This is a genomic window from Pseudomonas sp. MWU12-2029, assembly GCF_023242425.1.
GTDB classification, from domain to species: Bacteria; Pseudomonadota; Gammaproteobacteria; order Pseudomonadales; family Pseudomonadaceae; genus Aquipseudomonas; species Aquipseudomonas kribbensis.
Genome location: NZ_JALJDY010000005.1, coordinates 338089 through 395353, shown reverse-complemented (window position 1 = coordinate 395353; position 57265 = coordinate 338089). Strand labels below are relative to the sequence as shown.

Genomic DNA, 57265 nt, shown 5'->3' with positions numbered 1-57265 from the left:
CAAACCGCGTTCTACCTGAAGACCGAAGCCGACACCGCCCTGTATCGACAAGTGGAAAACCGCAGCGCCCAGCCGCCGGAACTGCAACTGCAGGAAATCCGCAAGCACGCCCTGCAGGACGTTGAAGCACGCCTGCCCCACAGCCTGTTCGACGCTGACGGCAAATTCATTGCCGGTGTGATCAAAGAACTGCCGCCCTTCTCCGCCTACGACAAACCGCAGGAGTTTCGCTGGCTCAAGTCCAACGGGCATCACCGGCCCGTGCGCTTCATCGTGCATAAACTGGCGGACGGCAAAACGCTGCTGGTCGCCCAGGATGTCCACGACATCCGCGAATTCGACGAACTGCTGATCAACGCGCTGATTTCCGGCGGCCTCCTGCTGTTGCTGGTCGGGCTGCTCGGTGCGGTAGTGCTGGGCTATTCGGCACACCAACGGCTGGACAAGGTCAGTCGCTCGATCAAGGGCATCATCGAGGGCGACTTGAAAGGACGTTTGCCGGTCAAGGGCAATAACGATGACATCGACCGACTGGCTTCCGTGGTCAACGGCATGCTCGATGAGCTGGAGCGTTTGATGAGCGAGGTCAAAGGCGTATGCGACGACATCGCCCACGACCTGCGCACCCCGCTGACGCGCCTGATCGCGGGCCTGGAACGCACCCAGCGCCGGGGCCTGGATGAAGCGCAATACGCCGCGAGCATCGATGCGGCGCTTACCGAGGCCAAGGCCTTGCTGCTGACCTTCAAGGCCCTGCTGCGGATTTCGGAAATCGAAAACAGCGCCCGGCGCAGTCACTTCGCGCCGCTGGACCTGAACCTGATCAGCGCCGATGCCGCTGAACTCTACGAACCCCTGGCCGAAGAACGCGGCATCAGCCTGACCATCGAAAACAGTCAGGCCCCCGCGATCATGGCCGGTGACGCACAACTGCTGTTCGACGCCCTGTGCAACCTGCTCGACAACGCCATCAAGTTCTCGCCCGACCACAGCCAGGTGCGCCTGAGCGTGATTGCCGATCATGAAACCGTGGGCATTCGCGTCACCGACAACGGGCCCGGCATTCCCCCGGCCGAACGTGAAGCGGTGTTGCGCCGGTTGTACCGCGCCGAATCCAGCCGCCATACGCCGGGCAACGGGTTGGGCTTGAGCATGGTGTCGGCGGTCGCGCGCCTGCATGACATGCGGGTGACGGTGAACGATGCGGCGCCGGGGTGTCGGATTGATTTGTTGGGCAAGGCAACGCCGGCCAGCCATTGAAAACCGACAGGCCTCAACCCACTGACCGTAACCACTCCAGCAAATCCATTTCCAGGCTGCCCGGTTTGGGAGGCGCAGGCGACAGCAGGCAATAATGCGAGCCGTCTTCAACGAAGCCTGCCGGTGCAGCCAACACCCCGCTTTCGATATCGTCGCGGACCAGATGCCACGGACCGATGGCCACTCCAAGGCCCGCGACAGCCGCCTGAATGCTGAAGTAAAAATGCTCGAAAGCCTGCATCTGCGCCGCAGAAACCGGCTGGCCCGCTGCGGTGGCCCATTCCTGCCAAGCCGTGGGTCGGCTGCTTGTTTGCAGCAGAGGCGCCGGGGCACGCAGGCCTTTGCCGCTTTCATCGAACCACTGACCGACTTTATCCGGCCGACAGACTGGCCCGACCTTTTCAGCAAACAAGCGCTCGGCGTGGTACCCGGGAGGCCGGGGGAAATCGTCGCGCCGAATGGCCAGGTCGATTCCCTGTTCAAATGAAAACGGACCGCCGCCAGCCACCAGATGAATGTCCGGGCCGTGATGCTGTTTCTGGAAATCACTCCAGCGCGGAATCAACCAGCGCATCAACAGCGTGGGTTCGCACGACAGGACCAGCCGCCGCGTCCGGCGCGCCTCAGTGCGGATCTCGCGGACGGCCTGGTTCATCACCCCCAAACCTTCGCTCACCGCTTTCAGCAGTCGCCTGCCAGGGTCCGTCAGGAAAACCCTTCGCTGGCGCCGCTCGAACAGATCAACGCCCAGATCCTCTTCAAGCAGGCGCACGGCCCGGCTGATGGCGCCGGGTGTCAGATGCAGTTCGTCAGCCGCACGGGCGAAGCTCTCGAACCGGCCAGCGGATTCGAAGCAACGCAGCGCCAGCAGAGACGGCATACGCCCCTCGGTAAACGGTGAGTCAAATTCACCATCTGCTTCAGAAATCATCGTTAGTTCCAGCGTTCGCTATCTGTAAACATGGCTTTCTATCACCAACCCACCCAAGGTTCCACCATGAGCGAATGGATAGTCGTAATCACCATCACCCTGCTGGCATGCATCAGCCCCGGACCGGACTTCGCCCTGGTCTCGCGCAACGGCTTGCTGCTCTCTCGACGTGCGGGCGTACTCACGGCGATGGGCATTGGTCTGGGCGTGCTGGTGCATGTCGGCTACACCCTGCTCGGGCTCGGATTAGTGCTTCAACAATCGCCCTGGTTGTTCAATGCACTGAAACTGGCGGGGGCTGCGTATCTGGTTTATCTGGGCATCAAGATGCTTCGTTCCAGAGCTGACGTTCAGCAGCCGGATGCCGCGTCACCTGCCCTGTCGGATCTGGCCGCGCTGCGCTCGGGTTTTCTCACCAATGCGTTGAACCCCAAAACCTCGATTTTCATCGTCAGCCTGTTCATGGGCGTCGTCCGGCCGGACACCGGCCTGCCGGTACAAATGGCCTACGGGGTGTTCATTGCCGGGGCGCATGTGCTGTGGTTCAGCCTGGTGGCGCTGTGTTTCTCCGCCGGGCGGGTGCGGGAGAAACTGCTGGCGGCACGGCAGTGGATTGACCGGGCGTTCGGCGGCCTGCTCGTGGGCTTCGGGGTTCTGCTGACGCTGTCTCAGCGATCAGGCTGAACGCATTGCTACACAGCGATACATAACCCCCGTTTCATGACACATCCCCGGTACATGCCGATGCAAAAGTGTGGGCCATCGGAGCCTTCCCTCCGACTCAACCACTCACACAGGCAGACCTTCTCATGATCAATCAAATCGACACCGTGCTGTACACCGGCAAGACCCGCACCACCGGCGGACGCGATGGCGCCTCGCGCAGTTCCGACGGCAATCTGGACGTCAAGCTGTCGCCACCGGGCTCCAATGGCAGCGGCACCAACCCGGAACAATTGCTGGCGGCCGGCTGGTCGGCCTGTTTCATCGGCGCCATGGGCAAAGCGGCGGCTGCGCTGAAGATCAGGCTGCCGGCGGATGTGGCGGTGGAAACCGAAATCGATCTGGGCAAGACCGGCGACGCGTTTTTTCTGCAGGCACGTTTGAATGTCAGCCTGCCGGGGCTGGAACCTTCGGTCGCTCAGTCGCTGGTGGAAGCCGCGCACCAGACCTGCCCTTACTCCAAGGCCACGCGTGGCAACATTGACGTGACCCTGCGCCTGATCTGAATCCCGATCCTCCCTATACGCCCGAGGCAGTGCCTCGGGCGTTTTGTTTTGTCGGAACAGTCGCGTTCGGCTGACCATGCTGACGCGTGGTCACCAGCCCGATAAAGGAAATGGCCAGCGCCAGGCCAATGGTCGACGTCACTTCCAGACGGTGCTCCGGCGTCACCATCATCACCGCGAGCGCGGCACAGATGAACGCCATCACCAGATAGGTCAGCCACGGAAACAGCCACATGCGAAAGGTCAGTTCAACATTTTGCCGAAGCAGCATCCGGCGCATGCGCAACTGAGAAACTGCGATCACCAGGTACACCAGCAACGCAATGGCACCGGAACTGGCGAGCAGAAACTGGAAAAGCCCGGCAGGCATGAAGTAGCTGAGCAACGTCACCCCAGCGCCGATGACGCTGCTGGCAATCACCGCCGCCCTCGGCACGCCTGCGCCGGACGTCACTTTCAACACGTGCGGTGCATCGCCGCGCAGCCCCAGTGAAAACAGCATGCGCGAAGCGATATAGATCGACGAGTTCATGCAACTGGCCACGGCGATCAACACCACCACATCGACCATGAATTTGGCGTGGGGAACGTTCATCAGTTCCAGTGCGCGCTGATAGGAGCCGACGGACGCCAAAAGCGGATCGTTCCACGGCACCACGGAAATCACCACGAAGATCGACAAGAGATAGAACACGCCGATGCGCCAGATCACCGAACGCGTGGCCTTGGCGATGTTCTGTGCCGGATTGTCCGATTCGGCGGCGGCGATGGTCACCGCCTCGGTGCCGATGAAACTGAACATGATGGTGATGAACGCGCCGACCACCGCCGACAGACCATTGGGGGCGAACCCGCCATGTTCTTCCATCAAGCGGCTGAGACCGCTGGCTTCACGCTCGGGAATCCAGCCCATCAGCACGGCGAAACCCACGCCGATGAAACCGATGATCGCCACGACCTTGGCCATGGCGAACCAGAATTCGAACTCGCCGTACTTGGAGACACTGAACAGGTTGGTGATCACCAGCAGGATGATCGACACCAGCGCAAACAGCCACGCATCGACCTGGGGAAACCACTGGTTCAAGACATGCCCGGCAGCCAGCGCCTCGATGGGAATGACCAGCACCCAGAACCACCAGTAGAGCCAGCCGATGGTGAAGCCGGCCCAGCGACCGATGGCCTGATCGGCATAGGTGGAGAACGATCCGGTGTCCGGTCGGGCCACCGCCATTTCCCCCAGCATGCGCATGACCAGCACCACTAGCAGGCCGGAAAACAGATACGCCAGCAACACCGCCGGCCCCGCCGCCGCGATGGCGTGCCCGGAACCGACAAACAACCCCGCGCCGATGATTCCCGCAATTGACAACATGGTCACGTGGCGAGGCTTGAACCCCTGCGCCAGTTGACCGCTCGATTCCTTCGAATTCAGGCTGTTCATTGTTTTTGTTGTTCTCTGATGGACGCCTCACCTTACGTGGCTGAAGTTGAACGCAAATAGCTCGAGTGCGGCATGCCGATGCCTGATTTCGACATGCCCGGGTGACGGTCAGCGTGAACCGGCGAGTGTCTTGCGCATGAAAACCCGGGCAAATCCGTCCTCGGTGGCGCGATGGGTTTCCACAAAACCGAGTTTTTCATAGATGGCGACGTTCTCGGTCATCCGCTCGTGGGTGTACAGCCGCACGGCCTCGCAACCGAGACTCAGCGCATGCTTTTCACAGAAGGTCATCAGCACTTTGCCGAGCCCCTTGCCCTTGTGCCGGGGCGACACGGCGACGTTGATCAGCAGCAGCTCCTTGCCTTCCTGGCTCATCACCAGCACACCGAGGATTTCATCGTTGTCAGTCAGCACGAACGTATCGGTTTCACGCAGCACTTGTTCGTAGTCATCGAGCATCGGCGCGGGTTTGCGGCCGATTCGCGGGACGTAAGGGCTGTAGGCCTCATCGACCAGTGCGGCGATGGGCGCGGCGTCTTCGGGTCGGGCGCGGCGGAGGGTCTGCAAGGTGAGCCTCTTCAGTGATGGCGAATGGGGCGCTCAGCATGCGATGGATGACGATCCTTGAGCAAATCCACCGCCTCCCCGTAGCACAATCGAAGCGTCCGAGGATGAACATACGTTCACCAAAAAATTCGACGGATGCGTCTAGTCTGCGGGTTCCAACATAGTGACTACAGGAGTAACCCACCATGTTCTCGCACGAAAGCATCCCGCTGATCATCCTTTTCATCATCCTGTTGCTTGGCGTGCTGACGGCTGTTTTGCATCCGGTGCATGCGTTTTTCAGCTGGCTCAAACGGCGCAAGCAAAGGGCATCTGCCGGAGTTGTGAAAGAGGTGGATACGCGCTGAAGTTCTTTCAGTTTGAATCGGACGGCATCAGCTTGCGTTGAATCCGCCGACAACAAAAAAGGCCTGCCACATTGGCAGGCCTTTTCGGTATCCCGGGGATTATTGCTTGAGGATCAACAACGGCTCACCCTTCTTGACGATGTAAGTCGCCAGCTCCGAGCCCTTGTCATTGCCGACGTTCTTCGCGATGTGCGCCACGCCTTCCGGGATGAACAGGGAATCGCCGGCCTTCAGCGTCACCGGTGCCCGGCCTTCGAGCTGGTATTCGAAGGTGCCGCTGATCACGTAAGCAACTTCAACGCCCGGGTGGGCATGTCGGGGCGAGGTGATGCCCGGTTCGAAATCGACCCGGGCCTGGATCACTTCGCGATCCGCAGTGCCCAGGTCCTGATGGACCAGATCCGTGCGGCTCAGGCCTTGTTGCCAGCTCTTCGCCGGGGCGGCTGATTGAGTGTCGGCGGCGTGTGCCAGGCCGGTCATTGAAACCAGTACGGCGGCTGCGGTCATCAGGAGTGTGCGGCGCATGGTGTTGCCCTCTTGGAAGTAGTGAAGTGACGCCACTACTTTGAAGAGGGCATGTACCGGGAATGTGTCCCGATATCGGCGCTTGTTAGCTCACTGTGTACGAGGGCGGGATTGATACACGCTCATACAACTCGCACCACCTGCGACAGCCACTGCCTGAAGGCGACGATCTTGTTCGAACCGGCGTTTTCATGGGGCGTGACGAAGTAGAAACCCGAGTCGGACTTGAGCCGCAAATCAAACGGCGCCACCAGCCTTCCGGCCCGTAAATCGTCCTCGACGTAGGTCGATCGCCCGATGCACACGCCCTGCCCGTCAATCGCCGATTGCACCGCCATCATGGCCAGGTCGAAGGTCAGGCGCGGGCCTTTGGCCGGTGGTGACGGTTGACCTGCGGCGTTCAGCCAGGCGCTCCAGTCATCGGCAGTCTGCCCGCTGACGTGCAGCAAAGTGTGCCGGGCCAGATCGGCCGGCGCTTTGATCGGATCCGGCCCGCTGAGCAAACGCGGGCTGCACACCGGGAAAATCTCGTCGGCCATCAGCCAGTCGGCGCGCAGTCCCGGCCAGTTTCCGTTGCCGTAGCGGATCGCCGCATCAATGCCACCCTTGCGAAAGTCCACCAGATCGGTGGATGCGCTGATGCGCACATCGATCTCGGGAAACGCCTCGCGAAAGGACGGCAGGCGCGGCAACAGCCATTTCGACGCCACCGACACCAGAGTGCTGATCGTCAGGACGCTTTGATTGTTCGCCTCCAGCAAACGCTCAGTCGAATGGCGCAGTTCCATAAACGCCGAACGAATACCGGGAAAATAGGCGTTGCCCTCTTCCGTCAGCGCCAATCCGTCCTTCAAGCGCATGAACAGGCGCACGCCGAGTTCATCTTCGAGGCGGCGGATCTGATGGCTGATCGCGGTTTGCGTGACGTTCAGCTCTTCGGCGGCGCGGGTAAAACTCAGGTGTCGGGCCGCGCATTCGAAGGCTCGCAATCCGTTGAGCGAGGGTAGTCGGGTGAGCATGGGGCTTCTTCAGTCCATGAGATTTTGTCATACGCTAGCACTGCAGATGTCCTTTGCGAAGCGCCGCCATAATGCCGGATTCTGGGCGTTCATTTGAAGGAGACTCCATGAAACTGTACTTCGCACCCATGACCTGCTCGCTGGCCCCGCACATTGTGCTGCGAGAACTGGCGCTGCCGTTCGAACTGATCCGGGTCAACAACCAGACCAAGCGCACCGCCGACGGCCGGGACTTTCGCGAGATCAATCCGAAGGGCTACGTGGCCGCGCTGATGCTCGATAACGGCGAGGTGCTGACCGAAGGCCCGGCGATTCTGCAATACCTCGCCGACCTTGCTCCCGCCCAGAGACTGGCCCCGGCCAATGGCACCTGGGAGCGCTCGCGCCTGCAGGAGCACCTGAACTTCATCAGCTCGGAAATCCATGGCGGCAGCGCACCGCTGTTCAGCAGCGAAATCCCGGAGTCCACCAAAACGATCTTCAAACACAAACTCTTCAAGCGACTGGATTACCTGAACCGCGTCCTTGCGACCCAGCCGTTTCTGATGCAGGCGTTCGGCGTGGCGGACGCCTATCTGTTCACGGTATTGAAGTGGTTGCCGACGTTCAGCATCGCCATCGAAGACTGGCCAGCGCTGGCGAACTACATGTCGCGCATCGCCGAACGGCCCGCTGTGAAGGCTGCGATAGCGGAAGAGGAAGCCACGCAACCGGTCTGAAGCGCCCGGTTGCGTGGTCGTGGTCAGGCCTTGGCGGCCTCGTCGATCAACGCTGCGACTTCTGTAGCGCGGGAAGCCAGCGAGGCGTGGCTGGCGTCGAGGGTGATGACTTTCTTCGCGTTGAGCCGGGCCGACATGCGTTTCTGGTTGTCCGGGTGAATCATGTGGTCCTGACTGGAAATCTGATACCAGGAAGGTTTGTGCTTCCATGCCGGATCACTGATGACATCGCCGAAGGTGCTGGCCAGCGGCGCTTTCTGGGTGACGGCCATCACCAGCGCTTCATCCGCCGGCAGGTCCTGGCAAAAGCTTTCATGGAACTTGTCGGCCTTGAGCCAGAGGAACCCGTCGCTGTCCGGGGCGAGATTCGGCGCGGCGGCGGGCAGATGTTCCTGAGTGATGCCGCCGGGGCTTTCGCCCTGATCCGGGGCGAACGCAGCGATGTACACCAGCCCGGTCACATTCGGTTGATTGCCGGCCTGGGTGATCACCGCCCCGCCGTAGGAATGCCCGACCAGCAACACCGGCCCGCTCACCTGCGCGACCATTTTTCGCGTGCGCTCGGCGTCGTCGGCCAGCGACGTCAGCGGCATCTCCACCGCCTGAATCTTGCTGTAACCCTTGCGCGACAGTTCGACAATGACCTTGCCCCAATGCGCGGCCCCGCCCCAGAACCCGTGTACCAGCACAATCGTCGGTTTTTCACTCATGGCCCTGCTCCTGCTCGTAATGAATTCGGCGCCAAGGAGTATGGAACGCTTCCACAAACCCGGCGGGCCGGCAGACCAAAGGTGCATTTCCGGATGTGACAGTTGTCGGATGCCCCAACGCGCCTATATTGAAGAAGGTTCAAGCCCTCCTCCCCTCGAGCGCCCCATGGCCAAGACTGATCACCTGATCATCTGCGAGCATTGCGACTGCGTGTACGAAAAAGCCACGCTCGCCCGCTACCAGAAATCCCTCTGCGCCCGTTGTGGCGGCGTGCTCCAGCGCCACAACAACCTGAGCGTGGAGCAGCGTCTGGCCCTGAGTTTCACTGCCGCGATGCTGTGGCTGTTCGCCAATTTCTACCCGGTGATGAGCATCAGCATGAAGGGCCTGAAAAACAGCGCGACCCTGTGGGATTCGGTGCTGGCCCTGAGTCAGGGGCCGATCACCTTCATGGCCATGGTCGCGGCGATCTCGATCATCATCGCGCCGGCCTTTCAATTGGTTTTGCTCATCTGGGTATTGAGCTTCGCCCTCGCCTCGCGCCGCTCGCCGGCCTTCAAGCTGTGCATGCGCTGGCTGGAAGCGCTGCGGCCGTGGAGCATGCTCGAAGTGTGCCTGCTCGGGGCGATGGTGGCGGTGTTCAAACTGGCGGGCATGCTCGATGTGATCCCCGGCATCGGCCTGTTTGCGCTGGCCGTGCTCAGCCTGTTGCTGATCCGCGTCGCCGGACGCGACATACGTGATTTGTGGGACATCCTGTGAAACGACCACCGACCGCCAGCGAACTCAACCTCTGCCTGTGTCACAGCTGCGGGCTGGCCTGCGACATGACTGACGAGCCGCACCAGTGCCCGCGCTGCGACGCACCGCTGCACCGGCGCAAGACCAACTCCCTGGCACGCACCTGGGCCTACATGTTCGCCGCCCTGGCGTTTTACGTGCCGGCAAATCTGCTGCCGGTGATGAACACCACCCTGCTCGGCAACGGCGCCGACAGCACCATCATGAGCGGTGTATTGGAGTTCTGGGAGCACGGCGCGTGGGACATTGCGCTGATCATCTTCATCGCCAGTATTGCGGTGCCGGGGATCAAATTCATCGCGCTGACGCTGCTGCTGGTCACCGTGCAACGGGACAGCCACTGGGCACGCCGGGAACGTTCGAAGCTGTACCGGTTCGTCGAGCTGATCGGCTACTGGTCGATGCTCGATGTGCTGGTGGTCGCACTGGTGGCGGCGCTGGTGAAATTTCAGGCGCTGGGGGATATCGAACCGCGACCGGGGATTCTGTTCTTCGGGCTGGTGGTGGTGTTCACCATGCTTTCGGCCATGAGCTTCGACCCGCGCCTGATCTGGGACAAGGCGCCGGCCGAAGAAACCGATGAAACAGACGAGCCCCGGCACTCGAACGAACAAGTGCCGGGGCATTGAGTGACTCCAATCAGATCTGCGCGGTGCCGCCGTCGACGAACAGTTCGATACCGTTGACGAAGCTGCTGTCATCCGAGGCCAGGAACAGCGCAGCCTTGGCAATTTCGCTCGGCTCGCCCAGACGCCCGATCGGCACCACCGACGCCAGTTGATCAAACAGCCCCTGAGCGTGTTCCGCCGGCACCAGCCCTGCCAGACCTGGCGTACGCACCGGGCCGGGGCTGATGGCGTTGACGCGGATGCGCCGGGGTTTCAAGTCCAGTAGCCACGACCGGGCGAAGTTACGCACCGCGGCTTTGCTCGCGCTGTAGACGCTGAAGTTTTCCGTGCCTTGTACCGAGGTGGTCGATGAAGTCAGCAGAATCGAAGCGCCATCGCGCAGCAGCGGCAGCGCCTTTTGCACAGTGAACAGCGTGCCCTTCACGTTGGCGTCGAAAATCCGGTCGAAGTGCTCTTCGGTAATCGAACCCAGCGGCAGCATGTCACCGCCACCGGCATTGGCGAACAGGATGTCGAGGTGGCCGGCCTTCTCGGCGATTTCGCGGTAGACGCGATCCAGATCGTCCAGCTTCGCCACGTCGCCCTGAATGCCTATGGCGCGAGGGCCGATGGCGGCGACGGCTTTGTCCAGTTCGGCCTGACGACGGCCGGTGATGAATACGGTGGCGCCCTGGGCGACGAATTCCTGCGCCGAGGCCAGGCCGATGCCGGTGGTGCCGCCAGTGATCAGTGCGATTTTGCCTTCAAGTCTGTTGCTCATGATGTGTCTCCAAATAACCGTTTCAAGGAAGGTGACGGGTCGTAGGTGAGCCGTTGGAAGCGACTTTAGGCCGATGGATTGAATTGAAAAATCCGCAAAATCGGTTTTGTTTGTGCACAGACATGCACAATACTCAGCCCTGTCTTCGATCCTTGAGTGCAGCCCGATGAATCAGTTACTGGCGATCCGCGTGTTCGCCCGCGTCGTGGAAAGCGGCTCGTTCACCAAAGCCGCCGACTCGTTGAACCAGCCGAAAACCACGGTCAGCAAACTGATCGGGCAACTGGAAAGCCACCTCGGTGTGCGCCTGCTGCAACGCACCACCCGGCGCCTGACCGTCACCGCCGACGGCGCTTCCTACTACCAACTGACCCAGCAACTGCTGCATCAACTGGACGACATCGATCAGGGTTTCAGCCAGGCCCAGGGATTGCCCCGTGGCCGGATTCGTGTGGACATCGGCGGCTCCACCGCGACCATGCTGGTGATTCCCGAACTACCGAAGTTCTTCGAGCGTTATCCGGACATTCAGGTCGATCTGGGCGTCAGCGACCGCCCGGTGGACTTGATCAGCGAGCGCGTCGACTGCGTGATTCGCGGCGGCCCGCTGACCGAACAGGCCCTGGCTGTGCGCCGCCTCGGCGAAGTGTCCTGGACCACCTGCGCCACGCCCGACTATTTGCAGCGTCACGGCACGCCGATGCATCCGCTGGAGCTGGCCCGGCATCAAATGATCGCCTATCGCTCGGCCTCCACCGGGCGCATCCTGCCGTCGAACTTCCAGCGCAACGGCGAACGCCATCAAATCGAAGGCAAAGGCCTGGTCAGCGTCAACGAAAGCAATGCGCATCTGGCGGCCGGACTGGCGGGGCTGGGGATCATTCACACATTCAGCTACACAGTCAGGGCGGCCATCGAGCGTGGTGAACTGGTGCCGATCCTCACTGACTGGCGCCCGCCGGCGTACCCGTTCCACCTGCTGTATCCGCCGAACCGGCACCTGAGCAACCGCGTGCGGGTGTTCATCGACTGGCTGGTGGAGCGCTTTACGCAGGTGGACTGAGCCTCGCTGTCGCACCGATTCGACTAACCTGACGTTGCAGCCGCCGACGTTTTTCCGCAGGCTACGCACCGATCCTGACGCCCATGAAACGGAGATTCCCATGCTCAAACGCACCCTGGCACTGACTGCAGGTCTGGCCCTGTCCTTTTCCACCCTGCTGGCCCAGGCCGCAGACGTGTTGAAAGTCAGCGCGATTCCCGACGAGGCCCCGACCGAACTGCTGCGCAAGTTCGAACCGCTGGGGGCTTATCTGGAGCAGCAATTGGGCATGAAAGTGCAGTTCGTTCCCGTGGCCGACTACCCGGCCGTGGTTGAAGCGCTGGCCACCGACCGCCTCGACATGGCCTGGCTGGGCGGTTTCACCTTCGTCCAGGCACGACTGAAAACCGATGCCACCACGCCGGTGATCCCGCTGGTACAGCGCGAGCAGGACGCACAGTTCACCAGCAAATTCATCACCGCCGACCCGAACGTGAAAAGCCTCACCGACCTCAAAGGCAAGACCTTCGCCTTCGGTTCGGTATCGTCCACGTCCGGCAGCCTGATGCCGCGCTACTTCATGCTCAAGGACGGCATCAAACCGGAAACCTATTTCAGCCGCGTCGGCTACTCCGGTGCCCACGACGCCACCGTCGCCTGGGTGCAGGCCGGCAAGGTCGACGCCGGTGTGCTGAACGCCAGCGTCTGGCAGAAACTGGTGGACGCCGGCAAGGTCGACACCAACAAGGTCAAGGTCTTCGCCACCACCCCGGCCTACTTCGATTACAACTGGACCGTGCGCGGCACCCTCGACCCGGCGCTGGCAGCGAAAATCAAAAAAGCCTTCCTCGCCCTCGACCCGGCCAACCCCGAGCAGAAGAAAATCCTCGACCTGCAAGCAGCCAGCCGCTTCATCGAAACCAGCCCGGACAACTACAAAGGCATCGAGGAAGCCGCCCGCGCCGCCGAACTGCTGAAATGACCCTGAGCCTCAAGCAAGTCTTTCTGCACCACGCCAACGGCGTCGAAGCCCTGCGTGGTGTGGATTTGCAGATCAACAGCGGCGAGCAGGTGGCGATCATCGGCCCGTCCGGCGCCGGTAAATCCAGCCTGCTCAACCTGCTGGCCACCGCGATACGGCCGAGCAGCGGCGACATCGAGGTGCTGGGCCAACGGGCCTGGCACTTGTCCGCCCGCCAGCGCCAACACCTGCGCGCAAAAATCGGCCTGGTGCATCAGGCACCGCCCCTGCCGCCCCGGCAACGGGTGGTGACGGCGGTGCTGGCAGGCAAACTCGGGCAATGGAGCCTGGGCAAAAGCCTCATCAACCTGCTGCATCCACTGGACATCCCCGGCGCCCGCGCGGCGTTGGCGCGGCTGGATCTGGCGGACAAACTCTTCAGCCAATGCCAGCAACTTTCCGGCGGCCAATTGCAGCGGGTCGGCATCGCTCGCGTGCTGTATCAGGCGCCGGAGGTATTGCTGGCGGACGAACCGGTGTCCGCCATGGACCCGGTCCTCGCCGGGCACACCCTGACGGTGCTGTCGCGCCATGCCCGGGAGAACAACGTCACGCTGGTGGCGAGCCTGCATGCGGTGGACCTGGCACTGGCGCACTTCCCGCGCATCATCGGTTTGCGCGAGGGGCAGATCCTCTTCGATTGCCCGTCCGATCAAGTCAGCCACGACATGCTCGAAAGCCTGTACGCCAACGAACAACTGCAATCCCCGGCGCCGGCCCTGACGCCGCTGATTGTGCAGATTCCACGATGCTGAGCACCGACACCCGCGACCCCGCCGCATTGCCACGCCTGTTGCTGACACTGCTGGCGATTGCCTTGCTGTGGCCGGGGATTCAGCTCAGCGAACTCGACCTCGGCGTGTTGCTGCACGCCGACAGCCAGAGCGAAATGGGCCGCTTCGTCTCGACCTTCTGGCCGCCGGCCCATGACCGGGACTTTCTGCAACTGCTGCTCAAGGCCACCCTGCAAACCCTGGCCATCGCCACGGCCGGCATGGCGTTGGCACTGATATTGGCGGTGCCGGCCAGTTTGCTCGCGAGCCGCGCCTTGTCGCTGTCCGCCGCTTCCCACGGCGGCCGCCCGAGCCTGTTGGGCCGGTTGCTGCGCTGGCCGGTGCGCGGGTTGCTGATCTTCCTGCGCAGCGTGCCGGAAATCGTCTGGGCGCTGCTGTTCGTGCGCGCCGTCGGCCTCGGCCCGGCGGCCGGCGTGCTGGCGATCGCCATCACCTACAGCGGCATGCTCGGCAAGGTCTACGCGGAAATCTTCGAATCCACCGACCAGCGCCCGGCTCACGCCTTGCTCCAGGCCGGCAGCGGACGCCTGGCCAGTTTCGCCTACGGCGTGCTGCCCAACGTCGCGGCGGAACTGCTCTCCTACACCGTGTACCGCTGGGAATGCGCGATCCGCGCCTCGGTGGTCATGGGCTTCGTCGGCGCCGGCGGCCTCGGCCAACAGATCGACCTGTCGATCCGCATGTTCGCCGGCGGCGAAGTCGCCAGCATGCTGCTGACCTTCCTCCTGCTGGTGCTCGGCGCCGACCAACTCAGCCGCCTGCTGCGCTGGAGACTGACATGAAGCGCCTGATCAACACGGCGCTGATCCTCGCCATCGTCTTCGCCGTCATCGCCTCGTTCACCTACCTGGGCCTCGACCTCGAAGAACTCGGCAGTGCCACCAGCCTGAAACAAATGGGCTCATATGTCGGCCGCTTCCTGAGCCCCGACTTCAGCGCCGGTTACCTCAACGCCATCCTCCACGGCGCCATGGAAACCCTCGCCATGTCCGCCCTCGGCACCCTCCTCGCCGCCGTCTTGGGACTGTTGTTGGCACTCCCCGCCGCTGGCCGCTTTGGCTGGCCATTACAAAGCGCCGCCCGCCTGCTGCTCAACGGCCTGCGCGCCATTCCTGAATTGGTATGGGCTGCGTTGATGGTGTTTGCAGCTGGCCTCGGTCCTAACGCTGGCACCTTGGCCCTGGCACTGCATACCACCGGTGTACTTGGGCGGCTGTTTGCTGAGGCACTGGAGAACACGCCGCCGGAACCGGCGGAGGCGATTCGGCTGCAAGGGGGGAATCCGGTTGTGGCGTTCTGTTATGGGACGCTGCCGAACCTGGCGCCGCAGTTGCTGGCGTATTGTTTGTATCGGTGGGAAAACAACATCCGGATGGCCAGCGTGCTGGGGTTTGTCGGCGCTGGGGGGCTGGGGCAGATGTTGTATGTGAGCTTGAGCCTGTTTCAGGAGGCGCAGGCGGGGACGGTGATTTTGGCGATGTTGGGGTTGGTGCTTGGAGTGGATTCGTTGAGTGCTTGGAGTCGGGGGCGGTGGGTTAAGGCGTAGGTTGATTAACCTTTGAAACGGGCTAAAAGCAGGTACTCGGAAGGTCCGCTTTCGGCCATAAGCGGACGTTCGGCAAGCACATCTGGCAGTATGTTTTTCTGACAAACCTGTCCGAATCCATGGCAAAACTGATTGGCGAGTACTTTTACCCTATGAACAGAGGTCTGAGTGATGACAACCTTGATTACGTACTTGCGGTCATTGAAAAGGCCCCAAACACGGAATTAAGTGTGATGTGTGAACACCTGCAGATCGACAGTCGCGACCTTTTGAACCAATTGGCAATCTCAGTAGCAAGACTGTTTATCACGGGCACCCGCGATTTTCATTACTGCGATGAGGTGATGAATATTGTCATCAGCGATATCGTCGACTTGTCCATGCACACGGAAATGCCCCAGCCGGCATTTTCTATCTACCAGGCATTTGATGCAGGCGAGTATTGGCACAGCGACGATGACCGGGATGTATTTCCTTGGGAGAAGTGGACGCGGCCTGAGCTGAAGAGAATTTTGCGTGATGTCGACGACGGCGCAAACGGGCTTTCGAGGTAGGTTCGATTCGAGCCCGAAAGACCGCTTATGGCCGAAAGCAGTCCCCTACCAGGATCCGCGATTGATCAAAAAGTGATAGTGGGCGTGGAGTTCGTGATAGATTCTGCCGCCCAAGAGAGCTTTTGACAGGACGTCACCATGGCCAAGCCGGCTGCGCGTAAGAGCGACCCATCTAACTGCCCTTTACCAGGGCATGGCACCAACTCCATCGCCACAGGTTCTTCTGATGTTTTTTTTGACGGCTTACCCGCTGCGCGTCAGGGGGATACATGCACCTGTGGCAGTGCGCTGTCCTCTGGTCTCTCTTCAACCGTTTTCATAAACGGCAAGAATGCTGCGACCATCGATACCGCCGGTACCCATGGCAGCATTGTAATCGGCGGATCGTCGACAGTGATCATTGGTGATACTCACTCACCTTGTGAGTTTATCCCGCCTGAGCCTATAGCTGGGCATGCTAGGTGGATCGCCTTCAGAATTCCTGCTGACGAGAGCTATAAAGGCTTATCGTGTACTGCGCATTTCGAGAACGGTTCTTCGCTTCCTGGTGTGTTTGATGAAGACAACGCGGTCAAATTTTCTAACCCATCAGGCAAGACGTGCGTGATGCTCAAGTTTGAAGAGCAAGCAATCGCAGAGTCCTCCTCTCTGACCGAGAGTCTTTTGAATACAATTTTAGGATAAGGATCATCCTATGACAGAGCCGTACATTGTCACGGGTAGCTATGTTGTTCAGCGTGAGCATGCCTTGCGAGATTCACCCCTCGATAGAGCGTTAGAGCTAATGGAGGGCGCTGCACTGAGATTTTCTTTGGATGCCATCTCTGACGAAAAAATCAGGGCTAGCTATCTGAGGAACATTAAACGCATGTCTCAGCAAACGATGGAGGACGTGAAAGCAGGAAAGATAACAGCGCAAGAAGGTGTAGCGTTCAGCCATGAAATGCGAAACAAAATTTTGGTGGAGCATCGCAAGTGGACCTCTGCGCAGGGCCTGGCAGTAGTACAAAGGAAGAAAAAAGACGGTAGGACACTGAAATGGCTTATGGATCGTTATTCCAACGATCTCTTCAAGAAAAGTTATGAAAGCCTTTCAGCTGCAGAGCAAAAGAAGGTTCATTACACCATTTTGGAAGCCGCTGGCCGGGATGATGCCAAGTTCACGAAAGGCACTAAAAAAATGCTGATCATGGGCAAGCTTGGCGTTCTTGTAACCGCTGCGCTGGCAACTTATCAAATCCTGAATGCCGAAAACAAACCCAAAGAAACGGCCCGACAAGGCATCATTGTCGGAGGAGGCGCGTTAGGCGGCGTACTGGCTGGGATGGGCGTCAGTGCATTATGTGGCCCAGGAGCACCGATTTGCGCAATTGCCGTCGTCTTGGTTGGATCCGTAGCCGGTGGCGTCGCGGGCGGCGTGGTAGCGGACTCGCTTGATGAGGAACTAGAGGAGTTTTCGCATTGGGACATTTTCTGACCGAGCCACAACTGACAGAGGTCAGATCCGCACTGTCTGAGCCATTCAACTATTTTCCGACCGATTACGACTATGTCGCGCGCCAAGTCAAAGGCATAGATCCTGACGTGCTGTGCGAAATATTTTTTTCGGAGGTAGCGCCAGTGTGCTTCTCCAACATTGCAGCAGCCTTGCCCTCTGTCTGGACAGGATTTGACCCCGACTGGCTCAGAGTTACGATCGAGGAAAGGCTGGCGGCGCGTGAGCATAATTGGCTACGCAGGCAGTTTGATAAGGTGCTGGTTCAATGGTTGAAGTACAACTACGACTATATGTGGAAGGAAATTGCTTGCAGACTTTGATCCGGAACGAAAATAGACTTTTGACTCGCTGATTTTTTCAAAGCCATCGATCTAGCTGGCTTCACTTTATGCTTATAACAGATCCCATTTATCAATTATTACCAATCACAGGCCGCCAAAAGTGACTGAGCATTCACTACACTCCTCATATCGTGAGTAAAAATGGGGACAGATTTATTTTTAGTCCCCATTTTTAATTCACTCTGGAAACATTTTGAAATCCTTGTAGTAGGAATTCACGGTTGAAAGTCCGACCTTGTAGAACTCGAGCGTTACGGCTGCTCTACCAAGCTCTACCCAGAGTAGTTGTGCCTTTTGGATATCATTGAGCAGAGCCCAGCCAGCAAGGGTCTGCCTTGTTGAAACGATGACCGGAGGACGAGAGGTCTGATTCAGTATCCTGCCCATCCGAAGGACATCCATTTGCGTGGTTTTGTTTTGCGTAAAGCGGATGTAGCAATGTGCTGGCAGGTTTGTTCTATTTTGCGCTCCGGCAGCAAGGGCTGCCCGAGTATGCAGAACAGCCAAGTCACTTTTGTCCGAGTGGAATACGGACTCTATTAACTCGCCGCCACACCGGACAAGGTTATCCACGTCACTGCTACTGAGGGACTCTACATAAAGCTCGCCAGCCATGCTTGCCTCCTTGTCTACTGGAAAATAAATCTGTCACATTTTTTTCGTTGAAGTCATAGTAGACGATGCAAGAACGCGTTGATGACTGAACGAGAGAATCGAAAAATAAATCTGTCCCCATTTTTCTCTCAAGAGTTGCTTTAAAGCACTACGACCTCTTCGGCTGTCAACCAGCCAGCGTCAATGACTCTCTCCCTCGCAACCTCCGGCTGAGCGCTGTAGACCACGATGGCCAAGCTCTCCTCTGCGCGACTGCAGGTGACGTACAGAAGCCTTCGTGTGCGTGAAAGCGACGTGTCTTTACCCTCGCTCTCATTCTTCATATCTGTGGCGGAGGCAGGTGTAACACCTAGCAATTTCTCATAACTGAACAGAAAACCACCGGCTTCTTCGTCGTTCAGGATGACCATCACCCGGGGAAACTCTAGGCCTTTGACGCCCTGGTGGGTACCGTACGGCGAGAGGCCATTTGCGTATCCTGCGAAGGCTGCCATCTCTGAGTAACGACGCCCCAGGACAACCCGATAAGCATGGATTTCAAGCGCCTCACGATCGGACGTTTCTGGTGCTGGGTCTGCAGTGGCACCTTGATCCATTGCAGCAACGAGTAGATCAGGCAGCGCAAGCAAACCCGAACTCTGGAGGAGTTGAGCAACCTCTTCAATCAAGGGATTGTTATCTTTGAGCATCTCGCAGAGTGCATGGGTCGCCACTCCAACAGACTCCAGCAGCTCGAATTGATTGTTGCCAGCAGCCTCCAGGTACTTAGGATCAAGCAAAGGAGAGCGCAGCCGCACCGCCTCCATGAGCGTGAAATCATCCGAACGGGCTGCGGCGACGATTGGAGCGACCCCATCGAAGAAAACCTTGAGGATGGGTAGCGTACCGTCCATCAGCGCGGTATTCAGATGTGCAACGGCATAGAGCGGAGCGAACACGCCTTCAAACCCCATCCGACGGGCAGCCATCTTGTGCTCTAGGATCAGCGTCTTGCGGCCATCTTTGCCGGTGGCCCACTGAGCATCACCTGTGATCTCTTCCATTTGCTCAGCGATCTGGTCTTCCAAGCTGAAATCCTGCCCGGGCGCTTGCCGGGTGCAGAACATACGCACGGCACCTTGGGCTGCTTCCTGCTTTGGTATCTGCAGATGATCATCGGCACCGGCGCGGATATCATTGATCAATTTGACAACTCTAATCGGGCAACGGCGATTGATACGTTTTTCAGGCTTGGCCCAATCTGATGGTATCGCCTCATCAAGCCCTAGCTTCCCGTCGTTATAGATACGCTGCATCGTATCGCCGAGCAGTCCTAGGCAAAATCTCCCAGGAATCGCTGCCTGAGCTTTCAGAAATGCATCCATGAGCGCGCCATTCGTATCTTGGCTTTCATCGATGAGCAGCACCGGATGCCGATCCGCCATAACATCGAGTAAAGGCGGCTGGGGTAAAAACGCTGCAGCCATCTGGATGACTTCACTGTGGTTCAGCGATTGCTTACTTACGTTGTCTCCTGTCGGACTGTAGGTAAATTCAGGAATTTCATCCAGGACCGCCAAACGACGAGCTTTGCTATCCCGGCTCGACTGGTTAGCCTGGGACGTCTTGTTCACTGATCTCGCACGACCGAGCCTGTCGTCCAATTCAGCAATGTCGCTCGCAAGCTTGATACGTAACCATTCACGAATATCGTCGTTGAAGCCCTTGATCATCTTCCAAGAGAAAGCATGAATGGTTGAAACCTCTACCAGCGGATCGTGCTCAAGGCGACGTGCGATTTCCTCACAGGCTGCGTTGGTGTACGTGATGATCGCTATTTGCCGCCCCTCAAACGTGAGGCGCTGACGCTCACGTTCCTTGAGTGATTTCACCGCTACGACGAGTGAGTGGGTCTTACCTGAGCCGGCACCGGCGTATAGGAAGAAACTGCGTGGCGTCTCCAGATTCAGGCATTCCTGGATAACATCATCCGCAGTCAGCGTTACTTCATCGGCGACATCCTTTATGGCACTCATTCAGGAGTCACCTCAACACTGGCCGTCGGGATAATCAAGAGCTCCTTGCTCTTCTTCTGCAGCTTTTCCTCTAACCAGACGAGCCCTTCCCGGATGTACTCTGGAACAGCGACCTTGGCGAAGTCGGGATCTCCAAGCACCTGTAGCGCGAACTCCGCCTTGTCACCCGACCTGAGCGCATCGAACAAAGCCTTACCTAGGTCGTCTACAGTTGCAGAATCACGCAGCGCTTTGGCGAAGGCCTTGGTCAGACCCCGCCCCTGCTTCGTTGCAAAGTGCTGCACATTGCTCAGCACCAGACTGTCCTCAAACGTGTTGGGTAGCGCCTGGGTTTCACCTTCAGTCTTAGGCAGAAGGATGTGGATGGGTGTCTGATACGCAATGCGGATCGCAAACAAGTGATCTATCTGCTGCGATTTTTGCTTCTCATCCAGATCCAGCAGGGTGTCGACATCGTGCCCTATTCCAAGGGCGCTCACCCAACTACGCAAGGTGGGGTTGTTGGTTTCTTGTTTGGCCTTGCGTTTGACGGGTACCGCTGTTTTCTTCAATCCGGCGTCCAAATCCGTGATGACCAGGGTTACAATTCCCAGCGCATCGACTAATGGCCTCAGGCGATGTGCGTGACTGCCTCCAATATCCAGGATGGTAATGTAGCAACGATCAAGGAACGGAAATTGACTGCGTAAAAAATGCGGCAACATCATTCTCTCCGCAGCACCTTCAACCAAGATCACCGCGTCAGCGAAGAACAGATCGGCATGCTGCGCCCGCAAGTAACGAGTCACGAACTCCTTGGTTTGCCTGTGACGGTTTTTGTCGCCGAACACTGCGCTCAAGTTAGAAACGGTGGACACCGGGATGGGTACACCGGCCATTCCTGCGGGTAGCCTTCGGAAATACCGAAGGTTCGCATAATCCGTCTCGTGAGCGACATGGCTGGAGTGAGAGCTGACCACCAGCTGTGTTTTGAGCCTCGGGTATTTCTTGAGAAGCGGCTCATTACATAGGACGTGATAGGCGTGTTTGATGAATGCCTGCTGCACTTGGACATGAAGATGAGCCTCAGGCTCCTCAACCAGCACGAGGTGGATCGGCTCGATGCCTGCGTCGGACTGCTCCTCGGTATTTTTGTACTTCCTCAGCCACTCATCCCGAAATGCCATCAACTGGAAAATCATCGAGATCAGGTTCTGATAACCGAGGCCGTTGGATGTTTCGGGGAGGCGCATGGGAGGAGCGCCGGGTGCGCCTGCGACTGAATCCAACTCGAACAGCACCGCAGCTTCATGGTTCATGCCGTCCGTAGGAGAAAGCCGGGTTTCTACCCTGATTGCCGGGTCAGTAGTGTTCGGATAGCCCAGACCTGCCACCTCTATAAGGGCCGGAGCGAAACTGGAGGTTAGTCGGGAGTCGAATGCCGACTGTGCAGCTTGAATGGCTGTAAGCGCCTCCAAGTCCGAAATATCCGGGCTGTCACCAGGATCGAGATGCCGACTGTAGTAAGCACGCAACTGCTCAGTCAGTTTTTTCCCTGAACCACCTCGCCCCTCAGTGATGGACTCCTCGGCGCTATCACCGAAGCCGCGCTGCGCATTGATCTCGTGCACGCGTATGAGATCGGTCAGCGGATTACTCTCCAGCGGAAGTGCATTCGCAGACAGTGCTTGCAGGCTTGCGTGACGAGTCTTGGGATCCGGTTCGCAGAGCTGCGCCGGGTCGAGACGATACCAGCGTATGGTAAACATCGCCCCCAAGCGCCGGTTAAGGTAGTCATGCAGGCTTTGCGGCCAAAGTGACAGCGTGGGCGGGGTTTTTCCTTCCTCGGTCTTGCTCAAGATCTCCTGCAACAGCGTTTTGACCCGATTACGCTCTTTCCGGTAATCGGTGAAGAGTTTGGCCATGTCCTTGGGCTCAAGTCGAAAACGCATCCCGACGCAGCCACCTTTCCAGGCAAAATTGGGAATCAGATCCTTGATGTAGTGCAGCTCCCCTTTCGAGGCTTCCACCCATAAATCGAGAGTGGGTAACCAATGCGTCCACTGGTTTGCCGCTGGTATCTCGAAGGTTTCGTCAGCCTCTTCCCACTCGGCACCAATGTCATTAATGGTCGTGAGGTGAGCAAGCGTTAAATCCTGGAGGCGAAAAGCAGTCGCTTTCGAGAGCAGGAATTTACGCAACGCCAACATTGCGGAGGACTTACCACTGTTGTTGGCCCCGACCAACAGGGTAGTGGTGCTCGCCAGGTCGATTCGAACGGACAGGAGCTTGCGGAAATTCGCGATCTCCAAATACTGGATCTGCATAGCCTCTTCCTTGTAACGGCTGAAGGTAATTCGCCGGGCTGATGATTTCTGAGACTCTAGCCCAGCACCTGCCGCGCTCCAATAGACGTAGTGAATTTCTGCCACTGCGTTGTGGTAAGAGGACGGCAGTGATCACGAGCCAATTTCAATCAGCGCGCACATGCACGGATGACGCATCTTGCGCCCGCCGTACACTGATGTCAGACGCGCTTTGCCTGGGTTTCTACTACCCCTCCGCCAGTAACTCAAGCATAGCTATAAATGAGTTATCGCTCAGTCCATCGGCTGCTTTTGGCCGACAGCGGTAGCATGCCAATGTCCGCTTTTGGCCGATAGCGGACATTCGCAACGTGCAACTTGGTCTTGAAGCCCACCTTGATCGGAGGGCTGACTCACGGTCCTCAGATCAATAATCAGCGATTTACACAGCCGCGTTTAAAGTCACCACTCGTAACTTCCCCAAGGCTACAACGCCTTGCGTCATTGCCTACGACTACGCCAGAATCCGCCGGCTTGTGCGTCTGGCATGCGGGTTTTATCGTTCTGGGGTCACTGAAAAACAGTGATCGGGTTTGGTAGCCCGGTATTTCCAGGCGCATAGCGCCACCTTTTTGCAGGGATCGTTCTCGTCTCTGCATTTTTATGGTGGCCGTGCGCAGGGCTTCTTCGGAAGCGCCGGGTTCCTGGACCGGTCTACCAACCTGAGCATGGCCACCACCCAACGTTTGGTAGCGAAGGTTGATGGCTCCTAGATAGCTTTCCAGGAGATAAATCCATGATCAAACCAACACCCAACCCACCCGAAACCGACCCAACCTCCCCTTACGAATTTCCCGATTCGAAGAAATTCCACGACGCCGCCGAGCGTGCTCTGGATCACTACCTCTCCCCGTCTTCCCGGGTGATGTCGTGCTGCATCGATCCCGAGCCGATGTTCCGGGCCAATCCCAAGTACAACACTGAATCCCTGTTGGCCAATGCCAGCGAATCCCTGGGTTCGGCCACCGAGATGTTAAATAACTTTGCGTCCACGCTCGAACCCTCGCATCGCAAGACGGCGTTGGGGATTGCGCAAGTGGTGATGGTCGCCGGGTTGGCGGTGAATCAGGCGCTGGATCACGTCGAAGTGGCGTAAGCGGTCGGTGGCTGTAGAAGCAGTCGATGGCTGCTTCTACAGCCGTTCACCAAAACCAGTACGGCAAAAACTTCGGCGCGGGATCGATCAACAGGTCGATCGGATTGAAGAAAAACATATCCGGAATCAAAAACGTCCCGAGTCCGAACGACAGGACGAAGCGATCTCCGTCCTGACTCGTCCCTCAGCGTTACACCTGATCAACGTTGCGCGCAGCGACGGCAACGGTGGTCGGTGAGTCGGAAAGTTTGATGAAGCGGCGAGTGGCGCCATCCAGCGCATCGATGCAGCCCGCCTCGATGTCGTAGACCCAGCCATGCAGGTTCAAACGCCCCTGCTCGAGCGCCAGTGCCACCGATGGGTGAGTGCGCAGGTTCGCCAGTTGTGCGATCACGTTTTCACGCACGAGGCCGTCGAGCTTGTCACGCGGCGTATCGAATTCATGCGCGGCGTTGATCGCTTTCGCGGCGTCCGAGTGGCGGAGCCAGTTGGCAACGGCCGGAAGATGATCCAGGCATGTGCAGCGTGAAATCGCGCCCATCGCCCCGCAATCCGAGTGGCCGCAGATCACGATGTCCTTTACGCCGAGCACGGCAACCGCATATTCGACGGTGGCCGAAACGCCACCCGGTTCAGGGCCGTACGACGGCACGATGTTGCCGGCGTTGCGGATCACGAACAGCTCGCCCGGTTCGCGCTGTGTGAGGAGTTCAGGTACTACACGGCTGTCCGAGCAGGTGACGAACAACGCCTTGGGGTTCTGTTCTGTTGCGAGCTGCTTGAAAAGCTCGACACGTTGCGGATAGACCTCGCGCTGGAAACGCAGAAAGCCATCAATGATGTCACGCATGGAATCCTCCAAATCAAAATGCCGGATACCGACACGAGCACTCGACATGCCCTCGCGCCGCAATGGTGGTCATTATTGCAGACCTCGCGCGCATTGGATGTACTCAATCAACGGTGGACGATGCCTGGCCGGGGTTCCGGGGGAATTTCAACTGGTCGGGTACGGGCCTTTTCCTGCACAATCCCACGCACTGAAATTCGCTCCGAGACCCACTGATGTCCCTGACTCCCCAAGACGAACGACTCATCAAGGCACTGGCCCTGGCCATCGTTGATCGTCCACGCGCGACGCTCAAGGAACTGGCTGAAGCCGCCGGCGTCAGCAAGGCGACGCTGCACCGTTTCTGCGGCACCCGTGACAATCTGGTGCAGATCATGGAAAGCCACGGTGAGACCGTTCTGAACCAGATCACCACCACGACTGACCTGTTGAATGGCGATCCGGTGCAAGCCCTGCGCGGCTTGGTCAATGAGCATCTGGCACATCGTGAAATGCTGGTTTTCCTGCTCTTTCAATATCGCCCCGACACGTTCACCGACACCGATGAAGGCAAACGCTGGCAGTTTTACCTCGATGCCCTTGATGCCTTTTTTCTGCGCGGCCAGCAGTTGGGCGCATTCCGTATCGATATCACGGCGGCAGTCTTCACCGAGCTGTTCCTGACCATGATCTTCGCCATGGTCGATGCCGAGCGCCGTGGGCGTGCGGCCAGTGCCAACTCGGCCAATGTCGTGGAACAGATGTTCCTCCATGGCGCTGCCAACCCCGCCCGTCCTCAATAACGTTCCGCCAGGCAAAAAAAGCCCCGCGACCTCTCGGTTCACGGGGCTGAATGGCTGGACGTGCCAACCCAAAGGAGCTGTTGTCAGGACTTGTCTGGCGACCAGCCTCCGCCCAGCGAGCGGAACAGATCGACCAGGGCAATCTGCCGCTGGGTGCTGACTTCGATAAATGCCGTTTCGTTGACGAAACTGGTGCGCTGGGCATCGAGGTAGCGCAGGTGACTGTCGATGCCACCTTCGTAACGCGCCTTGGCCAGTTTCAGGGTTTCGCTGCTGGTGTTGGCCAATGCGCGTCGGGCCGCCTCTTCCCGGCGCAGGGTGTCGGTGGCGGCCAGTGCATCGGCGACCTCGCGAAACGCCGTCTGAATCGTGCCCTCATACGCTGCAACCGCCGAGTCCTTGCGCGCTTCCGCCAGGCTCAGGCCGGCACTGTTGCGCCCTGCATCGAACAACGGCAATGACAGGTTCGGCACAAAACTCCAGGACCGCGAGCCTCCGTCGAACAAGCCGGACATTTGCGCGCTGGACGTGCCGAAGCTGCCGGTCAGGCTGATACGCGGAAAGAACGCCGCCCGCGCAGCGCCGATGTCGGCATTGCGCGCCTGCAGTCGGTGCTCGGCGGCGAGGATGTCCGGTCGGCGCTCGATCAACGTGGAAGTGGTGTCAGGCGCAATGTCCTGAACCAGCATCGGCTCCGTCGACAGCCTCTCGGGAATCGACTTCGCGGCATCCTTGGTGCCGAGCAACAACACCAACGCGTTGAAGGCCTGCTGTTTCTGCCGCAGATTGCTTTCCTGTTCGGCGCGGGATTGCTCTACCAGCCCCAGTGCTTCCTGATAGTCCAGCGCTGTGGCCGTACCGTTCGAGCGGCGCTGGCTGATCAGCGCGAACGAGTACTCGCGGCTGATCAGGGTTTGTTGCGTCAGATCCAGACGACGCTGGGCGCCATCGTGAAGCAGATAAGCCTGGCTGACTTCGGCGATCAGGGCGATCTGCGCGGCGCGGGCCGCCTCTTCGGTCGCCAGATACTCCTGCAACGCAGAGTCAGTGAGGCTCTTTACCCGGCCGAACAGATCCAGCTCGTATTCAGGCAGCGACAGACCGACTTGATAAGTGCTGGCAACGCCTCCCCGACCGTCGCTGGCCAAATCCGCCGGCAAGCGCTGACGATTGCCGGAGGCGTTGGCACTCAATCCAGGAACCCGGTCGGCCCGCTGGATGCGGTATTGCGCCCGAGCCTGCTCGATGTCCAGAAGCGTCTGGCGCAGTGAGCGGTTGTTGTCCAGGGCGATCACCACCAAACGGCGCAACTCGGGATCGACGATAAACGTCTGCCACGCCAGTTGATTGATCGGACTGCCCTGCTTCGTCGTCTCTCCCGCCCAGTGCTCCGCAACCGGCGCAACTGGACGTTCATAAGTCGGTGCCAGCGAGCAACCGCCCAACAGCAGGGCGATCACCAGCGTAGAGAATGCCGAAATACGCATGGAATCACTCCTGAGCCAAAGCGGGTTGTTCGACAGGCGCGGGTTTGCTGCGCAACCGCGACAGCACCCAGACAAAACAGATCGGTACGAACAGCACACCCAGCAGCGTCGCGCTGAGCATCCCGCCGATCACGCCGGTACCGATTGCACGCTGACTCGCCGCCCCTGCCCCGGTGGCCAATGCCAGCGGCACCACACCGAGGATGAAGGCCATGGAAGTCATGACGATCGGACGGAAACGCAGGCGCGCGGCCTCAATGGCGGCGTCACGCAGGCTGTAGCCCTTCTCCCACAGCTCCTTGGCGAACTCGACGATAAGGATCGCGTTCTTCGCCGCTAGACCGATGATGGTGATCAGGCCCACCTTGAAGTACACGTCGTTGGGCATACCGGCGACCATCACCGCGAGTACCGCACCGATGGCACCGATCGGCACGATCAGCATCACCGTCAGCGGAATCGCCCAGCTTTCATACAGTGCAACCAGCAACAAGAACACCACGAGGATCGCCAGCGCGAAGAGTTGCGTCGCCTGGCCGCTGGAAACCTTTTCCTGATACGACAGCCCCGTCCACTCGTAGCTGAAACCTGCCGGCAATTGCGCGGCGATTCGCTCCATTTCCGCCATGGCTTCACCAGTGCTGTAGCCCGGTCCGGCATCACCGACGATGCGAATCGATGGGTAACCGTTGTAACGCACCACTTGCACCGGGCCTTCCTCCCAATGAGTGGTGACGAAGGCACTGAGCGGCACCAGATCGCCTGAATTGTTGTGCACGTACAGTTTGAGCACGCTTTCCGGGGTCATCCGGTCGCCCTGCTCGGCCTGCACCACTACACGTTGCTGACGGCCAGAGTTGGTGAAGTCGTTGATCACTTCGGAGCCGAATGCGGCGGACAACGCACTGCTGATGGACTCGAAACTCACGCCCAGGGTGCGCGCCTTGTCACGGTCAATCACCACTCGCAATTGTGGCGATTCGGCCAGACCTTCCATCATGGCGTAGAGGATTTTCGGGTTGCCGTTGGCCTGACCGAGCACCTGGTCACGGGCGGCGAGCAAGGCTTCGCGACCAAGGCCGGCACGATCCTGCAGACGCAACGCAAAACCACCGGAGTTACCCAAGCCATCAATCGGTGGCGGCGGCACCGCCATCACGGCACCGTCGTTGGTCACGGCAAATTGTTCGTTCAGCGCCATGACCTCGGCCATCGCCGATTGATCTTCGCCGCGCAGCGACCAGTCCTTGAACACCGGGAATGCCAGCGCCGCGTTATCGCCCATCCCGGAGAAGCTGAAACCCGAGACCAGGAACATCGACTGCACCGCGTCACGGGAGGCGAGATAGCGCTCAAGCTGTTCGCCGGTCGCTTCGGTACGGGTACGGGTTGCGCCCGGCGGCAACTGGACATCGACGATCATGTAGCCCTGGTCTTCCACGGGCACAAAGGATTCCGGCAGACGCAGGTAGAAGTAACCGAGCATCGCGATAATGCCGACGTACACCAGCATCATGCGGCCGGCACGGGCGACCAGTCCGTTGTTGAGGATAGAGTAACGCTCGGTGAGCCGTGCGAAGCCACGGTTGAAGGCGCCGAAGAAGCCGCGCTTTTCATGGTGCCCTTGCGGAATCGGCTTGAGCAGCGTGGCACACAGGGCCGGGGTGAACGTCAGCGCGAGGAAGCCCGAGAACAGGATCGACACCGCCAGCGACACCGAGAACTGCTGATAGATCACCCCCACCGAACCGGACATGAACGCCAGCGGCATGAACACTGCCGAGAGCACCAGGGTGATACCGATGATCGCACCGGATACCTGCCCCATGGCCTTGATCGTGGCATCGACCGGCGACAACCCTTCTTCGGCCATGATCCGTTCGACGTTCTCCACCACCACGATGGCGTCGTCCACCAGAATGCCGATGGCGAGGACCATGCCGAACATGGTCATCATGTTCACCGAGAAGCCCAGCAGGTACATCATCACCAGCGTGCCGAGCAGGCACACCGGCACCACGATCGACGGAATCAGCGTGTAGCGGATGTTCTGCAGGAACAGGAACATCACCAGGAATACCAGCACCATCGCCTCGATCAGGGTGTGAATCACCTTCTCGATGGCGACGTCGACGAAACGCGAGGTGTCGTAGGGAACGGAGTATTCCACGTCGTCCGGGAAGTACGCCGACAGTTCGGCCAGGCGTTCCTTGACGGCGGTTGCGGTCTGGATTGCGTTGGCGCCGGGGGACAACTGGATTGCTGCGGCCACGGCCGGTTTGCCGTTCAGGCGCGAGTTGAAGTTGTAGCTTTCCTGGCCGACCTCCACGCGGGCGACGTCGCCCAGCTTGACCGTCGAGCCGTCCTCGTTGGCACGCAGGACAATACGTGCGAACTCTTGCGGATTATCCAGCGTGCCTTTCACCGCCAGGGTCGCGGTCAGTTCCTGCTGGCTGCTGCTCGGCGTGCTGCCGAAGCTGCCGGCCGGCACCTGCACGTTCTGCCCGCGAATCGCGGTGCTCACGTCGTCGATGGACAGGCCGTAACCCACCAGTTTCTGCGGGTCGAGCCAGATGCGCATCGCAGCTTCGGATGAGAAGAATTGCAGCTTGCCGACGCCCGGCACCCGGCGCAGTTCGTTGTTGATGTTGCGCGCGGCGTAGTCGCCCAGCGCGGTCGTGTCGGTGTGTTGGGAGCCTTCCTTATAGTTGAGCGCATAGATCAGCAGGAAACCGGCGCTCGCCTGCTCCACTTCCAGACCCTGGGTCAGCACGGCTTGCGGCATGCGCGACTCAGCCTTTTTCAGGCGGTTTTGCACGTCGACCTGAGCGAGCTGCGGATCAGTGCCCGGCTGGAATGTCACCGCAATTTCGGCGATACCGTTGGAGTTGTTGGTCGACTCGAAATACAGCAGGTTCTTGGCACCGTTGAGCGACTCTTCGATCACGCTGGTGACCGAGTCCACCAGCACTTTCGCCGAGGCACCGGGATAGGTTGCCGTCACTTTGATCTGCGGCGGCGCAACGTCGGGATACTGCGCCACCGGCAGCATCGGGATGACCAGCAGGCCGGCCAGAGAGATGAACAGCGCCACCACCCAGGCAAAGTTCGGGCGTTTGATGAAAAACTTGGACATCGGGAAATCCTCGCGGCGACGGCGCCCTTATTGTTTCGACTCGGACGACTGAGCCACGGCCTGAGACTGACCCGGTACGACCTTGGCCCCCGGTTGCAGTCCGGCAAGACCACCGACGATCACTTGATCGCCCGCTTTCAGGCCTTCACTGATCTGCCAGCGCGAACCCTGCATGGCGCCGGTGACCACACTGCGCGCTTCGACCCGCTCGTCCGCGCCGACCACCATTACCTGTGCAGAACCATCGCTGCCCCGTTGCACCGAGCGTTGCGGCACGAGAATGGCCTGGCTGTCGGTGCCCTGTGGCGTGCGCACGCGGACATACATGCCCGGCAACAGCACGCCGTCGGTATTGGCGAATTTGCCGCGCAACGACACCTGCCCGGTGCCGCGATCCACCGCGACATCGGTAAACATCAGCGCACCCTGACGCTCGTAGTTAGTGCCATCGACACGAATCGACAGCGCCTTGTTGTCGTCGGCGGAGAGCTTTCCGTCCTTGAGCGATTCGCGCAGACGCAGCGCGTCGGCAGCCGATTGGGTGAAGTCGACGTAGACCGGATCCAGTTGCTGAATCCGCGCCATCAACGTCGCGTCCCCCTGCCCGACCAAGGCGCCTTCGGTGACCAGCGCACGGCCGACGCGGCCGGAAATCGGTGCCGTCACCGAGGCATAACCGAGGTTCAGCCGGGCACTTTGCAGATCGGCCTGGGCCGAACGCGTAGCTGCCTGAGCGCTGCGCAGATCCGCCATGGCGCTGTCGAAATCCTGCTGGCTGACCGCTTCGATCTTCACCAACGGTTCATAACGTTTGACCCGGGCCTGCGCCTCAAGCGCAACGGACTGGGCGCGAGCCAGTTCACCTTCAGCTCGCGACAACGCGGCTTTGAGCGGTGCCGGATCGATCTGGAACAACAGATCCCCGGCCTTCACATCCGCGCCTTCTTCAAAACGCTTCTGCATTACGATGCCCGGCACCCGAGCGCGTACTTCCGCGATGCGCATCGGTTCCACCCTGCCCGGCAGCTCCGACGTCAGCGCCAAAGGCTCGGTCTTCACTGCCACCACTTCTACCGGGCGCGCCACTTCCGCCACCGCCGCCTGTTCACTTGCCGGTCCACACCCGGCCAATGCAATGGCGACTGCCAGCGACCCCGCCATTCCTACCGCACGCAAATTGCCCATAACTCACCCAAGGCTTGATCGAATTTGGCGCGAATGCTACTTTTCAAATCCTAATGAGTCAATAATGTCTCATGTGAGTATTTTTTGAATCTTATATGAACACCGCTCAAGGCCTCTGATGAACTCGATTTCCCATGATGAACAGCTGCTCAAGTCGCTGACCCTGGCCGTGGCCAACCGGCCGCGGGCGACGATGAAGGAACTGGCGCAACAGGCAGGCGTGAGCAAGGCCACCCTGCACCGCTACTGCGGAACACGGGAAAACCTGACGGCCAAACTGGAAGAGCACGCCGAGGGCACGCTGAAGCTGATCATCGACAACGCCGGCCTGCAGCATCTGGAACCGCTGGAGGCGCTGCGCCGATTGATTCGCGAACACCTCGCCCACCGCGAGCTGCTGGCCTTTCTGATGGCGCAATACCGCCCTGACTTCCTCGACCTGGAACAGGGGGGCAGGCGCTGGCTGTTTTATCTGGAGGCGCTGGACAGGTTCTTTTTGCGAGGCCAACAGGCAGGATTGTTTCGCATCGATATCACTGCGGCGATCTTCACCGAGTTGTTCATATCGCTGGTCTACGGGCTGGTGGATGCCGAACTGCGCGGGCGTGCGGCCCATGCGGATTCGGCGCGGACGCTTGAACAAATGTTTTTGAATGGGGTGCTGGCTGTTCGGCGTCTTTCTTGATCAGCCAAACAATTTATGGATCTCGGAAACCACCTGCATAGTGGCGTCTTCGATCGTGCCTTCATTACGGCACAAAACCCAGCCGTGATCGGCAGCCGCTTGCTCGAACATCTCCGTACACGCGACATGTTCAGCGTGCCTCTGGATCACAGTACCGCCCAGTCCTCTGGATCGTGCCTTTGCCCTGGCCCATGAAATATCCGGCGCGGTGACGACGCCGACATGCAGGTCAGGCACCTGCACGTTTCGCTCGATATTCAACCGGAGAATCTCCGCAAACGGGACGGTATGGCGAAACGCGGCGTCCGACGGATACCAGCGATCGATCAGGATAATGCTGCCCGGCGGTTGTTCCGTCAGCACGTGCCGGGAGATCCAGCTCCGGCTATCAGCAAAGCGCTGACACACCGCCCACTCCAGATCCCGGGAGTGATTTCTGGCGAGTTCATTGACGAGGGCCATGGTGGCACCCCGGTGCGGATCGCTTTTTCTCTCGCAAAGCCGGATGACTTTCTTGTTGTCGGCCCTCAGTACTGCCGTCACCGCTTCCAGTAATGTGGTTTTGCCGGTTCCTTTTGGCCCATCCAGAGAAACAAACAGCGGACGATTCATTTTTCACACAACGATTGAGGCATTGATGACCACTCTATCCTCATTTCTGCATTTCACTCAGCTCATCCCTGCCCTTTGCCTAAACTTGCTTCCCGATGATGTTCGCCAGACCTTTTGACTGCCAGGGAATCACAGAAGGAGTCACCCCATGTCAAAGCTATACCCGAGTATCGATCCTGAGGGGTTGGTCGAGTACTCCGTGGTCTACACCGACCGCTCGCTCAACCACATGTCGCAGTCATTTCAAGGCGTCATGAAGAACATTTCCAGGACCCTGAAACAGGTCTACAACGCCGAGGCGGTTGCGGTGGTTCCGGGCAGCGGCACTTTCGGCATGGAAGCGGTGGCGCGACAGTTCGCCACCGGCCAGCAATGCCTGGTGATACGCAACGGCTGGTTCAGTTATCGCTGGAGCCAGATCCTTGAGACGGGCAACATCCCGGCGGCTACTACGGTGCTGAAAGCCCGACCGGTCGAAACGGGTCGCCAGGCCGCTTATGCCCCGGCCCCTCTGGACGAAGTCCTGGCAGCCATTCACACGCACAAGCCGCAGATTGTCTTTGCGCCCCACGTTGAAACCTCCTCAGGGATTATCCTGCCCGACGAGTACCTGCGGGCCGTCGGCGACGCCGTGCATGCGGTGGGTGGGCTGTTCGTGCTGGACTGCATCGCTTCCGGCACGCTTTGGGTTGATATGCACAAATGTGCCGTCGACCTGCTGATCAGCGCACCGCAGAAAGGCTGGAGCGCCTCGCCTTGCTGTGCCCTGGTGATGTTCAGCTCCCTGGCCCTCGAGCGCATCGAGCACACGCAAAGCAGCAGCTTCGCCTGCGACTTGAAGAAGTGGCTGCAGATCATGCAGGCCTACGAACAGGGCGGACATGCCTACCACGCGACCATGCCCAGTGATTCCCTCGCGCGGTTCAACGACGTAATGAACGAGACGCAAGCCTACGGTTTCGAAAAGGTCCGCGGCGAACAACAGGTTCTCGGTGACCGGGTGCGCGCAATGTTGACCGGCAAAGGCTTCAAAAGCGTGGCCGCCGCCGGCTTTCAGGCCCCGGGCGTCGTGGTGAGCTACACCGAAGATGCCGATATCAAAAACGGCAAGAAGTTTGCCAGCCACGGCCTGCAGATCGCCGCCGGGGTGCCGCTGCAATGCGACGAACCGGCCGACTTCCAGACCTTCCGTATCGGCCTGTTCGGACTGGAAAAGCTGCATAACATCGAGCGTACGGTCAGCACGCTTGAGCAGGCACTGAATGAGTGTGATGGTTAGCTAGGCCCTACTCTCGCCCGCAGCAAATACCGTTTCCGCCGATCCTGTTCGGCGGAAACCATCAGCCTTGATCAACCTGTCATAACTTCCATATCTGCTGGCAAATAAAAGATTTTTCCACCGTTCCTATTGTCCATGAGGACCCGCGAGGACAAGGCCAGCGTCGATTAGTCGCACCATTGAGCGCAAAAACCCCTTTCATTCTGAATTAGTGATTTAACTAGGTAGTTACCTAACGATATACTGCCCGCCTCATTTCAACGGGACATTCAACGTGAAGCAGAGTCAACGCCTCTCGGGCATATCAACATTCATTCTGGTCGGGCTCGGGGTGATCATCGCCCTGCTCGGCCTGGCACTGGCGGCTGGCGGTGTGAAATTGGTCAGCCTGGGAGGCTCCTGGTACTTCCTGGTGGGTGGTCTGGTCATGGCCCTGTCCGGTCTGCTGATCGCTCGCCGCAAGCCTGCCGGCGCCTGGCTGTTCGCAGCGTTTCTGGTCGGGACTGCGATCTGGGCAGTGAGCGACGCAGGCCTGGTGTTCTGGCCGGTGTTCTCGCGCCTGTTCATGTTCAGCGCCGTGGGTCTGGCAGTTGCGTTGGTCTACCCGATGCTGAAACGCGCCAATGGCGGCGTTGCGGGTCGCGGTGCTTACGGCGTTGCCGCTGTCCTGGCAGTTGGCCTGGCCGTGGCTGCCGGCAATATGTTCGTCGCGCACCCGACCGTCGCCCCTACCGGCACCGGCCCGGGCCTGACCCCGGTCGAGCCGGAAAAGGCGCAGAAAGACTGGGCGCACTACGGCAATACCGAAGGTGGCAGCCGCTTCGCCGCGCTGGACCAGATCAACCGCAGCAACGTCGACAAACTGAAAGTCGCGTGGACCTATCACACCGGCGACATCGCCGAGAGCGATGGCAATGGCGCCGAAGACCAGCTGACCCCATTGCAGATCGGCAACAAGGTGTTCATCTGCACCCCGCACAACAACCTGATTGCGCTGGATGCCGACACCGGTAAGGAACTCTGGAAAAACGCGATCAACGCCAAGTCCAAAGTCTGGCAGCGTTGCCGTGGCATGGCCTACTTCGATGCCAGCGCAGCCGTTGCCAAACCGGCCAGCTCGCCAGTCACCGAAGCCCCGGCCGCTCCTGCCGCCAACTGCACCCGCCGTCTGCTGACCAACACCATCGACGCCCGCCTGATCGCGGTCGATGCCGACACCGGCGAGTTCTGCCAGGGCTTCGGCAACAACGGCCAGGTTGATCTGAAGGCCGGTCTGGGTGATGTCCCGGACAGCTACTATCAACTGTCCTCCGCCCCTCTGATGGCCGGCACCACCGTGGTCGTTGGCGGTCGCGTGGCAGACAACGTGCAGACCGACATGCCGGGCGGCGTGATCCGTGGTTTCGACGTGATGACCGGTGCAATGCGCTGGGCTTTCGACCCGGGCAACCCGCAGGATAAAAAGGCCCCGGCCGATGGCAAGACCTATGTTCGCAGCACGCCGAACAGCTGGGCGCCGATGTCTTACGACCCGGCAACCAACACCGTGTTCTTGCCAATGGGCAGTTCGTCGACCGACATCTACGGTGTTGAACGCAACAAACTCGACCACACCTACGGCGCTTCGATCCTGGCGCTGGACGCCAACAGCGGCGAAGAAAAGTGGGTCTACCAGACCGTACACAACGATCTCTGGGACTTCGACCTGCCGATGCAGCCGAGCCTGATCGACTTCACCAAGGACGGCAAAACCGTACCTGCGCTGGTGATCGGCACCAAGGCCGGGCAGATCTACGTGCTGGATCGTGCCACCGGCAAGCCACTGACCGAAGTCAAAGAAGTACCGGTCAAGGCTTCGAACATTCCGAACGAACCGTACTCGCCAACCCAGCCGAAATCCGTGGGCATGCCGCAGATCGGTGCCCAGCACCTGACCGAGTCGGACATGTGGGGCGCCACCCCGTACGACCAGCTGCTGTGCCGGATCGATTTCAAGTCGATGCGTTACGAAGGCCTGTACACCGCGCCGGGCACCGACAAGTCCCTGAGCTTCCCGGGTTCGCTGGGCGGCATGAACTGGGGCAGCATCTCCACTGACCCGGTGCACGGTTTCATCTTCGTCAACGACATGCGTCTGGGTCTGTGGATTCAGATGATTCCGTCGCAGAACAAAGGTCAGGCAACCTCCGGTGGCGAAGCGCTGAACACCGGCATGGGCGCCGTTCCGCTGAAAGGCACGCCATACGCGGTGAACAAGAACCGCTTCCTGTCGGTGGCCGGCATTCCGTGCCAGGCACCGCCGTTCGGCACCCTGACCGCGATCGACATGAAGACCCAGAAAGTCGCCTGGCAGGTTCCGGTCGGCACTGTTGAAGACACCGGTCCACTGGGCATCCGCATGCACCTGCCGATCAAGATCGGTCTGCCGACCCTCGGCGGCACCCTGTCGACCCAAGGTGGCCTGATCTTCATCGCCGGCACCCAGGACTTCTACCTGCGCGCCTACAACAGCGGCAACGGTGAAGAAATCTGGAAAGCCCGCCTGCCGGTCGGCAGCCAGGGCGGCCCGATGACTTACGTTTCGCCGAAAACCGGCAAGCAGTACGTGGTCATCACCGCTGGCGGCGCCCGTCAGTCGACTGATCGTGGTGACTACGTCATGGCGTACGCCCTGCCGTAAACCGCTGCGCCCTCCTTCATTTCACTGCGCGCGGCACCTTCGGGTGTCGCGCCGTTTCATGTTCCTGGCTCTGGATTTCAGCAATGTCATTCGTTGTTCGTTTTTCCCACACTGGCGTACTGCTCGCTCTTGCCTGCAGCACCGCCCTGCCCGCTTTCGCTGACACCGATTCGAACGTGTTCACCCGCAACACCCTGACCGGCGACTGGGGCGGCCTGCGCCACCAGCTCGACGAAGACGGCGTCAAGTTCACCGGCGACTACACCGGCGAAACCGCCTACAACGCCGATGGCGGTTTGCATCGCTCCGCCCGTTACTCACAGAACATCAAGCTCGGCGCGCAATTTGATCTGAGCAAAATCTATGGCGTCGACAACGCCGGCAAGGTCCAGCTGACCATCAACGACCGGCGCGGCAACAGCGCCTCGGAAGATCTGGTCGGCAACCGTCTGCCGATCCAGGAAAACTACGGCGGCCTCTACACCCGCCTGACCGAACTGAGTTATGAGCGCACCCTGTTCACGCCGGCACTAAACGTCAAACTCGGCTACATGGCCATGGGCAACGACCTCGGCGGCCTCGACAGCGGCATTCTCTGCAACTTCATGAACGCCGGTTTCTGCGGTCATCCGCTGAACATGTCCGGCGGCAGCGGCTGGACCAACTACCCCAACGCGCACCTGGGCGTGCGGGTGAAATACGACCTGTCGCCGGAATGGCAACTGCGCGTGGCCGCGTTCAACGTCGATCCCGAAAGCAACGGCAACTCCAGCCGCGCCTGGCACCTGGGACCGAAACACACCACCGGCACCGTGGTGCCTGTCGAACTGGTCTACAAACATGCGGGCACCCTGCCTGGCGAGTACAAGCTCGGTTATTACTACGACAGCTCCGACGTGAAACGCATCGGCAGCGACAAGGAAGTGTCCGGTCGCGGCGGCCATTACCTGCTGATCGATCAGGCCGTGTGGAGTTCGCCAACGTCCGAAGGCCGCAGCCTGCACACCTTCGGTCAATACTCGGCGGCCAGCGAAGCGGCTTCGCCGTTCAGCAAGTGGTATGGCGCCGGCGTGGTCCTGTACAAACCGTTCGAAGGCCGCCCGCGCGACACCGTCGCCCTGGGCTACGGTCGGGCCGTGCAAAACCCGCGCAGCCGCGACGTGCAACAAGACGCCGCACTGGCCAACGGCACGCCGCTCTCTAATATCGACGGCGCTGAACAACTGATCGAGCTCGGATACGGCTATCAAGCCACCCCGTGGCTGACCCTACGCCCGAACCTGCAGTACATCATCGAGCCGGGCGCGTTCTCCGGTCAGGACATCGACAATGCACTGGTGGTGGGCCTACAGGTAAAAGCGGCGCTGTGACGTAGCGGTTGTCACCGCGCGGTCACCTTGCGCGCGGTGACACAGGTCTGGCTCAGATCGCTGGCCCAACCGTCGAGCACGCCTTTGACGTTCTCGGCGGTCATCACTTGTTTGTCGTTTTCCAATGGCACGCCCGTGCCCTTGCGCACGACTTTCGCCACCACCTCGCCGGTGGATCCGTCCTCGATCGACACTTCCGTGGCGATTTCACTGTCCTGATCACGAATCCCGGCAGCGGTGCTCACGCCGGCCGCGACCAGCGTGATCGGCAGCCATTCGTAGTACCGCAGACCCTGAGTGCTGGTGGCGACTTGCGTGATCGCGGGTCGCACAACCAGTGTGTTCGGGCCGGGCGCGGATGCCAGTGGCAACGTTTTGCCCAGTTCCTGCCTGAGGGCTGCGTCGTAGTAGTGGGTCACACCGGACAACGTGGTCTGCGGAATTCGCCCCGTGGGCTGAACCTGCGGATAAAACTGGCTCGGCGCCAGATAAACCCGGGTGTAACGCCCAGTCGCCAACGCCGGGCTGACCCAGCTCAGAACCGTCTGCCCCGACGGCGTCTGCTGCTCCTTCAACATGCTGTAGTCGTTGAGAAACCCGGAATACATGTCCGGTTCGACTTTTTTGCTGCTGCAGGCCGACAGGCCCAATGTGGCAGCCAACAACAGCACCAGCGAATGACGGTTTCTCATCAATGCGCTTCCCCTGCGGTCTGAATCTGGCCGAACGGCGTGTTTTCAGAACACTCGATGCGCAACTGGCCGTGGGTCATGATCCAGTGGATGAATTCGGTCGTGGGGATGGAGTGGATGTATTCCACCCAATGACTGTCGGCCGGACTGAAGCGCTCGAAGTAGCGGCGCATGACGAGTTGGCTCTGGTCCGGAGCGATTCCCAGGCAGGTTTCCTGGAAAAAGATCGGCGCGTTGAAAACGCTGCTAGTGGTGCGCTGGGTCAGAATCAGTGGGCGCACGGCACCATGCCCCTGAGTGGAATAAGCGCTTTTCATATCCTTCATATGAACCCCCTTGGATGGAATGCCGGCAGAGTGCCCGAGGTTTTTTGCCCGAGGATGTCCGGCTGATGTCCGTCCGGAAGGAATGTTGCTGGATTGAAATAAATGACCCCGCCTTCGAAATGGTTTTAGATGCCCTCTTTTGATTCATGGATCCTGCAAACGTGAGCAGACTGCTGATCGTCGATGACGACGTGGAAATTCTGTCCCTGCTGAAGAAATTCTTCGTTCAGCACGCCTACGAAGTCGAAGTGGTAACGGATGGCCAGGCCATGTGGGCGGCCATTGACCGGGCGCGGCCGGACACGATCATTCTCGACCTGATGCTGCCGGGTGAAGGCGGTTTGAGCCTGTGCCAGAAAATCCGCGCGCAGATGGGGATCCCGATCATCATGCTGACGGCGATGGCCGAGCTGAGTGACCGGATTGTCGGTCTGGAACTGGGGGCCGACGATTACCTGACCAAGCCCTTCGCGCCTCAGGAATTGCTGGCCCGGGTGCGCGCACTGCAACGCCGCGCCGGCGAACACGGCCACCGCACCAGCGAGCCCGCACGCCCGGTCATGACCTTCGCCGGTTGGCACCTGGACATTACCTGCCGTGAGCTGCGCTCACCCGAGGGCGTGATGATTCCGATGTCCGGCGGGGAATTTGATCTGCTGCTGGTCTTTCTCGAACATCCGCAACGCATCCTGACCCGCGAACAACTGATCGACCTGACCCACGGCCAGGGCCACGACGCCTTTGATCGCAGCATCGACGTGCAGGTCAGCCGCTTGCGGCGCAAGATCGAACCGGACAGCAAGCGTCCGGACCTGATCCGCACCGTGCGCAACGGCGGCTACATGTTCACCGCCAAGGTCAGCCGCTCATGATCGGTCGACTCTTGCGTCGCGACACCCTCAGTCGGCGGATCGCCTTGACGATTGTCGCGGCGATGCTCGCCTCACTGCTGCTCAATGCCCTGTTCGTGCAGGTGGCGGGCATCTGGGCCCGTCCGCCCATCGAACGCACCGGCCTTTTGGAACGAATTGCGGCGACCACACGAGTGATCGAAGCGGCGCCCGCCCCATTGCGCCCGCAGCTGGCGAGCGCCGCCAGCACCCCGACGCTTGAAGTGGTGTGGAATGCACAGCGCGCCTCATTCAATTTCCCCGGGGACGGCGCCGCGGTCGAGACCTCGAAAATTCCGGCGCTGGAGCAATTGCTGGGCAGTCATCGGGAAGTCGAAGTGTTCAATCCTGACGACTGGCCGGCCGGCAGTGCGCAGGCTCACTATGTCGCCCTCATCCCTTTGACCGATGGCAGTTGGCTGTCCTTCACGCCGCCGGAGCGTAGCTGGGGCCTGACCCTGAACGCCCGGATCGCGGTGATTGCCTCTCTCGGCCTGATCGCCACGTTGCTGGTTGCCTGGATCGCCACCCGCCAACTGGCCAATCCGCTGCAACGCTTTGCCGGGGCCGCCAGGCGTTTTGGCGTCGACCTGAACGCACCGCCCATCGAGATCGAAGGGCCCCATGAAATCCGCCAGGCCATCATCGCCTTCAACGCGATGCAGGCGCAGATCCAGCATTTCATCGGTGAGCGCACGCATATGCTCGCGTCCATCTCCCATGATTTGCGCGCGCCTCTGACCCGGATGCGCCTGCGCAGCGAGTTCATGGAAGACCTGGATCATCAGCAGAAACTGATTCGCGACATCGAAGAAATGCAATCGATGATCAACGCCGCCCTGGCGTTTTTCCGCGAAGGTACACAGCTCGAGCAACCCACGGCGTTCGATCTGTCGGAACTGCTGCAAACCATCCTCGACGACTACCGTGACCAGCACATCCTCATCGACTTCAACGGCCCGGCCCACCTGGTCTACGACGGCCGACCGCTGAGCCTCAAGCGGGTGATCGTCAACCTGCTGGAAAACGCCGTGAAATACGGCGAACGCCCGCGCATCGCACTCAGCCGCAACGCGCACTCGATCTGCATCGAAGTCTGCGACGAAGGCCCGGGTATTCCCGAAGACGCGCTGCAACGGGTGTTCGACCCGTTCTTCCGCCTCGAAACCTCGCGCAACCGCGAAACCGGCGGCGTCGGGCTTGGCCTCTCGGCGGCCCGGGCGATCGTGCGTGAACAGGGCGGCGAACTGACCTTGAGCAATCGCAAGGGCTCGGGGCTGGTGGCGAGGGTCCAATTGCCTTTGATGGATTGAGGCAGCTCGCTCCGCAGAATCTACAGTTCGACAGAAGTCGTTCGTCGCGCCAGACTCGCTCGATTGATCGTCAGCTCGCCACTCACGTCCGGGCCTCGATAAACCATGGATGTTTCATGGTGCACATAATCGCCATAGCGCTGCGCGCTCAACCAGTTGAACGAGCCGACGCAGAGCAGTTCTTCGTCAGCCATCACGATTTTGCTGTGCACCTTGTTAACCAGCCGCACCTGAATATCCCGGGCTTGCAGCGTACTGATCGCCTCCTTGAATTGCGCGATCTTGGTCGAGTCACCCGGATCCGTGGCGTGTCTGATATCGGTATTGAATCGCAGGTCGGTGTAAACCACGACCTGGACCCCCCGCTCCACGGTGCTGCCCATCAAGTCCAGTGCACCGCTTTCCTGCATCCAGCGTAACTTCACCCAGGGCGTCACAATTTGCACCTGTTGACGCGCCGTTCCCAGTGTTTGCATCAGAAATCGATCGTGCTCATCCACTTCATGCAGGTGGCTCAAACCGGTTCGCATGGTCTGCAGATCTTCACGGGGCTGGTAAACGAACGAAAGCTCGTTCGCCGGATCCGCCAGCAGAAACCGGGCCAGTCGCCCGCGTGGCTTGCTGATCGGAACCTGGCTGAACAGGTCCATGTCGCCAAACACCAGGAAACTGTCCTTGGCACGGGAAACCGCAACATTGAGCATGCTGTCCCTGCGGTCGATAAATTCCCCATCAGCATGTTTTGAATAAACAGCGGAAAAAATGACCACTGCACGTTCCGCGCCTTGAAACGAGTGCACCGTGCCAACGGTCAACTCGCCCTCGCCTTTTCCGGTTCTTATGCCTAGCGCGGCGCAAGCCTGGACAATTGCCTGGGTTTGAGCTCCGAAAGGCGTGATCACCCCGAGTATTTCCCACAACGGTTTGTTGTAGCGGGTTGTCAGCTCAGTAGCGTTGGCCTGAATCCATTTCGCGATCGTCTGCGCCTCCAGCAGGTTGCGACGACTGCCACCATTATGCTGCTGACACAAACCGTCAATATGCAGATAGCCCAGCCCCGGCAAGCCACCGTGCGGTTTTGGTCCTCGTCTTGGTTGCAGCTTGCCCTTGTAACAAAGGGCATTGCAGTAATCGATGATCGAGTCGTAACAGCGTCGGTGTTCGTATAGGTAGATACCCCGGTCAAGTTCTCGGTCGTAGTGATAACGGCTGGTCGACTGAGCGACCGCCATGACGCTGCCATTGGCCGCACTACGACCGCCCTCGCAAAAATCAGCATAGTCGTCATCGACTTGATCCCGAGCGAGCAAACCGGCACTCAGCAGGTTTCCGATATCGACGGCCGCCGGAATCGACCAGATCGGTTCAATCTGCCGGGTGTCGCCAATCACGAGGGCTCGTTTGGCCAGTGCAAATGAGGGCGCAGCGACTTCAGGCAGCACCTGGCCGGCCTCATCGACAATCAGCAGATCAATGAAATTGAGTGCGTAATCGTCGACGTACCCATTGCCATCATGTCGCGAGCAGGACATTTCTGTGGGTAGCCTGAAGAAAGTGGCCACGACACAGGGCGTAAGCTTCATCCATCGGCGCCAGTTTTTCTCAAGGGTCTTGCGCCCTGTCTTTGTGCGACTTTTCAAAATGTCCGGCAACGTTCGCGTAACTTCCAACAGCCAGCGGCCCTCCCAATAGTGGGTCGTCAGCAGAAAGATTTCGAAGCGTAGCGAGGTGTCAGCCCAATTATCGCAATCGTCCAGAGTTACTTCGCCAGCAGGTTTGTCGTCCGGCACGGGTAAAACACCGATCACGGCTTGCCAGTTCATGACCTCGCGTTGCTCGCTCGCCAGCAATTTCTGCACTTCATGCAGCCGCGCCATGATCGTAGCGCAGGCCTGCTCGGCGTCAGTCACGGAGCTCGCCAGACGAGATTCGATTTCGCTGACAGTACGTGCACTTTCTACTTCGATGCAGGCATCCTCGAGCTGTAGTTTCGCCAGCCGCAGACGTTTGCTGGCGATCGGCCCGATCCAGCCAAACAGCGTGTAGATCAACGGTTCATGAGCCAGGTACCGTTTGAACGTTTTCAGCCAGCCTTGTGCTGTTGCTGCTTGTTGCGTCCGCTCCAGATGCTGTGCCTGGATTCGCTCGACTGCTGACTGGGGGCTATCACCGAGCTGCGCCCGAACTGCCTCACGAACGGTGACCAGCCTGCCCCATGCCTGCTCGACGTCGGAGAGATGTTGCTGGCGTACCCGGATCGCATCCTGGAGCCGGTCGACGACGCGTTGCAGGTCTGGCTCCGGCTCATCTGCAAAGGCAATCGCAGCCTTGGCCATGTAGGTCTGTCGGGCCTTTTGCAGGTAATCCTGCGATTCAAGTTCGGTATAGAAGCTTTTGGTCTGGTAGGTGCGGGCCATTTCCGCTTCGGCCGAAACCTTGGGAAAATAGGCGCCAAAGCTTTTTATGTCTGGAAGCCAACGCCCTGCAAATGGACCACTTCCGTGGGCAAAATCCTTGCCGAATGCATTGATGATGTTCGTCACAGCCTGGTTGTTGGTAGAGCTTGCGACGATTACCGGTGGTTCGCCTCCCTCCAGGGCTGCCTTGGCCCAGAGCGAAGCAACGACCGACAGAAGCAATGTAGTTTTACCCGTCCCCGGCGGCCCGTTGATTGCCAATACATCACCTGGCTCGGCAACCAGCAGATGTGCCAGGCCATCGCGCTGAGCAGGCGCCAGGGCAAATTGATCGCCCGAGTGCCCCAGCCGTGCGGAAAACTGGCTATTGGCAGGCAGGCAGTCCTGGTCCGGACTGGGCTCTCTCTGAGCGAAACGTTCAAACAACGGCGTTTTGGGCTTGCTGTCGCGCAGGTAATCGTAAAGCGCGACGATATGACGGCTGAACCCGTCAGCTTTGGTTTCCTTGAACAAATAGCCGAAGTTGGTCAGATCAAAGCCGTCTTCCGTCCCGTCCCAGCCATTGCAGATCTGATCGACCATGTTTTCGCAAAACTGCAGATAGCTATTCCATCGTTCAAGATATGGCGCCGAGGCGAACTCTTCTCCCTGCGCTGGAGGATCGATATGCGGAACTTTCTCTCTGGATAGAAAACCGTCCAGTTCCGTCTGTGCCCCGATTGCAAAGTTGTCGCGATCCAGCGGCTCGAGAATGTCACGGGGAATCAACGTGTTCGCTGTGGGATAGATACGACCATCCCGGGTGACGAGCACTCGACAAATGACCGGGGTAACGAACACCGGTAGGCCGTTGCGCGTCTTGCGATGCTCCAGCCTCGACTTGTAAACGAAGGGACGCAGAGTCACTTCCACAGAGGATGCTCTGGCAGGTTCGTCTGCAAACAGCACGTCAGTCTGCTCTGCCGGCACACAGCCGGCGAGTAACGAGTCCCGGGGCACGACTGTCAGTTTGGCGGCTTGAAGCACAGACAGGCTTCCATTGCCGTTTTCAGCATCTGCGAGGGAGTTACGCCAGTAGTTGGCGAGTTTGATGGAGTAGTCGTTCATCGTCCTGATTCACTGGGCACCGTCACTCACTGTGACGTTTCATGGATGGGAATGGGGCGCGAGATTAGCGTGTTGGCGAGCGAACGCCAATCAACGCATATCTACAAGTGAGCACACGCGCTCAATCACTCAATGCGCACTTATCTGATCATCGACCCACATTTCATCGTCTCGGGTCACGGAAACATGAAGCCGTCAATTTTGCCCTTGGTGCTTTGCGCACTGACAGAGAGTGCGTTCGCCATTGGTTTTTTCGAGGACGGCAAAAGCGAAGTGCTCAGCCGCAATTTCTTCCTGAGCAACGACTATCGCTCGCCCTCGCCCAGCGGCAAGAACTACAAACAGGAATGGGCTCAGGGGTTTATCGGCACTTTCGCATCTGGTTTCACCGAAGGAACTGTCGGTTTTGGCCTCGACGCCCACGCCTTTTATGGTCTGAAACTCGACGGCGGCCGGGGGCATTCGGGCACCGGTCTGTTGCCGGTGGACAGTGGCGGTCGCAGCGAAAGCGAGTATTCCAGCGCTGGCGGCGCCCTGAAACTGAAGGCCTCGCGCACCACCCTCGCCTTCGGCGAAATGACCGTCGAGACCCCGGTATTCGACACCTCGGACAAACGCCTGCAACCGGAATACGCCACCGGGTTTCTGCTCAACAGCCATGAAATCGACAACGTCAATCTGGTGGCCGGGCATTTCACCGCGTTCAAGAATCAGGACAGCTCATCCGGCCAAGGCGACTTCCAGGGTTATGGCGCCAATACCAAGGCCGGCGGAATCACCTTCATCGGCGTCGATCTGTTCACCGAAAGCCCGGTCGGCGGCGCGCTGTACGCTTCAGACCTCAGCGAAACCTGGCATCAGTACTACGCCAACCTGCATTTCAAACAGTCCGGCGTGCTGCTCGACGCCAACGTCTACCACACCCGCGACACCGGGCAGGCACTGGCCGGGGAAATCGACAACACCGCGTTCAGCCTCTCGGGCAAATACGCCTTCGGCCCGCACGCGGTGATGCTCGGCTGGCAACGCATCAACGGTGACACACCGTTCGATTTCGTCGGTGGCGACTCGATCTATCTGGCCAACTCGATCAAATACGCCGACTTCAACGGCGCCCACGAACGTTCATGGCAAGCACGCTACGACCTCGATCTCGGCGCGTTCGGCATTCCCGGCCTCAACTTCATGACTCGCTACGTCTCCGGCAGCCACATCGACGGCACCCACGCGCCCAAGGGCGGCGCCTACAACCCGTTCGACCCGGACAGCGGCCAGTTCCAGCCACAGCAAGGGGACGGCGGCAAACACTGGGAGCGCGATATCGATCTGCGCTACATCGTCCAGTCCGGGGCGGCCAAGGATCTTTCGGTGCAGCTGTCCCACGTCTCGCACCGGGCCAACAGTGCCCAGGCGGGGGATGACATTGACCGGATCTATGTGGTGATTCAGTACCCGTTAGTTTTTTGAGCGCAGAACACAAACGTATAACTTTCTGAGCCTTGCGCTTCCCGTCACTGGACCTTTTGCTCTTTCGCCATTCCTGCAAGCTGCTCGCTAATGGAACGGAAGAGGGTTTCGACGGCAGCGACGAATAGCTTCAGCGATTCGATGTCCACCTGAAACAAGGAAGGAGGTCGCGGATTTTCCTGCTCACGGCAAAGCCTTGAAACTTTTGCGAGGTTTTTTTGGGTGTACCGACCTCCGTTATGGCTGATTGCATTGCGTAAAGTCCGAAAATTCTCCACGGCTCTGAGTTGCTTACGTTGTGATGAAAAGTCAAACCCATGTTCCAGGATCAAATAGCGAAACATTCTGGAGAGCTCGGAGTGGCTCTTTTGGGATCCATTTTTGCTATTACGTTTCTTCAGCGCATCGCTTAACCTTTTTTTGAATTTCGGATAATCAACATCAACAATATCTGGAGAGGATAAGAACTCGATGAGCAGTCCCAGATTAGCCTCGATCATGCTGTAGACAGCCATCACGGTTGAGTTCAGAAAGATATGGCGGTGCATCGATTCACGCGCTGTCAATATCCCCAGAATAAGTCCGTCTTCGTCCTGGTCGTCACTTCCGTATGTTTTCTTGATGCGATGTCTGGCTTTGGACAGACGCTCATCCAGAGTCTCGAACACTTCATCGACATACGATTTCATGTGTTTGATTTCGTTTTTGAAAATAATTCCTGCGCTGATGTTAAGCAGTTGTAGCGCAACGCCCCTGTCCAATACGGTCTCCAATAGTCAATTGCCAGTTATTAGATACGAGCCCTTTCAGCAACCCGCCACTCGCAACTCGACGCTAATTTCCCAACCTAAGCCAACGGCGTGTTCTTTGAGACAGTTCTTTCCAGGACCGGTTGGGGATTCTACGGGAGCGGCCTGTTGATGGCACTCCCAGTCAAGAATTGGCGGAAGGCAGCCGGAGTCGAACCTGCCCGGGAACGGATGCCGTCCCCAACCGGGTTTGAAGCCCGGCCGCGCCACCGGGCGCGATTGCCTTCCTTGAACTCATTCGGCGCCGGGGTTGGCCAGCGCGTTGTCGAAGCGGATCTGCCGACCCTCGCCGAGACGCCGGGTCAGGCCGAGGCGGTCGAAGTATTCGAGGATCTGGATACAGCGTTTGCGTCCCAAGCCTAGCGCATCGCGGAACGCCGTGACTTGAATCGGCGGATTTTCTTCACCCAGACGCAGCAACACGGCTGCCATCTGCCGCAAGGTGATGTCGGTAAAGAACAAGTCCCGCACCACCTGATGCACCACGCCCAGCCGCGCCAGTTTGCGCAGCAACAGCCGGACAGTGGCGTCCTCCTGGCTCACGGCTTTGGCCACGTCGCGCACCCACGGCGGGTCGAAACCGGCCTGTTCGAACAGCGGCTGCAGTGCCTGCCAGAGGGATTCATCGTCGGCATTCAGGCGCACCTGATGGTCCGGCAAATGCAGCCACGGGCCGCTTGCGGTGAGCGAACCGGCGCTGCGCAGTTCTTCCAACAGACTGACGAAGGTCGAATGCTCGATGTTCAGGCCGCTGAAGCGCCGCAGACGATCACGGTCCGGGCCCATCTGGTCGGGCTCCAGTTCATGGAAGCGCGCCAGTTGCTCCAGCAAGGTGAACTTGAGAATGCCCCAGCGCTGGGCATTGAACAGGACCTGGCCCTGACGGGTTTCGATCAGGCGAACGTTGTCCGGCAGCGACCAGCCTTCACGCGGGCGGTTGAACTGACGCTCCAGACGCTGCGAATCAATGCCGCTTTCGCTGTACTCCAGCAACGTTGGCAGCGCTTGCTCGAGGCTGGAGCTGATCGCCAGCGCCCGCAATTGCGCCAGACGCCCGGGGCTGCGCCGTTGCCGGGCCGGGGCGAACGGGTCGAGCAACTGGCCGCCGCCGAGCGTGCGCTGGGCGCTGGGGTCGCGCAGGATCAACCGATCGCCCTTCACGCCGTGTACCGGGACATGGGTCAGCAGTTGCGCGAGCATGCGCTCGCCCGGAAGCAGCCGGGGTCCTTCGAGCAATGCCACGCGGGCGATCACGTCTTGCGTGCCGAGGTGCAGATGCACGGGCTGAAAGTGTTCGAAGGTGCGCGTCTCATCAGGCAGCAGCTGAAATTCGATGTCCAGGCGTTGAGTCGGCGCGAACAGTGCTTCGGCGAGCAGCCATTGGCCGCGATGGATGTGCCCAAGTTCCAGGCGATCAGCGCTGATGTTCAGGGCTACACGCTGGCCGGCAAACGCCAGCTCTGCGGGTTGATTCTGCGCGTGCAGCTCCCTCACCCGCACCGTTTTGCCCGACGGCCCGAGGATCAGCCTGTCGCCCACCGCAACCACTCCCGACAACGCCGTGCCCGTCACCACAATCCCGGCACCGGCGACACTGAACGCCCGGTCGATGGCCAGACGAAAACCACCCTCGCGCCCCCGCTTCAACACTTCACTCTGTGCCTGCAGCAACGCTTGCCGCAGGGCCTCGACGCCTTCACCTGTCACGCTTGAAACCGCGAGCATCGGCGCATCTGCAAACGGACCGTGCGCCAGCAGATGTTCGATTTGCCGGCGAACCTCTACCAACCTGCCCGCCTCGACCCGATCAGCCTTGGTGATCGCCACCAGCGCCCGGGGAATGCCCAGCAACTCGACAATCGCCAAGTGCTCGCGGGTCTGCGGCATCACCCCGTCATCCGCCGCGACCACCAGCAACACCAGATCGATGCCCTGGGAGCCGGCCAACATGTTGTGGGTGAATTTCTCGTGGCCCGGCACGTCGATGAACCCGGTCAGCCCCCCTCCGGCCGCCAGTTCGGCATAGAGATAACCGAGGTCAATGGTCATGCCCCGCTCGCGCTCCTGCGGGCGGCGGTCGCCGGATTGCCCGGTCAGGGCCTGAAGCAGCGAGGTCTTGCCGTGGTCGATGTGCCCGGCGGTGCCGACGATCATGTCTGCAACGGCCCGAGTTGCGCGAGCCACGCCGGTTCGTCATCGAGTTGCCGCAGATCCAGCCACAGCGCGTCATCGTCGAGACGTCCGAGCACCGGGATCGGCAATTCGCGCAATGCGCTTTGCAGATTCAGCAGCGAGCGTCCGCGCAGGCGTTTCGACACTTGCGGGCGGGCACACAGTGCCGCGCTTGGCAGCCGCGCCACCGGTTGGCTGCCGCTGCCGATCATGCCCAGTGTCGCCACGGCAGTGACAGTCCAGCCTTCACCGAGAACATTGGCCAACAAGGGTTGCAGACGTTGGGCCTGGGCCAGAATTTCGTCTTGCGGGCGGGTCAGCAGGCGCAAGGTCGGTAACCGCTCGGCCAGACGATCAGGATCGCGATAGAGCCCAAGCACCGCTTCCAGCGCTGCCAGCGTCATCTTGTCGACCCGCAAGGCGCGTTTCAGCGGGTTTTTCTTGATCTTCGCGACCAGATCCTTGCGCCCGACGATCACGCCGGCTTGCGGCCCGCCGAGCAGTTTGTCGCCGCTGAAGGTGACGATGTCCGCGCCATCGAGCAAGGCCTGACGCACCGTCGGCTCCGCCGGCAGGCCCCAGCGGGTCAGGTCCAGCAGACTGCCGCTGCCAAGGTCTTCGAGTAGCGGCAGGCCATGACGATGGGCCAGTTCCGCCAGTTCGGCGGTCGGCACCCGGGCGGTAAAACCCTCGATGCTGTAGTTGCTCGCATGCACCCGCATGATCAAGCCGCTGCGCGGGCTGATCGCCGCTTCGTAATCCCGGGCATGAGTGCGATTGGTGGTGCCGACCTCGTGCAGACGCACGCCGGCCCGGGCCATGATGTCGGGGATGCGGAACGCGCCGCCGATTTCGATCAGTTCGCCGCGCGAGATGATGCCTTCCTTGCGTGCGCCGAGGCTGTTGAGGGTCAGCAGCACCGCGGCGGCATTGTTGTTGACCACGGTGACGGCTTCGGCGCCGGTCAGTTCGCGGATCAGGCCTTCGATCAGGTCATCACGGTCGCCGCGCTTGCCGCTGGCCAGGTCGAATTCGAGGTTCAAGGGATAACGCGCCGCCAATTGCACGGCGTCGATGGCTTCTTCCGGCAACAGCGCACGGCCCAGGTTGGTGTGCAGCACCGTGCCGGTCAGGTTGAACACCCGCCGTACCTGACTGCGCTGCTGCAACGCCAGACGTTCGGCAATTCTGCCGGCCAGGGCTTCAGGGCTGATCTCGACGGCGGAGAGCTGCCCCGCCACGACCGAATCGCGCAAGTCGTCGAGCAACTGACGCAACATCGCCAGCAGCGCCTCGCGCCCGTGTCGTTCGGCCACGGGCTGGAAGGCGTTGTGACGCAATAGACTGTCGATGGAAGGCAAACGCTGGGCAACACTGGCAGGCATCAGACGCTCCGGATAAAAAGCCGTTGCGCCAGAGTGTAGACGCTCTGCTTATTCGTCTCCGGGTGCCAGCAACAGATTCGGTGCCAGCCGCTGATAGCCGTCCTGGGCCAGGCGCATGTCCAGCAGCAGACTGCTCAAGTCTGCCGACAAGGCTTCGGCCTCGGCATCGTTTTCCAGATACAGCAATTTCAGGTAGCTGTTACAACTCGGGCAGACCTCCGCCCGCAACGGCGCCTGATTTGCAGCGTGACGATCATCCTCAAGGCTCAGGTATTCAAGGCCCTTGCTCTGCTCGCAATACACACACTTGACCCGCACCACATGCCATTCGCAGGCGCACAGCGAACAGACCAGATAACGCAAGCCGTTGTGTTTGCCGCGATGGCGGATCACCCCGGCCATGGCCGGCGAACCACAGGCCGGGCACTGGCCGAGACTATTGCCGGGCGCCAGTTGCAGATTTGGTGCGCTAAGCAACCAGTGGCTCCAGGCCGTTTGCAGCGCTGCGCCAAGAAACGGCACCAGCGCCGCCGACACCAGCGAATACTGGCCGCTGACCAACGCCACCGCCCAGGCCCGCAACTGGCCGGAACCGGCAACCCGCAACGACGTGACCGCATCGGCGACGGCGGGTTGTTCCGGTGCACCGTAGCGCTGCAGCAAGGCATCGAGATACGCCTGCCAGCCATCCTCGCGAATCAATGTGTCGGCGGCGAACGGCGGCATGCCGTGTTGCCGGCAGACTTCAAGACGTTGCTCATCAATCGGGGCGTTTGAAGGCGGATCGTCGAGCACTTGCTGTTGCACGCGGCACAGTCCGGCGATCAGACGCAGGTAGTCGGCCAGCGGATGACCGATCGCCAGGTGTTCCAGACGTTCGGCGCGCAGCGTGAACAGGTTGTGCGGCGGCAAGTGCAGAAACGGCGGCGCACTGGCCGCCGCTTCGATTTCCCCGGGTTCAAGAATGGTTGGCAAGTGTCAGCCCTTTTTGGTGACCGGTCGCTCCGGCGGATCCTGGGATTCCACTTCGCGATACCAGAGTGCGTGATGTTTTTTCGCCCAGGCGCGGCTGACCCAACCGTGCAGCATCGCGTCCACCGAGCCCTTGATCCAGATCCCGGCATAGATGTGCACGATGATGCTGAGGATCAGCACAAACCCGGCCAGTGCATGCAGCAACATCGCCCAGCGAATCGTGGTGATGCCGAAGTAATGACTGAAATACGCGCGCCAGATCACCAGCCCCGTGAACAACAGCCCGAGCATGCACAGCAGTAAAGTCCAGAACAGCATCTTCTGCCCGGCGTTGTACTTGCCCACCGGCGGCACGGTCTCTTCGTCGTTGACCAGCACCCGGTCGATGCGCCGCAGCCACTTCCAGTCGTTGTCGATAAAGAAATTCGAACGCCAGAAACGGAACACCAGGCCGAGAAAGAACACGAACATCAGCACACCCATGAACGGGTGCAGAATCCGCGTCCACGGCCCGCCGCCGAACAGGTTGGTCAGCCAGAACATCGACGGATGAAACAGCGCCAGTCCCGAAAGCCCGGCCATGAAGAACAGAATCGCCACCAGCCAGTGGTTGGTGCGCTGGTTGGCGGTGTAGCGCAGGATCGTCTTGTTGCTCATGGCCGGTCCTCCCTGCGTGGATCGAAGGTGTGCACCGCCGGGTCGACCACTTGGACCGAGGTGTCGGGCGGTTCCGGATGGTCATCCTCTTCGGTGCGGTTCGGGCCGATCCGCACATAGTGGAAGAACCCGGCCAGCACCGCCGCGCCCATGGCCAGCAGGCCCAGGGGTTTGCTGATGCCTTTCCACAGGCCCACCAGCGGACTGATCGCAGGATTCTCCGGCAGGCCGGCGTAGATCTTAGGCGTGTCGGCATGATGCAACACGTACATGACGTGGGTGCCGCCGACGCCTTCGGGATCGTAGAGACCGGCGTTGTCGAAGCCGCGACTCTTCAAGTCGACGATGCGTTCGGCGGCGTGGGTTTTCATGTCCTCTTTGCTGCCGAAGACAATCGCCCCGGTCGGGCAGGTTTTCACACAGGCCGGCTCCAGACCTACCGCCACGCGATCCGAACACAAGGTGCATTTGTAGGCCTTGTGGTCTTTCTGCGAGATGCGCGGAATGTTGAACGGGCAGCCGGTGATGCAATAACCACAACCGATGCAGTGGTCCTGATCGAAGTCGACGATGCCGTTGGCGTGCTTGATGATCGCCCCCGGGCTCGGGCACGCCGCCAAACAACCGGGCTCGGCGCAGTGCATGCAACCGTCCTTGCGGATCAGCCATTCGAGGTTGCCGGCGTCGGTTTCGTGCTCGGTGAAGCGCATCAGCGTCCACGACTCTGCACTCAGATCCTGCGGGTTGTCGTAGGTGCCATGGTTGTGGCCGACCTCGTCGCGCAGCTCGTTCCATTCCGAGCACGCGACCTGGCAGGCCTTGCAGCCGATGCATTTGGTGGTGTCGATCAGCTTGGCGACTTCCTCCTGATTACGCACCGAGGGTGCCGGCGTGGTGGTGGCCGAGCGGGCAATGATGTCTTGGCTGGCCATATCAGAGCTTCTCCACGTTGACCAGGAATGACTTGGATTCCGGGGTCTGTGTATTGCCATCGCCGAGGAACGGCACCAGGGTGTTGGTCAGGTAACCGTGACGCGTCAGGCCGGTGAAGCCCCAGTGCAGCGGGATGCCGATCTGATGCACGACCTGGCCGTTGACCTGCAACGGCCGGATCCTTTTGGTCACCACCGCCACCGCTTCGATGAACCCGCGTTTACAGCTGACCCGTACCCGGTCGCCGGCAGCGATGCCCTTCTCTTTCGCGAGCACTTCGCCGATTTCCACGAACTGCTCCGGTTGGGCAATCGCGTTCAACCGGCAATGTTTGCTCCAGAAGTGGAAATGCTCGGTCAGCCGGTAACTGGTGGCGGCGTACGGGTAGTCCTTGGCCACGCCGAGGCTGTCCCACACCGAATCGAAGATCCTGGCCGCCGGGTTGCTGGTGGCTTTCTTGTTTTCGGGGTGCAGCGGGTTGATGCCGATCGGCGTTTCAAACGGCTCGTAGTGCTCGGGGAACGGCCCTTCGTTCATCTTGTCGACGGCGAAGAACCGCGCCACGCCTTCGGGGTTCATGATGAACGGGTTCATCCCGGCTTCCGGCGGCACGTCGGCCTTGTAGTCCGGCACGTCGGTGCCGCCCCAGGCCTTGCCGTTCCACCACACCAGGCGTTTTTTCGGGTCCCAGGGTTTGCCCTGCATGTCCGCCGAAGCGCGGTTGTAGAGAATCCGCCGGTTGGCCGGCCAGGCCCACGCCCAGCCCTGATGCTGATGCATGCCGTAAGGGTCGGCATTGTCGCGCCGTGCCATCTGGTTGCCGGCCTCGGTCCAGCTGCCGCAGAAAATCCAGCAACCAGAGGCGGTGCTGCCGTCATCCTTGAGCTGGGCGAAGGCGGCCAGTTGCGAATTGCCCTTGATCGCTGCGCCCGTGGCGTCGGTGAAATCGGTGGTGGCGTAGCCGTTGACTTCCTTGGCGATTTCTTCCGGCGACGGCTCTTCCGGAACCTTGTACGGCCAGGAGAGTTTGAGGATCGGATCGGGATAGGCCCCGCCCTCGGTCTGATAACGCTGACGCAGGCGCATGAACAGCTCGGTCATGATCCGCACGTCGGTGCGGGACTCGCCGGGGCCGTCGGCGCCTTTCCAGTGCCATTGCAGCCAGCGACTGCTGTTGACCAGCGAGCCGTCCTCTTCGGCAAAGCAGGTGGTGGGCAGGCGAATGACTTCGGTCTGGATGTCGGCGCTTTTCACATCGTTGTAAGGCCCGACGTTTTCCCAGAATTGCGAGGTTTCGGTGGCGAGCGGATCCATCACCACCAGCCATTTCAGTTTGGCGAGAGCAGCCATCACCCGGTTCTTGTCCGGCAGCGCGGCAATCGGGTTGAAGCCCTGGCACATGTAGCCGTTGACCTTGCCTTGCCCCATCAGGTCGAACACCTTGAGGATGTCGTAGTTGGGGATATCGAGTTTCGGCAGGTAGTCGTAGGCCCACTGGTTTTCGGCGGTCGCGTTGGCGCCGTACCAGGCTTTCATCAGGCTGACATGGAACTTGCTGTAGTTCTGCCAGTAGGACAGTTGGCCCGGCCGCAGCGGCAATTGCGTGCGTTTCTTGATGTAGCCGTTGTAGTCCTGCTCGGCATCCATCGGCAGGGTCAGGTAGCCCGGCAACGAGTTCGACAGCAGCCCGAGGTCGGTCAGGCCCTGAATGTTCGAGTGCCCGCGCAAGGCGTTGACCCCGCCGCCGGGCATGCCGACGTTGCCCAGCAACAGTTGCACCATCGCTGCGCTGCGGATGATTTGCGAGCCGATCGAGTGCTGGGTCCAGCCCAATGCGTAAAGGATGGTCATGGTCTTGCCCGGCGTCGAGCAAGTGGCGATTTCCTCCCAGATTTTCTTCATCGCATCGACCGGCATGCCGCAGATCTGGCTCGCCAGGTCGATGTTGTAGCGGCTGTAATGCTGCTTCATCAGCTGATAGACGCAGCGCGGGTCCTGCAGGGTCGGGTCGACCTTGGCAAAGCCGTCCTCGCCCAGTTCGTAACCCCAGCTGGATTTGTCGGTATAGGTGCGTTTGGCCGCGTCATAACCGGTGAACAGTCCGTCCTCGAAGCCGAACCCGGCTTTGACGATGAACGACACGTCAGTGTAGTTGCGCACGTATTCGTGCTGGATCTTGTCCTCGGTCAGCAGATAATTGATGAGCCCGCCCATGAACGCGATGTCGCTGCCGGTACGAATCGGCGCGTAGTAATCGGCCACGGAGGCGGTCCGGGTAAATCTCGGGTCGACCACAATCAGCCGCGCGGCGTTGTGCGCCTTGGCTTCGGTCACCCATTTGAAGCCGCACGGGTGCGCTTCAGCGGAGTTGCCGCCCATCACCAGGATCAGATTCGCGTTGGCGATATCGGTCCAGGTGTTGGTCATGGCTCCACGGCCGTACGTCGGGGCAAGACTTGCCACCGTCGGGCCGTGTCAGACACGCGCCTGGTTATCGAACCCCAGCATGCCGAGACTGCGCACCACCTTATGGGTGATGTAACCCGCTTCGTTGGACGCCGCCGACGCTGCGAGGAACCCGGTGGTCAGCCAGCGGTTTACCGTCTGCCCCTGAGCGTTCTTCTCGACGAAATTGGCGTCGCGGTCGGCCTTCATCAGGTCGGCGACGCGGTCGAGGGCTTCGTCCCAGGTGATCCGGGTCCATTCGCTGCTGCCGGGCTTGCGCACCTGCGGGTACTGCAGGCGGCCCGGGCTGTGAATGAAGTCCAGCAGGCCGGCGCCTTTCGGGCACAGAGTGCCGCGGTTGACCGGGTGGTCGGCGTCGCCCTCGATATGGATGATGTTTTGCGCAACGTTCTTCGCGGCATCGCCCTGGCTGTACATGATCAAACCGCAACCGACCGAGCAATACGGGCAGGTGTTGCGGGTTTCATGGGTGTGGGCAAGCTTGAAGTGGCGCACCTGCTCGGCGAAGGCCAGCGTCGGGGCCATGCCCAACGCGCCCAGGCTAGAGCCTGCAAGGCCGATACCGGCGACCTTGAAGAACTGACGACGGCTGAGATCCATCGTGCACTCCTGATCAGGTGGAACCCGGTACTTGAGCCGGGTTTTTTCTGGACAATCACGGTGGCGGCAAGCGAGTGCCGACTTTTTCACTGTAGACAACGGCGCCGTGGTCTGTGTGAAAACCGACCGTCGGCCATTCGTCGGTCACAAGTTCGCGCCCGCAGGGGATGGAGGTTTATCATCGCCGGCACGACCCATCTCCGCCCTCAGAGACCGCGCATGACTTTCGATTTTGATCAGGTATTCGACCGCCACGACACCGGCAGCACCAAGTGGAGCCGCTATGCGGCCGATGTGTTGCCGATGTGGGTCGCTGACATGGATTTCGCGGCACCGCCGGTGGTCATCGAGGCGCTGCAACAGCGTCTGCTGCACCCCTTGGTCGGCTACAGCGTCGCCCAGGACAATTTGCGCGAGGCCATCGTCGCCGACCTCTGGAACAAGTTCGCCTGGCGGGTCAAACCGCAGGAGCTGATCTTTCTGCCGGGTGTCGAGTCGGGTTTCAACATGGCGCTCAAGGCGCTGGTTCAGCCACAGCAGAATGTCGTGGTGCAAACCCCGAACTACCCGCCGCTGCGCCATGCACCGGGACATTGGAGCCTGAACAAGGTCGAGCTGGAGTTCAACGCCCAAGCCGACGGCACCTACGCCACGCCGCTGGATGCCTTGCGTGAATCCCTCACCGGTGGCGGCGCCCTGCTGCTGAGCAACCCGCACAACCCGATCGGCAAGGTCTTCGACCGTGAAGAACTGCAAGCGGTGGCCGACATCTGCATGGCGCAGGACGCCTGGATCATCTCCGACGAAATCCACGCCGAACTGTGCTACGACGGTCGCGTGCACATTCCGACCGCGTCCCTGAGCCCGGCAATCGCCCAACGCACCATCACCCTGATGTCGGCGAGCAAGGCCTACAACATTGCCGGCCTCAAGACCTCGTTCATGATCATCCAGGACAGCGCCCTGCGTGAGCGCGTCAACCACGCCCGCTGCGGCATGGTCGACAGCGTCAATCCGCTGGGCATGGAAGCCACCCGCGTGGCGTACAGCGAAGCCGGGCCGTGGCTGAAGGAACTCAAGCACTACCTGCAAGCCAACCGCGATTTTCTGGTCGAAGCGGTTCGCAGCCGCCTGCCGGGTGTGACGATCAACGTGCCGCAGGGCACTTATCTGGCGTGGCT

General features: G+C 60.0%; 51 protein-coding genes and 1 tRNA gene (2 of these 52 running past the window's edge). 26 read left to right on the top strand and 26 right to left on the bottom strand.

Annotated features, from left to right (window positions below; genetic code table 11):
* A protein-coding gene (locus M5B44_RS15095) for a sensor histidine kinase (RefSeq protein ID WP_248739695.1) crosses the window boundary here: on the top strand, positions 1 to 1260 show its 3' portion. The gene continues 114 nt to the left of window position 1, outside the view; only the last 1260 of its 1374 coding nucleotides appear in the window; the start codon falls outside the window, past its left edge; its stop codon occupies positions 1258 to 1260.
* 13 nt (positions 1261 to 1273) lie between these two features.
* Here the strand turns inward: M5B44_RS15095 and M5B44_RS15090 are convergent, their stop codons facing one another.
* A complete protein-coding gene (locus M5B44_RS15090; protein ID WP_248739694.1) occupies positions 1274 to 2191 on the bottom strand; it encodes a LysR family transcriptional regulator in 918 nt (305 codons plus the stop codon).
* Between the two features lie 66 nt (positions 2192 to 2257).
* Between M5B44_RS15090 and M5B44_RS15085 the strand changes: the two genes are divergently transcribed.
* Both M5B44_RS15085 and M5B44_RS15080 read left to right on the top strand, forming a co-directional pair.
* Positions 2258 to 2875, top strand: coding sequence for a LysE family translocator (locus M5B44_RS15085; RefSeq protein ID WP_248739693.1), 618 nt, complete (start codon positions 2258 to 2260; stop codon positions 2873 to 2875).
* A 125-nt stretch (positions 2876 to 3000) separates the two neighbouring features.
* Entirely contained in the window at positions 3001 to 3420 is a 420-nt protein-coding gene (locus M5B44_RS15080) for an organic hydroperoxide resistance protein (protein ID WP_085709867.1), read from the top strand.
* A gap of 13 nt (positions 3421 to 3433) precedes the next feature.
* Here the strand turns inward: M5B44_RS15080 and M5B44_RS15075 are convergent, their stop codons facing one another.
* Positions 3434 to 4864 carry an amino acid permease gene (locus tag M5B44_RS15075; RefSeq protein WP_248739692.1) on the bottom strand — a complete coding sequence of 477 codons (1431 nt, stop codon included), beginning with the start codon at positions 4862 to 4864 and terminating at the stop codon, positions 3434 to 3436.
* 108 nt (positions 4865 to 4972) lie between these two features.
* On the bottom strand, positions 4973 to 5431 hold the full coding sequence (locus M5B44_RS15070) for a GNAT family N-acetyltransferase (RefSeq protein WP_248739691.1): 459 nt from the start codon (positions 5429 to 5431) through the stop codon (positions 4973 to 4975).
* 185 nt (positions 5432 to 5616) lie between these two features.
* On the opposite strand from M5B44_RS15070, the gene M5B44_RS15065 reads away from it, so the two are divergent.
* A complete protein-coding gene (locus M5B44_RS15065) occupies positions 5617 to 5778 on the top strand; it encodes a hypothetical protein (RefSeq protein WP_248739690.1) in 162 nt (53 codons plus the stop codon).
* A gap of 99 nt (positions 5779 to 5877) precedes the next feature.
* On the opposite strand, the gene M5B44_RS15060 is transcribed toward M5B44_RS15065, so the two are convergent.
* A complete protein-coding gene (locus tag M5B44_RS15060) occupies positions 5878 to 6303 on the bottom strand; it encodes a cupin domain-containing protein (RefSeq protein ID WP_248739689.1) in 426 nt (141 codons plus the stop codon).
* Between the two features lie 122 nt (positions 6304 to 6425).
* On the bottom strand, positions 6426 to 7322 hold the full coding sequence (locus M5B44_RS15055) for a transcriptional regulator GcvA (RefSeq protein ID WP_248739688.1): 897 nt from the start codon (positions 7320 to 7322) through the stop codon (positions 6426 to 6428).
* Between the two features lie 107 nt (positions 7323 to 7429).
* On the opposite strand from M5B44_RS15055, the gene gstA reads away from it, so the two are divergent.
* A complete protein-coding gene (gene gstA, locus M5B44_RS15050) occupies positions 7430 to 8041 on the top strand; it encodes a glutathione transferase GstA (protein WP_248739687.1) in 612 nt (203 codons plus the stop codon).
* Positions 8042 to 8064: 23 nt separating this feature from the next.
* Here gstA and M5B44_RS15045 read toward each other — a convergent pair whose 3' ends face one another.
* Positions 8065 to 8751: an alpha/beta hydrolase gene (locus M5B44_RS15045; protein WP_248739686.1), complete on the bottom strand. Its 687-nt coding sequence runs from the start codon at positions 8749 to 8751 to the stop codon at positions 8065 to 8067.
* Positions 8752 to 8917: 166 nt separating this feature from the next.
* On the opposite strand from M5B44_RS15045, the gene M5B44_RS15040 reads away from it, so the two are divergent.
* Positions 8918 to 9514 carry a paraquat-inducible protein A gene (locus M5B44_RS15040; protein ID WP_248739685.1) on the top strand — a complete coding sequence of 199 codons (597 nt, stop codon included), beginning with the start codon at positions 8918 to 8920 and terminating at the stop codon, positions 9512 to 9514.
* Positions 9511 to 10182, top strand: a complete 672-nt coding sequence (locus M5B44_RS15035) for a paraquat-inducible protein A (RefSeq protein ID WP_085709859.1) — start codon at positions 9511 to 9513, stop codon at positions 10180 to 10182. The genes M5B44_RS15040 and M5B44_RS15035 overlap by 4 nt, the downstream gene beginning before the upstream one ends.
* A gap of 10 nt (positions 10183 to 10192) precedes the next feature.
* Here M5B44_RS15035 and M5B44_RS15030 read toward each other — a convergent pair whose 3' ends face one another.
* Positions 10193 to 10942: an SDR family NAD(P)-dependent oxidoreductase gene (locus M5B44_RS15030; protein WP_248739684.1), complete on the bottom strand. Its 750-nt coding sequence runs from the start codon at positions 10940 to 10942 to the stop codon at positions 10193 to 10195.
* Between the two features lie 166 nt (positions 10943 to 11108).
* On the opposite strand from M5B44_RS15030, the gene M5B44_RS15025 reads away from it, so the two are divergent.
* The 9 genes from M5B44_RS15025 to M5B44_RS14985 all read left to right on the top strand — a co-directional run bounded on the left by M5B44_RS15025 (position 11109) and on the right by M5B44_RS14985 (position 17717).
* Positions 11109 to 12005 carry a LysR family transcriptional regulator gene (locus M5B44_RS15025; protein WP_248739683.1) on the top strand — a complete coding sequence of 299 codons (897 nt, stop codon included), beginning with the start codon at positions 11109 to 11111 and terminating at the stop codon, positions 12003 to 12005.
* A gap of 100 nt (positions 12006 to 12105) precedes the next feature.
* On the top strand, positions 12106 to 12966 hold the full coding sequence (locus M5B44_RS15020; RefSeq protein ID WP_085709856.1) for a putative selenate ABC transporter substrate-binding protein: 861 nt from the start codon (positions 12106 to 12108) through the stop codon (positions 12964 to 12966).
* Complete coding sequence (locus M5B44_RS15015; protein WP_248739682.1) at positions 12963 to 13760, top strand: phosphonate ABC transporter ATP-binding protein; 798 nt, start codon at positions 12963 to 12965, stop codon at positions 13758 to 13760. Before M5B44_RS15020 ends, M5B44_RS15015 begins: the two co-directional genes overlap by 4 nt.
* Positions 13754 to 14581 (top strand): PhnE/PtxC family ABC transporter permease, encoded by an 828-nt coding sequence (locus tag M5B44_RS15010; RefSeq protein WP_085709854.1) that lies wholly within the window; start codon positions 13754 to 13756, stop codon positions 14579 to 14581. Before M5B44_RS15015 ends, M5B44_RS15010 begins: the two co-directional genes overlap by 7 nt.
* Complete coding sequence (gene phnE / locus M5B44_RS15005) at positions 14578 to 15345, top strand: phosphonate ABC transporter, permease protein PhnE (RefSeq protein WP_248739681.1); 768 nt, start codon at positions 14578 to 14580, stop codon at positions 15343 to 15345. Before M5B44_RS15010 ends, phnE begins: the two co-directional genes overlap by 4 nt.
* Positions 15346 to 15464: 119 nt before the next feature.
* A complete protein-coding gene (locus M5B44_RS15000) occupies positions 15465 to 15899 on the top strand; it encodes a hypothetical protein (RefSeq protein ID WP_248739680.1) in 435 nt (144 codons plus the stop codon).
* A 138-nt stretch (positions 15900 to 16037) separates the two neighbouring features.
* Positions 16038 to 16583, top strand: coding sequence for a PAAR domain-containing protein (locus M5B44_RS14995; RefSeq protein WP_248739679.1), 546 nt, complete (start codon positions 16038 to 16040; stop codon positions 16581 to 16583).
* Positions 16584 to 16593: 10 nt separating this feature from the next.
* Positions 16594 to 17376, top strand: a complete 783-nt coding sequence (locus tag M5B44_RS14990) for a hypothetical protein (RefSeq protein WP_248739678.1) — start codon at positions 16594 to 16596, stop codon at positions 17374 to 17376.
* Positions 17361 to 17717, top strand: a complete 357-nt coding sequence (locus tag M5B44_RS14985) for a hypothetical protein (protein WP_248739677.1) — start codon at positions 17361 to 17363, stop codon at positions 17715 to 17717. The genes M5B44_RS14990 and M5B44_RS14985 overlap by 16 nt, the downstream gene beginning before the upstream one ends.
* 198 nt (positions 17718 to 17915) lie before the next feature.
* On the opposite strand, the gene M5B44_RS14980 is transcribed toward M5B44_RS14985, so the two are convergent.
* From M5B44_RS14980 to M5B44_RS14970, 3 genes are all read right to left on the bottom strand, one after another.
* Positions 17916 to 18353, bottom strand: coding sequence for a hypothetical protein (locus M5B44_RS14980; RefSeq protein ID WP_248739676.1), 438 nt, complete (start codon positions 18351 to 18353; stop codon positions 17916 to 17918).
* A gap of 140 nt (positions 18354 to 18493) precedes the next feature.
* Positions 18494 to 20368, bottom strand: a complete 1875-nt coding sequence (locus M5B44_RS14975; protein ID WP_248739675.1) for a UvrD-helicase domain-containing protein — start codon at positions 20366 to 20368, stop codon at positions 18494 to 18496.
* The gene (locus tag M5B44_RS14970) at positions 20365 to 22674 is read right to left on the bottom strand and encodes an AAA family ATPase (protein WP_248739674.1); all 2310 of its coding nucleotides are present in this window, start codon (positions 22672 to 22674) and stop codon (positions 20365 to 20367) included. The genes M5B44_RS14975 and M5B44_RS14970 overlap by 4 nt, the downstream gene beginning before the upstream one ends.
* A 775-nt stretch (positions 22675 to 23449) precedes the next feature.
* Between M5B44_RS14970 and M5B44_RS14965 the strand changes: the two genes are divergently transcribed.
* Positions 23450 to 23809: a DUF6124 family protein gene (locus tag M5B44_RS14965; RefSeq protein ID WP_114882967.1), complete on the top strand. Its 360-nt coding sequence runs from the start codon at positions 23450 to 23452 to the stop codon at positions 23807 to 23809.
* Positions 23810 to 23999: 190 nt separating this feature from the next.
* Here the strand turns inward: M5B44_RS14965 and M5B44_RS14960 are convergent, their stop codons facing one another.
* On the bottom strand, positions 24000 to 24659 hold the full coding sequence (locus M5B44_RS14960; RefSeq protein WP_085709845.1) for a carbonic anhydrase: 660 nt from the start codon (positions 24657 to 24659) through the stop codon (positions 24000 to 24002).
* 215 nt (positions 24660 to 24874) lie between these two features.
* Between M5B44_RS14960 and M5B44_RS14955 the strand changes: the two genes are divergently transcribed.
* Positions 24875 to 25441 carry a TetR/AcrR family transcriptional regulator gene (locus M5B44_RS14955; RefSeq protein ID WP_192553512.1) on the top strand — a complete coding sequence of 189 codons (567 nt, stop codon included), beginning with the start codon at positions 24875 to 24877 and terminating at the stop codon, positions 25439 to 25441.
* Positions 25442 to 25524: 83 nt separating this feature from the next.
* Here M5B44_RS14955 and M5B44_RS14950 read toward each other — a convergent pair whose 3' ends face one another.
* Genes M5B44_RS14950 through M5B44_RS14940 form a run of 3 tightly spaced genes read right to left on the bottom strand, consistent with a single transcriptional unit; the run spans position 25525 to position 31249 of the window.
* Complete coding sequence (locus tag M5B44_RS14950) at positions 25525 to 26928, bottom strand: efflux transporter outer membrane subunit (RefSeq protein WP_248739673.1); 1404 nt, start codon at positions 26926 to 26928, stop codon at positions 25525 to 25527.
* A 4-nt stretch (positions 26929 to 26932) separates the two neighbouring features.
* Positions 26933 to 30064 carry an efflux RND transporter permease subunit gene (locus M5B44_RS14945; protein WP_248739672.1) on the bottom strand — a complete coding sequence of 1044 codons (3132 nt, stop codon included), beginning with the start codon at positions 30062 to 30064 and terminating at the stop codon, positions 26933 to 26935.
* A gap of 27 nt (positions 30065 to 30091) precedes the next feature.
* Positions 30092 to 31249 carry a MexC family multidrug efflux RND transporter periplasmic adaptor subunit gene (locus M5B44_RS14940; RefSeq protein WP_248739671.1) on the bottom strand — a complete coding sequence of 386 codons (1158 nt, stop codon included), beginning with the start codon at positions 31247 to 31249 and terminating at the stop codon, positions 30092 to 30094.
* A 118-nt stretch (positions 31250 to 31367) separates the two neighbouring features.
* Between M5B44_RS14940 and M5B44_RS14935 the strand changes: the two genes are divergently transcribed.
* Positions 31368 to 31934, top strand: a complete 567-nt coding sequence (locus M5B44_RS14935) for a TetR/AcrR family transcriptional regulator (protein WP_248739670.1) — start codon at positions 31368 to 31370, stop codon at positions 31932 to 31934.
* Here the strand turns inward: M5B44_RS14935 and M5B44_RS14930 are convergent, their stop codons facing one another.
* Complete coding sequence (locus M5B44_RS14930) at positions 31935 to 32546, bottom strand: dTMP kinase (RefSeq protein WP_248739669.1); 612 nt, start codon at positions 32544 to 32546, stop codon at positions 31935 to 31937.
* A 148-nt stretch (positions 32547 to 32694) separates the two neighbouring features.
* On the opposite strand from M5B44_RS14930, the gene M5B44_RS14925 reads away from it, so the two are divergent.
* The 3 genes from M5B44_RS14925 (at position 32695) to M5B44_RS14915 (ending at position 37875) form a co-directional block, all read left to right on the top strand.
* A complete protein-coding gene (locus M5B44_RS14925) occupies positions 32695 to 33825 on the top strand; it encodes an aminotransferase class V-fold PLP-dependent enzyme (RefSeq protein ID WP_248739668.1) in 1131 nt (376 codons plus the stop codon).
* Positions 33826 to 34099: 274 nt separating this feature from the next.
* On the top strand, positions 34100 to 36505 hold the full coding sequence (locus M5B44_RS14920) for a glucose/quinate/shikimate family membrane-bound PQQ-dependent dehydrogenase (RefSeq protein WP_248739667.1): 2406 nt from the start codon (positions 34100 to 34102) through the stop codon (positions 36503 to 36505).
* 83 nt (positions 36506 to 36588) lie between these two features.
* A complete protein-coding gene (locus M5B44_RS14915) occupies positions 36589 to 37875 on the top strand; it encodes a carbohydrate porin (protein WP_248739666.1) in 1287 nt (428 codons plus the stop codon).
* Positions 37876 to 37886: 11 nt separating this feature from the next.
* On the opposite strand, the gene M5B44_RS14910 is transcribed toward M5B44_RS14915, so the two are convergent.
* Complete coding sequence (locus M5B44_RS14910; protein ID WP_248739665.1) at positions 37887 to 38567, bottom strand: DUF3313 domain-containing protein; 681 nt, start codon at positions 38565 to 38567, stop codon at positions 37887 to 37889.
* The gene (locus M5B44_RS14905; protein ID WP_248739664.1) at positions 38567 to 38893 is read right to left on the bottom strand and encodes a hypothetical protein; all 327 of its coding nucleotides are present in this window, start codon (positions 38891 to 38893) and stop codon (positions 38567 to 38569) included. Before M5B44_RS14905 ends, M5B44_RS14910 begins: the two co-directional genes overlap by 1 nt.
* A 146-nt stretch (positions 38894 to 39039) precedes the next feature.
* On the opposite strand from M5B44_RS14905, the gene M5B44_RS14900 reads away from it, so the two are divergent.
* Complete coding sequence (locus tag M5B44_RS14900; RefSeq protein WP_134826812.1) at positions 39040 to 39765, top strand: response regulator; 726 nt, start codon at positions 39040 to 39042, stop codon at positions 39763 to 39765.
* A complete protein-coding gene (locus tag M5B44_RS14895) occupies positions 39762 to 41096 on the top strand; it encodes an ATP-binding protein (protein WP_248739663.1) in 1335 nt (444 codons plus the stop codon). The genes M5B44_RS14900 and M5B44_RS14895 overlap by 4 nt, the downstream gene beginning before the upstream one ends.
* Positions 41097 to 41116: 20 nt before the next feature.
* Here the strand turns inward: M5B44_RS14895 and M5B44_RS14890 are convergent, their stop codons facing one another.
* Positions 41117 to 44620, bottom strand: a complete 3504-nt coding sequence (locus M5B44_RS14890; RefSeq protein ID WP_248739662.1) for an AAA domain-containing protein — start codon at positions 44618 to 44620, stop codon at positions 41117 to 41119.
* A 186-nt stretch (positions 44621 to 44806) separates the two neighbouring features.
* On the opposite strand from M5B44_RS14890, the gene M5B44_RS14885 reads away from it, so the two are divergent.
* The gene (locus tag M5B44_RS14885; protein ID WP_248739661.1) at positions 44807 to 46087 is read left to right on the top strand and encodes an OprD family porin; all 1281 of its coding nucleotides are present in this window, start codon (positions 44807 to 44809) and stop codon (positions 46085 to 46087) included.
* Between the two features lie 44 nt (positions 46088 to 46131).
* Here M5B44_RS14885 and M5B44_RS14880 read toward each other — a convergent pair whose 3' ends face one another.
* The 8 genes from M5B44_RS14880 to fdnG form a co-directional block, all read right to left on the bottom strand.
* Positions 46132 to 46776 (bottom strand): hypothetical protein, encoded by a 645-nt coding sequence (locus M5B44_RS14880; RefSeq protein WP_248739660.1) that lies wholly within the window; start codon positions 46774 to 46776, stop codon positions 46132 to 46134.
* A 252-nt stretch (positions 46777 to 47028) separates the two neighbouring features.
* Positions 47029 to 47124: transfer RNA gene (locus M5B44_RS14875), tRNA-Sec, on the bottom strand.
* A 6-nt stretch (positions 47125 to 47130) separates the two neighbouring features.
* A complete protein-coding gene (selB, locus tag M5B44_RS14870) occupies positions 47131 to 49050 on the bottom strand; it encodes a selenocysteine-specific translation elongation factor (RefSeq protein ID WP_248739835.1) in 1920 nt (639 codons plus the stop codon).
* Positions 49047 to 50453, bottom strand: a complete 1407-nt coding sequence (gene selA, locus M5B44_RS14865; RefSeq protein WP_248739659.1) for an L-seryl-tRNA(Sec) selenium transferase — start codon at positions 50451 to 50453, stop codon at positions 49047 to 49049. The genes selB and selA overlap by 4 nt, the downstream gene beginning before the upstream one ends.
* Positions 50454 to 50501: 48 nt before the next feature.
* Entirely contained in the window at positions 50502 to 51428 is a 927-nt protein-coding gene (gene fdhE, locus M5B44_RS14860; protein WP_248739658.1) for a formate dehydrogenase accessory protein FdhE, read from the bottom strand.
* 3 nt (positions 51429 to 51431) lie between these two features.
* Entirely contained in the window at positions 51432 to 52085 is a 654-nt protein-coding gene (locus tag M5B44_RS14855) for a formate dehydrogenase subunit gamma (RefSeq protein ID WP_114882931.1), read from the bottom strand.
* Positions 52082 to 53017, bottom strand: a complete 936-nt coding sequence (gene fdxH / locus M5B44_RS14850; RefSeq protein WP_248739657.1) for a formate dehydrogenase subunit beta — start codon at positions 53015 to 53017, stop codon at positions 52082 to 52084. The genes M5B44_RS14855 and fdxH overlap by 4 nt, the downstream gene beginning before the upstream one ends.
* Before the next feature lies 1 nt (position 53018).
* Positions 53019 to 56084, bottom strand: a complete 3066-nt coding sequence (fdnG, locus tag M5B44_RS14845; protein ID WP_248739656.1) for a formate dehydrogenase-N subunit alpha — start codon at positions 56082 to 56084, stop codon at positions 53019 to 53021.
* A gap of 219 nt (positions 56085 to 56303) precedes the next feature.
* On the opposite strand from fdnG, the gene M5B44_RS14840 reads away from it, so the two are divergent.
* On the top strand, positions 56304 to 57265 hold the 5' portion of the coding sequence (locus M5B44_RS14840; protein ID WP_248739655.1) for a MalY/PatB family protein. It continues 193 nt past the right edge of the window; 962 of the gene's 1155 nt are visible here — the first part of the coding sequence; its start codon is at positions 56304 to 56306; its stop codon lies off the right edge, out of view.

What these genes read in the sequence shown, in the direction of transcription:
- M5B44_RS14915 (WP_248739666.1), top strand. Translation starts at nt 36,589, where the DNA reads ATGTCATTCGTTGTTCGTTTTTCCCACACTGGCGTACTGCTCGCTCTT.
- M5B44_RS15020 (WP_085709856.1), top strand. Translation starts at nt 12,106, where the DNA reads ATGCTCAAACGCACCCTGGCACTGACTGCAGGTCTGGCCCTGTCCTTT.
- M5B44_RS14935 (WP_248739670.1), top strand. Translation starts at nt 31,368, where the DNA reads ATGAACTCGATTTCCCATGATGAACAGCTGCTCAAGTCGCTGACCCTG.
- M5B44_RS15000 (WP_248739680.1), top strand. Translation starts at nt 15,465, where the DNA reads ATGGCAAAACTGATTGGCGAGTACTTTTACCCTATGAACAGAGGTCTG.
- M5B44_RS15015 (WP_248739682.1), top strand. Translation starts at nt 12,963, where the DNA reads ATGACCCTGAGCCTCAAGCAAGTCTTTCTGCACCACGCCAACGGCGTC.
- M5B44_RS14955 (WP_192553512.1), top strand. Translation starts at nt 24,875, where the DNA reads ATGTCCCTGACTCCCCAAGACGAACGACTCATCAAGGCACTGGCCCTG.
- M5B44_RS15065 (WP_248739690.1), top strand. Translation starts at nt 5,617, where the DNA reads ATGTTCTCGCACGAAAGCATCCCGCTGATCATCCTTTTCATCATCCTG.
- M5B44_RS14990 (WP_248739678.1), top strand. Translation starts at nt 16,594, where the DNA reads ATGACAGAGCCGTACATTGTCACGGGTAGCTATGTTGTTCAGCGTGAG.
- M5B44_RS14905 (WP_248739664.1), bottom strand. Translation starts at nt 38,893, where the DNA reads ATGAAGGATATGAAAAGCGCTTATTCCACTCAGGGGCATGGTGCCGTG.
- M5B44_RS14965 (WP_114882967.1), top strand. Translation starts at nt 23,450, where the DNA reads ATGATCAAACCAACACCCAACCCACCCGAAACCGACCCAACCTCCCCT.
- M5B44_RS15080 (WP_085709867.1), top strand. Translation starts at nt 3,001, where the DNA reads ATGATCAATCAAATCGACACCGTGCTGTACACCGGCAAGACCCGCACC.
- M5B44_RS14885 (WP_248739661.1), top strand. Translation starts at nt 44,807, where the DNA reads ATGAAGCCGTCAATTTTGCCCTTGGTGCTTTGCGCACTGACAGAGAGT.
- M5B44_RS15025 (WP_248739683.1), top strand. Translation starts at nt 11,109, where the DNA reads ATGAATCAGTTACTGGCGATCCGCGTGTTCGCCCGCGTCGTGGAAAGC.
- M5B44_RS14910 (WP_248739665.1), bottom strand. Translation starts at nt 38,567, where the DNA reads ATGAGAAACCGTCATTCGCTGGTGCTGTTGTTGGCTGCCACATTGGGC.
- M5B44_RS15040 (WP_248739685.1), top strand. Translation starts at nt 8,918, where the DNA reads ATGGCCAAGACTGATCACCTGATCATCTGCGAGCATTGCGACTGCGTG.
- M5B44_RS14945 (WP_248739672.1), bottom strand. Translation starts at nt 30,064, where the DNA reads ATGTCCAAGTTTTTCATCAAACGCCCGAACTTTGCCTGGGTGGTGGCG.
- M5B44_RS14855 (WP_114882931.1), bottom strand. Translation starts at nt 52,085, where the DNA reads ATGAGCAACAAGACGATCCTGCGCTACACCGCCAACCAGCGCACCAAC.
- fdxH (WP_248739657.1), bottom strand. Translation starts at nt 53,017, where the DNA reads ATGGCCAGCCAAGACATCATTGCCCGCTCGGCCACCACCACGCCGGCA.
- M5B44_RS14960 (WP_085709845.1), bottom strand. Translation starts at nt 24,659, where the DNA reads ATGCGTGACATCATTGATGGCTTTCTGCGTTTCCAGCGCGAGGTCTAT.
- M5B44_RS14900 (WP_134826812.1), top strand. Translation starts at nt 39,040, where the DNA reads ATGGATCCTGCAAACGTGAGCAGACTGCTGATCGTCGATGACGACGTG.
- M5B44_RS14880 (WP_248739660.1), bottom strand. Translation starts at nt 46,776, where the DNA reads ATGAAATCGTATGTCGATGAAGTGTTCGAGACTCTGGATGAGCGTCTG.
- M5B44_RS15060 (WP_248739689.1), bottom strand. Translation starts at nt 6,303, where the DNA reads ATGCGCCGCACACTCCTGATGACCGCAGCCGCCGTACTGGTTTCAATG.
- M5B44_RS14930 (WP_248739669.1), bottom strand. Translation starts at nt 32,546, where the DNA reads ATGAATCGTCCGCTGTTTGTTTCTCTGGATGGGCCAAAAGGAACCGGC.
- M5B44_RS14940 (WP_248739671.1), bottom strand. Translation starts at nt 31,249, where the DNA reads ATGGGCAATTTGCGTGCGGTAGGAATGGCGGGGTCGCTGGCAGTCGCC.
- selA (WP_248739659.1), bottom strand. Translation starts at nt 50,453, where the DNA reads ATGCCTGCCAGTGTTGCCCAGCGTTTGCCTTCCATCGACAGTCTATTG.
- M5B44_RS15090 (WP_248739694.1), bottom strand. Translation starts at nt 2,191, where the DNA reads ATGATTTCTGAAGCAGATGGTGAATTTGACTCACCGTTTACCGAGGGG.
- M5B44_RS14980 (WP_248739676.1), bottom strand. Translation starts at nt 18,353, where the DNA reads ATGGCTGGCGAGCTTTATGTAGAGTCCCTCAGTAGCAGTGACGTGGAT.
- M5B44_RS15030 (WP_248739684.1), bottom strand. Translation starts at nt 10,942, where the DNA reads ATGAGCAACAGACTTGAAGGCAAAATCGCACTGATCACTGGCGGCACC.
- selB (WP_248739835.1), bottom strand. Translation starts at nt 49,050, where the DNA reads ATGATCGTCGGCACCGCCGGGCACATCGACCACGGCAAGACCTCGCTG.
- M5B44_RS14995 (WP_248739679.1), top strand. Translation starts at nt 16,038, where the DNA reads ATGGCCAAGCCGGCTGCGCGTAAGAGCGACCCATCTAACTGCCCTTTA.
- M5B44_RS14950 (WP_248739673.1), bottom strand. Translation starts at nt 26,928, where the DNA reads ATGCGTATTTCGGCATTCTCTACGCTGGTGATCGCCCTGCTGTTGGGC.
- M5B44_RS14890 (WP_248739662.1), bottom strand. Translation starts at nt 44,620, where the DNA reads ATGAACGACTACTCCATCAAACTCGCCAACTACTGGCGTAACTCCCTC.
- M5B44_RS15055 (WP_248739688.1), bottom strand. Translation starts at nt 7,322, where the DNA reads ATGCTCACCCGACTACCCTCGCTCAACGGATTGCGAGCCTTCGAATGC.
- M5B44_RS15085 (WP_248739693.1), top strand. Translation starts at nt 2,258, where the DNA reads ATGAGCGAATGGATAGTCGTAATCACCATCACCCTGCTGGCATGCATC.
- phnE (WP_248739681.1), top strand. Translation starts at nt 14,578, where the DNA reads ATGAAGCGCCTGATCAACACGGCGCTGATCCTCGCCATCGTCTTCGCC.
- M5B44_RS15010 (WP_085709854.1), top strand. Translation starts at nt 13,754, where the DNA reads ATGCTGAGCACCGACACCCGCGACCCCGCCGCATTGCCACGCCTGTTG.
- M5B44_RS14975 (WP_248739675.1), bottom strand. Translation starts at nt 20,368, where the DNA reads ATGAGTGCCATAAAGGATGTCGCCGATGAAGTAACGCTGACTGCGGAT.
- M5B44_RS14970 (WP_248739674.1), bottom strand. Translation starts at nt 22,674, where the DNA reads ATGCAGATCCAGTATTTGGAGATCGCGAATTTCCGCAAGCTCCTGTCC.
- M5B44_RS14925 (WP_248739668.1), top strand. Translation starts at nt 32,695, where the DNA reads ATGTCAAAGCTATACCCGAGTATCGATCCTGAGGGGTTGGTCGAGTAC.
- M5B44_RS14895 (WP_248739663.1), top strand. Translation starts at nt 39,762, where the DNA reads ATGATCGGTCGACTCTTGCGTCGCGACACCCTCAGTCGGCGGATCGCC.
- gstA (WP_248739687.1), top strand. Translation starts at nt 7,430, where the DNA reads ATGAAACTGTACTTCGCACCCATGACCTGCTCGCTGGCCCCGCACATT.
- M5B44_RS15075 (WP_248739692.1), bottom strand. Translation starts at nt 4,864, where the DNA reads ATGAACAGCCTGAATTCGAAGGAATCGAGCGGTCAACTGGCGCAGGGG.
- M5B44_RS15045 (WP_248739686.1), bottom strand. Translation starts at nt 8,751, where the DNA reads ATGAGTGAAAAACCGACGATTGTGCTGGTACACGGGTTCTGGGGCGGG.